General features: G+C 62.1%; 54 protein-coding genes and 1 riboswitch (2 of these 55 running past the window's edge). Of the genes, 28 read left to right on the top strand and 26 right to left on the bottom strand.

What is annotated here, in order from left to right; genetic code table 11:
- From QMG79_RS00555 to QMG79_RS00585, 7 genes are all read left to right on the top strand, one after another.
- Positions 1 to 702: the 3' portion of an ABC transporter ATP-binding protein gene (locus tag QMG79_RS00555; RefSeq protein WP_283536625.1), read on the top strand. The gene continues 93 nt to the left of window position 1, outside the view; only the last 702 of its 795 coding nucleotides appear in the window; its start codon lies off the left edge, out of view; the stop codon is at positions 700 to 702.
- Between the two features lie 5 nt (positions 703 to 707).
- A complete protein-coding gene (locus QMG79_RS00560) occupies positions 708 to 1970 on the top strand; it encodes an MFS transporter (protein ID WP_283536626.1) in 1263 nt (420 codons plus the stop codon).
- A 67-nt stretch (positions 1971 to 2037) separates the two neighbouring features.
- Positions 2038 to 3579: an ABC transporter substrate-binding protein gene (locus QMG79_RS00565; RefSeq protein WP_283536627.1), complete on the top strand. Its 1542-nt coding sequence runs from the start codon at positions 2038 to 2040 to the stop codon at positions 3577 to 3579.
- Positions 3576 to 5381 carry an ABC transporter permease subunit gene (locus QMG79_RS00570; protein ID WP_349357240.1) on the top strand — a complete coding sequence of 602 codons (1806 nt, stop codon included), beginning with the start codon at positions 3576 to 3578 and terminating at the stop codon, positions 5379 to 5381. The genes QMG79_RS00565 and QMG79_RS00570 overlap by 4 nt, the downstream gene beginning before the upstream one ends.
- A gap of 21 nt (positions 5382 to 5402) precedes the next feature.
- A riboswitch (TPP riboswitch) is annotated at positions 5403 to 5540 on the top strand.
- Between the two features lie 71 nt (positions 5541 to 5611).
- The gene (locus QMG79_RS00575) at positions 5612 to 6262 is read left to right on the top strand and encodes an ECF transporter S component (protein ID WP_283536628.1); all 651 of its coding nucleotides are present in this window, start codon (positions 5612 to 5614) and stop codon (positions 6260 to 6262) included.
- Complete coding sequence (locus QMG79_RS00580; RefSeq protein WP_283536629.1) at positions 6262 to 7836, top strand: ABC transporter ATP-binding protein; 1575 nt, start codon at positions 6262 to 6264, stop codon at positions 7834 to 7836. The genes QMG79_RS00575 and QMG79_RS00580 overlap by 1 nt, the downstream gene beginning before the upstream one ends.
- A gap of 11 nt (positions 7837 to 7847) precedes the next feature.
- Positions 7848 to 8624: an energy-coupling factor transporter transmembrane component T family protein gene (locus QMG79_RS00585; RefSeq protein WP_283536630.1), complete on the top strand. Its 777-nt coding sequence runs from the start codon at positions 7848 to 7850 to the stop codon at positions 8622 to 8624.
- Between the two features lie 9 nt (positions 8625 to 8633).
- Here the strand turns inward: QMG79_RS00585 and QMG79_RS00590 are convergent, their stop codons facing one another.
- The gene (locus tag QMG79_RS00590; protein WP_283536631.1) at positions 8634 to 9251 is read right to left on the bottom strand and encodes a GNAT family N-acetyltransferase; all 618 of its coding nucleotides are present in this window, start codon (positions 9249 to 9251) and stop codon (positions 8634 to 8636) included.
- A gap of 295 nt (positions 9252 to 9546) precedes the next feature.
- Between QMG79_RS00590 and QMG79_RS00595 the strand changes: the two genes are divergently transcribed.
- The 4 genes from QMG79_RS00595 to QMG79_RS00610 all read left to right on the top strand — a co-directional run bounded on the left by QMG79_RS00595 (position 9547) and on the right by QMG79_RS00610 (position 13675).
- The gene (locus tag QMG79_RS00595) at positions 9547 to 10866 is read left to right on the top strand and encodes an ABC transporter substrate-binding protein (RefSeq protein WP_283536632.1); all 1320 of its coding nucleotides are present in this window, start codon (positions 9547 to 9549) and stop codon (positions 10864 to 10866) included.
- A gap of 30 nt (positions 10867 to 10896) precedes the next feature.
- Entirely contained in the window at positions 10897 to 11850 is a 954-nt protein-coding gene (locus QMG79_RS00600) for a carbohydrate ABC transporter permease (protein ID WP_283536633.1), read from the top strand.
- A complete protein-coding gene (locus QMG79_RS00605; protein WP_283536634.1) occupies positions 11847 to 12782 on the top strand; it encodes a carbohydrate ABC transporter permease in 936 nt (311 codons plus the stop codon). Before QMG79_RS00600 ends, QMG79_RS00605 begins: the two co-directional genes overlap by 4 nt.
- Positions 12783 to 12883: 101 nt before the next feature.
- Positions 12884 to 13675, top strand: coding sequence for a DeoR/GlpR family DNA-binding transcription regulator (locus QMG79_RS00610; protein ID WP_283536635.1), 792 nt, complete (start codon positions 12884 to 12886; stop codon positions 13673 to 13675).
- A 28-nt stretch (positions 13676 to 13703) separates the two neighbouring features.
- On the opposite strand, the gene QMG79_RS00615 is transcribed toward QMG79_RS00610, so the two are convergent.
- Positions 13704 to 14258 (bottom strand): glycosyl-4,4'-diaponeurosporenoate acyltransferase CrtO family protein, encoded by a 555-nt coding sequence (locus QMG79_RS00615; protein ID WP_283536636.1) that lies wholly within the window; start codon positions 14256 to 14258, stop codon positions 13704 to 13706.
- Positions 14259 to 14311: 53 nt separating this feature from the next.
- The gene (gene mscL / locus QMG79_RS00620; RefSeq protein ID WP_283536637.1) at positions 14312 to 14770 is read right to left on the bottom strand and encodes a large conductance mechanosensitive channel protein MscL; all 459 of its coding nucleotides are present in this window, start codon (positions 14768 to 14770) and stop codon (positions 14312 to 14314) included.
- Positions 14771 to 15056: 286 nt separating this feature from the next.
- Here mscL and QMG79_RS00625 point away from each other — a divergent pair, with 286 nt between their 5' ends.
- Both QMG79_RS00625 and QMG79_RS00630 read left to right on the top strand, forming a co-directional pair.
- Positions 15057 to 16580, top strand: a complete 1524-nt coding sequence (locus tag QMG79_RS00625; RefSeq protein ID WP_283536638.1) for a UDP-N-acetylglucosamine 1-carboxyvinyltransferase — start codon at positions 15057 to 15059, stop codon at positions 16578 to 16580.
- A gap of 58 nt (positions 16581 to 16638) precedes the next feature.
- A complete protein-coding gene (locus tag QMG79_RS00630; RefSeq protein WP_283536639.1) occupies positions 16639 to 17940 on the top strand; it encodes an alpha/beta hydrolase in 1302 nt (433 codons plus the stop codon).
- A gap of 139 nt (positions 17941 to 18079) precedes the next feature.
- Here QMG79_RS00630 and QMG79_RS00640 read toward each other — a convergent pair whose 3' ends face one another.
- From QMG79_RS00640 to QMG79_RS00665, 6 genes are all read right to left on the bottom strand, one after another.
- Positions 18080 to 18490 (bottom strand): rhodanese-like domain-containing protein, encoded by a 411-nt coding sequence (locus QMG79_RS00640; RefSeq protein ID WP_283536640.1) that lies wholly within the window; start codon positions 18488 to 18490, stop codon positions 18080 to 18082.
- Entirely contained in the window at positions 18487 to 18738 is a 252-nt protein-coding gene (locus tag QMG79_RS00645) for a DUF1737 domain-containing protein (protein ID WP_283536641.1), read from the bottom strand. Before QMG79_RS00645 ends, QMG79_RS00640 begins: the two co-directional genes overlap by 4 nt.
- A 138-nt stretch (positions 18739 to 18876) precedes the next feature.
- Positions 18877 to 19179, bottom strand: a complete 303-nt coding sequence (locus tag QMG79_RS00650; RefSeq protein ID WP_283536642.1) for a DUF4193 domain-containing protein — start codon at positions 19177 to 19179, stop codon at positions 18877 to 18879.
- A 171-nt stretch (positions 19180 to 19350) separates the two neighbouring features.
- Positions 19351 to 20916 carry a long-chain-fatty-acid--CoA ligase gene (locus tag QMG79_RS00655; RefSeq protein ID WP_283536643.1) on the bottom strand — a complete coding sequence of 522 codons (1566 nt, stop codon included), beginning with the start codon at positions 20914 to 20916 and terminating at the stop codon, positions 19351 to 19353.
- 80 nt (positions 20917 to 20996) lie between these two features.
- Positions 20997 to 22214 carry an acetyl-CoA C-acyltransferase gene (locus QMG79_RS00660; RefSeq protein ID WP_283536644.1) on the bottom strand — a complete coding sequence of 406 codons (1218 nt, stop codon included), beginning with the start codon at positions 22212 to 22214 and terminating at the stop codon, positions 20997 to 20999.
- A 106-nt stretch (positions 22215 to 22320) separates the two neighbouring features.
- Positions 22321 to 22872, bottom strand: a complete 552-nt coding sequence (locus QMG79_RS00665; protein WP_283536645.1) for a GNAT family N-acetyltransferase — start codon at positions 22870 to 22872, stop codon at positions 22321 to 22323.
- A 318-nt stretch (positions 22873 to 23190) separates the two neighbouring features.
- On the opposite strand from QMG79_RS00665, the gene QMG79_RS00670 reads away from it, so the two are divergent.
- Both QMG79_RS00670 and QMG79_RS00675 read left to right on the top strand, forming a co-directional pair.
- Complete coding sequence (locus tag QMG79_RS00670; protein ID WP_283536646.1) at positions 23191 to 23742, top strand: PadR family transcriptional regulator; 552 nt, start codon at positions 23191 to 23193, stop codon at positions 23740 to 23742.
- Positions 23743 to 23924: 182 nt separating this feature from the next.
- Positions 23925 to 25460, top strand: a complete 1536-nt coding sequence (locus QMG79_RS00675) for an ABC1 kinase family protein (RefSeq protein WP_283537318.1) — start codon at positions 23925 to 23927, stop codon at positions 25458 to 25460.
- Positions 25461 to 25497: 37 nt separating this feature from the next.
- On the opposite strand, the gene QMG79_RS00680 is transcribed toward QMG79_RS00675, so the two are convergent.
- Positions 25498 to 26040 carry a GrpB family protein gene (locus QMG79_RS00680; protein ID WP_283536647.1) on the bottom strand — a complete coding sequence of 181 codons (543 nt, stop codon included), beginning with the start codon at positions 26038 to 26040 and terminating at the stop codon, positions 25498 to 25500.
- Positions 26041 to 26046: 6 nt separating this feature from the next.
- On the bottom strand, positions 26047 to 26976 hold the full coding sequence (locus QMG79_RS00685) for an aminodeoxychorismate lyase (protein ID WP_283536648.1): 930 nt from the start codon (positions 26974 to 26976) through the stop codon (positions 26047 to 26049).
- 93 nt (positions 26977 to 27069) lie between these two features.
- On the opposite strand from QMG79_RS00685, the gene cls reads away from it, so the two are divergent.
- Complete coding sequence (gene cls, locus QMG79_RS00690) at positions 27070 to 28545, top strand: cardiolipin synthase (protein ID WP_502934679.1); 1476 nt, start codon at positions 27070 to 27072, stop codon at positions 28543 to 28545.
- A gap of 53 nt (positions 28546 to 28598) precedes the next feature.
- On the opposite strand, the gene QMG79_RS00695 is transcribed toward cls, so the two are convergent.
- Both QMG79_RS00695 and QMG79_RS00700 read right to left on the bottom strand, forming a co-directional pair.
- Positions 28599 to 28802, bottom strand: a complete 204-nt coding sequence (locus tag QMG79_RS00695; protein WP_283536649.1) for a hypothetical protein — start codon at positions 28800 to 28802, stop codon at positions 28599 to 28601.
- Between the two features lie 74 nt (positions 28803 to 28876).
- Complete coding sequence (locus QMG79_RS00700; RefSeq protein ID WP_283536650.1) at positions 28877 to 29257, bottom strand: MerR family transcriptional regulator; 381 nt, start codon at positions 29255 to 29257, stop codon at positions 28877 to 28879.
- Positions 29258 to 29478: 221 nt separating this feature from the next.
- On the opposite strand from QMG79_RS00700, the gene QMG79_RS00705 reads away from it, so the two are divergent.
- On the top strand, positions 29479 to 30999 hold the full coding sequence (locus tag QMG79_RS00705) for a SulP family inorganic anion transporter (protein WP_283536651.1): 1521 nt from the start codon (positions 29479 to 29481) through the stop codon (positions 30997 to 30999).
- Positions 31000 to 31026: 27 nt separating this feature from the next.
- On the opposite strand, the gene pabB is transcribed toward QMG79_RS00705, so the two are convergent.
- From pabB to QMG79_RS00730, 5 genes are all read right to left on the bottom strand, one after another.
- Positions 31027 to 33069: an aminodeoxychorismate synthase component I gene (gene pabB / locus QMG79_RS00710; protein ID WP_283536652.1), complete on the bottom strand. Its 2043-nt coding sequence runs from the start codon at positions 33067 to 33069 to the stop codon at positions 31027 to 31029.
- A 3-nt stretch (positions 33070 to 33072) separates the two neighbouring features.
- A complete protein-coding gene (locus QMG79_RS00715) occupies positions 33073 to 33639 on the bottom strand; it encodes a low molecular weight protein-tyrosine-phosphatase (RefSeq protein WP_283536653.1) in 567 nt (188 codons plus the stop codon).
- A 61-nt stretch (positions 33640 to 33700) separates the two neighbouring features.
- A complete protein-coding gene (locus QMG79_RS00720; protein ID WP_283536654.1) occupies positions 33701 to 34324 on the bottom strand; it encodes a LysE family transporter in 624 nt (207 codons plus the stop codon).
- Positions 34325 to 34366: 42 nt separating this feature from the next.
- Positions 34367 to 35218 carry a class I SAM-dependent methyltransferase gene (locus tag QMG79_RS00725; protein ID WP_283536655.1) on the bottom strand — a complete coding sequence of 284 codons (852 nt, stop codon included), beginning with the start codon at positions 35216 to 35218 and terminating at the stop codon, positions 34367 to 34369.
- Between the two features lie 40 nt (positions 35219 to 35258).
- The gene (locus QMG79_RS00730) at positions 35259 to 35750 is read right to left on the bottom strand and encodes a MarR family winged helix-turn-helix transcriptional regulator (RefSeq protein ID WP_283536656.1); all 492 of its coding nucleotides are present in this window, start codon (positions 35748 to 35750) and stop codon (positions 35259 to 35261) included.
- A gap of 272 nt (positions 35751 to 36022) precedes the next feature.
- Here QMG79_RS00730 and QMG79_RS00735 point away from each other — a divergent pair, with 272 nt between their 5' ends.
- The gene (locus QMG79_RS00735) at positions 36023 to 38227 is read left to right on the top strand and encodes an MMPL family transporter (RefSeq protein WP_283536657.1); all 2205 of its coding nucleotides are present in this window, start codon (positions 36023 to 36025) and stop codon (positions 38225 to 38227) included.
- A gap of 202 nt (positions 38228 to 38429) precedes the next feature.
- Positions 38430 to 38771 (top strand): hypothetical protein, encoded by a 342-nt coding sequence (locus QMG79_RS00740; RefSeq protein ID WP_283536658.1) that lies wholly within the window; start codon positions 38430 to 38432, stop codon positions 38769 to 38771.
- A 79-nt stretch (positions 38772 to 38850) separates the two neighbouring features.
- Here the strand turns inward: QMG79_RS00740 and QMG79_RS00745 are convergent, their stop codons facing one another.
- A complete protein-coding gene (locus tag QMG79_RS00745) occupies positions 38851 to 40047 on the bottom strand; it encodes an MFS transporter (RefSeq protein ID WP_283536659.1) in 1197 nt (398 codons plus the stop codon).
- 93 nt (positions 40048 to 40140) lie between these two features.
- Between QMG79_RS00745 and QMG79_RS00750 the strand changes: the two genes are divergently transcribed.
- Positions 40141 to 40464, top strand: coding sequence for an ArsR/SmtB family transcription factor (locus QMG79_RS00750; protein WP_283536660.1), 324 nt, complete (start codon positions 40141 to 40143; stop codon positions 40462 to 40464).
- 293 nt (positions 40465 to 40757) lie between these two features.
- Positions 40758 to 41477 (top strand): EAL domain-containing protein, encoded by a 720-nt coding sequence (locus QMG79_RS00755; protein ID WP_283536661.1) that lies wholly within the window; start codon positions 40758 to 40760, stop codon positions 41475 to 41477.
- A 12-nt stretch (positions 41478 to 41489) separates the two neighbouring features.
- On the opposite strand, the gene QMG79_RS00760 is transcribed toward QMG79_RS00755, so the two are convergent.
- Positions 41490 to 42107, bottom strand: coding sequence for a helix-turn-helix domain-containing protein (locus tag QMG79_RS00760; protein ID WP_283536662.1), 618 nt, complete (start codon positions 42105 to 42107; stop codon positions 41490 to 41492).
- A gap of 118 nt (positions 42108 to 42225) precedes the next feature.
- Here QMG79_RS00760 and QMG79_RS00765 point away from each other — a divergent pair, with 118 nt between their 5' ends.
- The 6 genes from QMG79_RS00765 (at position 42226) to QMG79_RS00790 (ending at position 49132) form a co-directional block, all read left to right on the top strand.
- The gene (locus tag QMG79_RS00765; RefSeq protein WP_283536663.1) at positions 42226 to 43299 is read left to right on the top strand and encodes an NAD(P)/FAD-dependent oxidoreductase; all 1074 of its coding nucleotides are present in this window, start codon (positions 42226 to 42228) and stop codon (positions 43297 to 43299) included.
- Positions 43300 to 43487: 188 nt separating this feature from the next.
- On the top strand, positions 43488 to 45359 hold the full coding sequence (gene dnaK / locus QMG79_RS00770) for a molecular chaperone DnaK (RefSeq protein ID WP_283536664.1): 1872 nt from the start codon (positions 43488 to 43490) through the stop codon (positions 45357 to 45359).
- 2 nt (positions 45360 to 45361) lie between these two features.
- Entirely contained in the window at positions 45362 to 45955 is a 594-nt protein-coding gene (locus QMG79_RS00775) for a nucleotide exchange factor GrpE (protein WP_283536665.1), read from the top strand.
- A gap of 212 nt (positions 45956 to 46167) precedes the next feature.
- Complete coding sequence (locus tag QMG79_RS00780) at positions 46168 to 47154, top strand: DnaJ C-terminal domain-containing protein (RefSeq protein ID WP_283536666.1); 987 nt, start codon at positions 46168 to 46170, stop codon at positions 47152 to 47154.
- A gap of 15 nt (positions 47155 to 47169) precedes the next feature.
- Positions 47170 to 47598, top strand: a complete 429-nt coding sequence (locus QMG79_RS00785) for a heat shock protein transcriptional repressor HspR (protein WP_283536667.1) — start codon at positions 47170 to 47172, stop codon at positions 47596 to 47598.
- 88 nt (positions 47599 to 47686) lie between these two features.
- Entirely contained in the window at positions 47687 to 49132 is a 1446-nt protein-coding gene (locus QMG79_RS00790) for an HNH endonuclease (protein ID WP_283536668.1), read from the top strand.
- Here the strand turns inward: QMG79_RS00790 and QMG79_RS00795 are convergent.
- Positions 49115 to 50377: an MFS transporter gene (locus QMG79_RS00795; RefSeq protein ID WP_502934680.1), complete on the bottom strand. Its 1263-nt coding sequence runs from the start codon at positions 50375 to 50377 to the stop codon at positions 49115 to 49117. The two genes, QMG79_RS00790 and QMG79_RS00795, sit on opposite strands and share 18 nt — an antisense overlap.
- A gap of 120 nt (positions 50378 to 50497) precedes the next feature.
- Between QMG79_RS00795 and QMG79_RS00800 the strand changes: the two genes are divergently transcribed.
- Positions 50498 to 51730 (top strand): glutaminase, encoded by a 1233-nt coding sequence (locus tag QMG79_RS00800; RefSeq protein WP_283536670.1) that lies wholly within the window; start codon positions 50498 to 50500, stop codon positions 51728 to 51730.
- A gap of 31 nt (positions 51731 to 51761) precedes the next feature.
- On the opposite strand, the gene QMG79_RS00805 is transcribed toward QMG79_RS00800, so the two are convergent.
- The 5 genes in view from QMG79_RS00805 to hpaE are tightly spaced (at most 53 nt apart) and all read right to left on the bottom strand, a layout consistent with a single transcriptional unit that may run on beyond the window.
- Positions 51762 to 53018 carry a phospholipase D-like domain-containing protein gene (locus tag QMG79_RS00805; protein WP_283536671.1) on the bottom strand — a complete coding sequence of 419 codons (1257 nt, stop codon included), beginning with the start codon at positions 53016 to 53018 and terminating at the stop codon, positions 51762 to 51764.
- Between the two features lie 4 nt (positions 53019 to 53022).
- Positions 53023 to 53829: an HpcH/HpaI aldolase family protein gene (locus QMG79_RS00810; protein WP_283536672.1), complete on the bottom strand. Its 807-nt coding sequence runs from the start codon at positions 53827 to 53829 to the stop codon at positions 53023 to 53025.
- The gene (gene hpaH, locus QMG79_RS00815; protein ID WP_283536673.1) at positions 53814 to 54599 is read right to left on the bottom strand and encodes a 2-oxo-hept-4-ene-1,7-dioate hydratase; all 786 of its coding nucleotides are present in this window, start codon (positions 54597 to 54599) and stop codon (positions 53814 to 53816) included. The genes QMG79_RS00810 and hpaH overlap by 16 nt, the downstream gene beginning before the upstream one ends.
- A 2-nt stretch (positions 54600 to 54601) precedes the next feature.
- Positions 54602 to 55675, bottom strand: a complete 1074-nt coding sequence (gene hpaD / locus QMG79_RS00820; protein WP_283536674.1) for a 3,4-dihydroxyphenylacetate 2,3-dioxygenase — start codon at positions 55673 to 55675, stop codon at positions 54602 to 54604.
- Between the two features lie 53 nt (positions 55676 to 55728).
- Positions 55729 to 56387 carry the end of a 5-carboxymethyl-2-hydroxymuconate semialdehyde dehydrogenase gene (hpaE, locus tag QMG79_RS00825; protein ID WP_283536675.1) on the bottom strand. It continues 853 nt past the right edge of the window, so 659 of the gene's 1512 nt are visible here — the last part of the coding sequence; the start codon falls outside the window, past its right edge; its stop codon occupies positions 55729 to 55731.

Below are 56387 nucleotides of genomic sequence, written 5' to 3' on the forward strand. Positions count from 1 at the left end.
GACAATGTCTCGCTGGCCCTTGCGCCTGGCGAAGCCGTTGGTCTGGTGGGCCGCTCGGGCTCCGGGAAGTCCACGCTGCTTCGCAGCCTCCTTGCATGGGAGCGTCCTGACGCGGGCTGGATCAGCCTGGCGGGCAAACGCGTCATTCCCGGCCCGGCATCCGCCTTGCGCTGGTACCGGAAAGAAGTCCAGTACGTTCCGCAGCACCCAGCAGGCAGCCTGGATCCACGGATGAGCGTTGTGCAACTGTTGACGGAACCGCTCCGTCAACTACAGATCCCCGGTGCCCACCGCGCCCTGATCCGTCAGGCCCTGGACCGAGTGGAGCTGCCTGCCGAGGTAATGGTCAGGAAACCCGGAGAGCTGTCCGGCGGCCAGAACCAGCGTGTCTGCCTTGCCAGGGCATTGGTGGTTTCGCCGCGGTTCCTGCTAGCTGACGAGCCTGTCAGTGGCCTTGATCTCCCGCTGCGCGATTCCATGGTGCACCTGCTGCACAAGGTAGTCAGCGAGGACGGCCTGGGCCTGCTGTTCGTTTCCCATGACCTGCCCACAGTGGGCCGTCTATGCGCCCGGCTGGTGGTTCTTTCGGGGGGATCAGTTGTCGAGGAAGGCGCCACTGCGGACCTACTTGCAAGACCGCTCCACAGCGTTACCCAGGAACTCGTAGCTTCCATTCCAGGGTTTGCGTTGGCCCCCCGGTGACGCGCGTGGATACCAGGCAGCAGCTGGAAACACGCATAAGCAGCACCACCATCGGCAGAACACCGCCCCGACCCAGCTTGCTGTTGGGTAGCCAGCTGATTTTCAACATCGGTTTCTACTCGGTAGTACCCTTCCTAGCGATCGCCATGCGGCAGGAATTCCTGTTGGGGACGACGGCGGTCGCCCTTGTCCTGGGTGCTCGCACCTTCAGCCAGCAGGGGCTGTTTTTGTTCGGCGGCGTCGCCGCTGACCGCTGGGGCGCCCGGCGTATCATGCTGCTGGGTTGCCTGGTCAGGGTAGCTGGCTACGTGGTGCTCGCCACGGCCAGTGATCTCCCGCTGTTCCTAATCGGTGCCATCGTCACCGGCATGGGAGGCGCGTTGTTCTCACCCGCCATGGAAAGCCTGGTGGGAGCTGTAGACAGGCAGCCCGTGAAGCGGCGTTCCGCATCTCTGTTCGCCTGGCTTGCCGTCTGCGGTGAGTGCGGCGCAGTGCTGGGACCCGTTTTGGGTGCCCTGCTTCTGGGCTACGACTTCAGGACAGCTGTCCTTTCTGGCGCAGCCATCTTCTTGCTGATGGCCGGTGTCCTCTGGAAAGGACTGCCGGCTGACGCGCGGTTGGCCAAGGCTACCGGTGAGCCCGGAGCGTGGGCCTGCCTGCGGGACAGGCGCTTTGTCTGCTTCGCGGCGTTCGGCAGTGTCAGTTTGCTCGGCTACAACCAGCTATACCTCGGCTTGCCACTGGAGCTGGAAAGGGCTGGCCTCGAGACAGCCGCGTTCGGTTTCGTGTTTGCCTACGTTTCGGTCCTTACCATCATCCTGCAGCTTCCCGTCAGTCGATTGGCTCGCTGGATGGGCGCTCGCAAGGCACTGCCGGCAGGCTTCTTTCTGCAGGCCCTGGGGCTCGGCGCGGCGGCCATTCTGGCGCCTGTTATACCTGCTGCCGGCACCGAACTCGCCCCGGCACTCCTGTTGGTCACCGGGCTTGCCCTCGGCCACATGATGGTGGTCCCGCTAGCGCTGGCGCTGGTCCAGGACTTTGCCGGCACGCATGGCGCCGGATCGTTTTTCGGCCTTTACTCCACCTGCGGGGGCATAGCCGTGCTCCTGGGAAACCTTGCCCTTGGCCCGTTCTACGCCGCAGCGGAAACGCCAGGTCCGGGCGCGGCAGTTCCCTGGGCTGCCATTGCCGCGGCCTCCGCCGTGTCAGGTCTGTGCATCAGGTATTTCCTGCCTCAGCCCGGAATGCCCCGCCTTGCATGGTCATGAGGAGTCGTTCCTCGACGTCACGTCCCCCTGCCACTGCGCACGCATCCCACAAATCAGAAGGAACACCATGCCGCTTTCTCCCCGCCGGCCCCTTGCCGGAATCCTGCTTGCATCAGCGCTGGCCCTGAGCGCCAGTGGCTGCTTTGCGGCTTCTCCGGACGCTGCGTCAGAATCCACGTCGGGTTCCGGGGCAGGCAGGATCAGCCTTGTGATGCTGCAGCCGCCGCGTTCCGGCCTGACCCCGCTCAGCGACGATGCCTTCAAACTGTCCCGCTGGAGCGCAGCGGAAACCCTCGTGACCCTCGATAACCTTGGCGATGCGCAGCCATCGCTGGCCACGGCGTGGGAGCAGGTGGCTCCAACCACGTGGCGCGTGACACTGCGTCAGGGCGTTATGTTCCACGACGGAACAGCCCTGACCCCGGAGCAGGTGGTTGGCTCCCTGACCGCTGCTGCGAGCGCAAGCCCCAAGCCCCGGATCCTCGACGGCGTAAGCCTTGCGGCACGTGCGGACGGACCCGACGCCGTCATCATCACCACGGCTGTCGAGGATCCACTGGTACCCCAGCGCCTCTCCAGCCCGCAGCTGGCAATCCTGGCGGCGTCGGCCTACAGTGCCGGCGGCGTGGTCAATCCGGTCAACGCTGGGACCGGTCCGTTCCGGCTCACCACAGTGGACGGCACCACTGCTGCAACACTTGAACGCTTTGACGGCTACTGGGGTGACACGGCTGCCGCTGCCGGGATAGATGTGTCTTTTGTCCCTGACGGCACTGCCCGCGCTGCTGCGCTCCGGACTGGAACAGCGGATGTTGTGGAGGCTGTTCCCGTGGGCCAGGTTGGCCAGGTGGACCCAGACCTGGTGCACGAGGTTCCCATGCCGCGAACCAACACCCTTTACCTGAACGCGCAAAAGGGGCCGTTCGCCGATCCAGCCGTACGGGCAGCTGCCCGTGCCGCCATTGACCGGGCGGCGATTATCAGCGGAGTGTACGAGGGGCGTGCCGACGGCGCAGATGGCCTGTTGGGTCCCGCAATTGACTGGGCAGCTGATCTGCGGACCTCTGATTCATACGCAGGCATCCTTAGGAAGCGTGCCGCTCCGGCGCCCGTGGACGGCGTGAGAATCAGCCTGGGAACCTTTACGGACCGTGCCGAACTTCCTGAAGTTGCTGTCCAGCTGGAGCAGCAGCTTGAAGCCGCTGGTTTTGTGGTGGAGCAGGATGTCCGGGAATATCAGTTCATCGAGGCGGACGCGCTGGCCGGAGCCTTTGATGCTTTTATCCTGTCCAGGGCAACGGTTCTGGATTCCGGGGACCCCGCGGCCTACATGGTCAGTGATTTTTCCTGCGGGGGATCGTTCACCATCTCCCAGCTCTGTAGCGCTGATGTTGATGCGGCGCTGGCTAGGGCAACAGCCATTCCGGCGGGCGACCAGCGGCGAACAGCCATCATGGCCGCCGAGGCCCAGGTCATGGCCACTGATGCGGCAGTGCCCATGCTGCACGAAAGGGTCATCCAGGGTGAGTCCAGTCGCGTCACGGGTGTGGAGCGGGATCCGCGCGAGCGTGCATTGATCACCAATAAAACCTCGGTGTCCGCTCAATGATGCCGGTTCCCGCCATGCTCAAGGTCACGGCCTCGAGAATACTTGCTGTCCTCGCCGTGGTTTTGCTGGTGGGAATGCTCCCCTGGCTCTCCGGCCGCAGCGCTGAGTACACAATCCTCCGTGGCCGGTATGCCGAGTTGGAAGCAACTCCGGAAGCGCTCGCCACGGTCCGCGCGGAACTTGGCCTGGACCGGGGTCCACTCTCCATTTTCGGCTCCTGGCTCGCGGGCGTGCTCCGCGGAGACTTCGGCGCCTCGTGGGTCAGCAATACAGCTGTTGGCCCCGGCATCCTTGCTGCGCTGGGTATTTCATTGACCCTCATGGCCGCCGCCATGGTTGTGGCGCTGCTGGTGTGCGCCCTGATGTGCCTGCCAATCCTGCTCCGCAGCGGAGTAGCGCACAGGGGTACGGGGGCGCTTGCGGCAGCACTGACTGCGTTGCCGGAGTTCCTCCTTGCCGCTGGTCTTTTGGTGGTGGGAGCCGTGTGGCTGGGCTGGTTTCCGCCCTTTGGCTGGCAGGGGCCGCGGAATGTGGTCCTGCCGGCGATCTCGCTGGGCATTCCGGCGGGCGGCTTGCTGGGGAGACTGCTGGTTGATGCCCTGGCCGGCTCGTACGCAGAACACTGGGTCCAGACCTGGCGAATGGCAGGCTTCTCGCGGCCTGCCATTGCCTGCGCGGTCATGCGCCGGTCCCTGCCCTCCGTGGTGAGCCAGGGTGGGCTGGTCATCATTGGACTGACCGGCGGTGCCGTGGCCGTGGAGAAAATCTACGCAATTCCCGGTTTGGGACGAGCAACTCTTGGCGCTGCTGCGGCACAGGACATACCCACCCTGCAGGCTGGAATCCTTGCCCTGCTAGGCGTGGCGGCATGCATTGGAATCGCTGGATCAGGAGTCCGCCTGGTGCTTCTTGGCCCTGCGCTGCGGGCGGGAACCATGCCGATCGCCGGATCCGTCATGGCAGCTCGCGGCCGGGATCACGCCGTTCCGGTGGTAGCCGGGGGGCTCCTTGCGGCAATCATCGGCCTGGGGCTGCTGCGTGACCCGTTTACCTCGGCCCACGCACGGCTCGCAGCGCCCAGCTGGGCACTGCCGTTTGGTGCGGATGCCAGCGGCCGTGACCTCCTGGCAAGGGTGGGGCACGGGGCTGTTTCAACTGTGGGAATGGCGCTGCTGGTGGTGGTGGCCTGTCTGCTGACTGCCCTGGTTGTCGGCATGTTTCCGCTGGCGGCAACAGGTCCCCTGGAGGTTGCTAACGCAGCCCCTCCCATTCTGGCGGGGCTGGTAGTCGCAGCAGTGGCGGGCCCTTCTGCCGGTGGCGCTGCGGCGGCCGTAGCCCTGGTGAGCTGGGCCCCTCTTGCTGCTCACACAGCGGCGCTGGCCCAGGAAGTACGGGCCCAACCCCACATTCAGATCCTGCCCGTCCTGGGCGTGGGGCGCGGACGAATGATGTGGCGGTACATCCTTGTCGCCGTGGCGGGCCCGGTGGCCCGGCACGCTGCGCTCCGTCTGCCTGGGACTGCGCTAGCCCTTGCATCCCTCGGCTTTCTGGGCCTTGGCCCGGGTCAGCCCACCCCTGAATGGGGCCTTATCCTTGCGGAAGGAATCGGCTACGTGGAGCGCGCTCCCTGGGCGGTACTGGCACCGAGTTCGGCGCTGGTGCTGGCGTCAATGCTTGCAGTATCCCTTTCCAGCCTGGGCGTTCGCGGTTCCCGCAGCGCCAGGAGTGAATCTGGGCGGGCCGGTGCCCGGCCCATTGTGACGGGTGAGCCTGCCGCCAGGTCGCGCGCCGGTGTAAAGTAGGCCTCGCCCAACAGGGTGAATTACTAGCGACAGGGGAGCGCCGCCGTCGGACCTCGCAGAGATGCGGGGGTGAAGGTGGGCGCTGAGAGTGCGGAGAGCCGCAGACCCTCGAACCTGATCCGGTTAGTACCGGCGTAAGGGAGTCGAGTTTCTCAGAGTGATCGCAGCAGGCGCCATCCGGCACCCCTGCTGCGGGTTCACTTTCCCCTCCTGTACCTCAGGAGGACACCATGAGCACCACAACAGTGAAGAAGACCAGCTCCAGCTGGCGGGTCGTGGATATTGTGGTGGCGGCACTTATTGCCGTCACCGGCGGAATCATTTTCTGGGTGTGGTCCCAGATGGCGGGCGTGATCTCAGCCCCCATGAATGCCCTGTACCCGCCACTGACTGGCCTGATCTCAGGTGGCTGGATGATCCCGGCCATCCTGGGAATGCTGATTATCCGCAAACCTGGGGCAGCAGTTTTCTGCGAGACGGTAGCTGCAACCGGAGAACTCATGTTTGGTTCGCAATATGGCGCTACTGTGCTGTTTTCGGGATTTCTGCAGGGCCTCGGTGCTGAGCTGGTGTTCCTTCTGTTCGTGTACGGGCGGCCCAGCGTGCGCGGGTTCCTGCACCAGAAATACAACCTCGTGGCTGCACTGTTGGCCGGAGTGGGGGCAGGAGTCTTCTGTGGCCTGAACGATTCATTCCTGCCCTGGGGGTGGAATATCGCCTATCCCGCTGGCGACAAGCTCGTCTACATCATCTTCTGCGCCATCTCCGGCGCGGTCATTGCCGGCGGACTGTCCTGGATTGCTACCCGGGGCCTGGCGGGAACCGGAGTGCTGAGTTCCTTCGCCTCCCGGAAGGCCGCCACGGAGGCCATGGTCCGCTGATGGAGGTCAGGAGCAGGGGGGTCCGCCCGGCGGCTGTTGTAGCCCGCGGGTGGGGCTGGCGTCATGCCGGCCGCTCCACACCCGCCATCACTGGATTGGACCTGGACATTGGTCCCGGTGAGCGGGTGCTCCTCTTGGGCCCCTCAGGGTCTGGCAAGTCAACACTCCTGCATGCCCTTGCCGGTGTGCTGGGGGATGAAGAGGACGACGCCGACGAGCAAGGATCGCTTCTGGTGGATGGTCTGCCGCCCCGTGGACAGCGCGGCCGGGCTGGACTCGTCCAGCAGGACCCGGAGTCGCAGGTGGTGCTCTCGCGGGTGGGCGACGACGTCGCTTTTGGCGCCGAGAACCTGGCGGTACCCCGCGAACAGATCTGGGAGCGGGTTTCGGAGGCTCTGGAGGATGTGGGGCTTCGCAACCCTGGTGGACGCGGGCTGGCACTGGACCATCCGACGTCGAAACTCTCCGGCGGCCAGAAGCAGCGCCTTGCGCTCGCCGGGATCCTGGCCATGCGGCCTGGGCTGATTCTCCTTGATGAGCCCACCGCTAACCTTGATCCCGCTGGCGTGTTGGAGGTCCGTGACGCCGTCGGCCGCTGCCTGGACCGGACCGGCGCCACCCTGGTTGTTGTGGAACACCGGGTGGCCGTCTGGAAGGACCTGGTGGACAGGATCGTGGTCCTGCAGCCAGGGGCTGCTGGCGCGGGCGGAGGCGCGGGCACCCCGGGGGTCCTGCTCGACGGTCCGCCAGAGGTAGTCCTGGCTGAGGCCCGGGGCTTGCTGGTGGAGGCGGGGATCTGGGTGCCCGGCCATGTTCCCGCAACGCGCCCCAGGCAGCATGGATCGCGCACCACGCAGACGCTGGTGACTGCGGATTCAGTGGCCGTAAGCCGAGAGAGGCCACGGCGCAGTGGGTTCCGCAAAATACCACCAGTCCCCCTACAGCACGATGTATCCGTCCTGGTGCAGGCCGGGCAGGCACTGACAATCACAGGCCCCAACGGTGCTGGAAAATCCACATTTGCGCTGACGCTGGCGGGACTTCTGGAACCCGTAGCGGGCCGGATTACGGCCTCGGAGGATCTTGCTGCAGGGGCTGGAAGAACGCCCTTCCAGTGGAAGGCCCGCACCCTGATTCAGCGGATTGGCACGGTATTCCAGGAACCGGAGCACCAGTTTGTCACCGGCCGCGTCCGTGATGAGATGTTGTTCGGTCCCCGGCAATTGGGTAGGGGGGAAGAGCGTGTTGACGAACTGTTGGAACGGCTCCGCCTGGGCCATGTGAGCGACGCAAACCCCTACACGCTTTCCGGCGGCGAGAAGCGCAGGCTTTCCGTTGCCACGGTGCTGGCCGCCCACCCGAGGGTCCTGGTCCTGGACGAACCAACCTTTGGCCAGGACGCCACAACGTGGGCCGAATTGGCGTCGTTCTTGTCCGAACTGTTGGACGACGGAACTGCTGTCGTTTCGGTAACACACGATGCCGAGTTTAATGCCGTCCTTGGCGGCTCGGAGCTGCGCCTCGAGTCCGCCGAGGTACCCGCTGGAGGTTCCGTGAGCGGTGATCGTCCGTGAGGCAGGATCTGATGCTGCCAGACAACCCGGCCGTGCTGTCACGGGCCAATCCGCTTGCTAAATTGGCCGCCGTCGTGATCCTCTCTGTTGTCCTTGCGCTATCCATCGACCCTGTCTCGGCAGCAGTCGCGTTGGTTGTTGAACTTGCAATTTTTCCGCTTGCAGGACTGACGCTGGGCCTGTTGTGGCGGCGCGCCTGGCCATTGATTTTTGCGGCCGCCGTGGGGGGCTGGAGTACGGCAATCATCGCTGCGGACAGTGGCCGCGTACTTCTGGATGTTGGGATCTGGTCCATCAGTGAGGGATCCCTTGCCCTTGGCCTCGGGTTTTTTCTCCGCGGCCTCGCCATTGCCCTGCCCGCCATCTTGTTGATGAGCTGCACTGACCCGACAGATCTGGCGGATGCCCTGGCGCAGAAGGCCAAACTTCCGCACCGCTTTGTCCTGGGTACCCTGGCAGCCCTTCGCCTGGTAGGGCTGATGGCAGAGGAATGGCAGACCATTGGGATGGCCCGGCGGGCCCGCGGCGTCGGTTCCCAGGGCAGCCCGCTGCAAAAAATAAAAGCCACCCTGGGGCAAAGCTTTGGACTGCTGGTTCAGTCCATTCGCAGGGCCACCAGGCTCGCCACCACCATGGAGGCTCGCGGATTTGGTGCCGGACCGAGGACCTGGGCGCGAGAATCGACCTACTCACCCATTGACATCTGGGTCCTCTTGGGAGGATTGGCCCTGGCGTCTGCAGCAGTCACTGCAGCAGTGGCTGCGGGTACCTGGAATTTTGTGCTCTAGGACGACGGGCTAGCGACGGCGGGCAGCAGCTATTTCGCGAAGCCTGGCGTAGCGTTCGCGGGTCAGGAACGTGAGTTGTGCTTCCTTGTCCGGAAGCTGGACGACGGGACCAAGTTCGAATCCGGTAGCCTGCAGCCGCCGGATGGCCTTTTGGTTACGAGCGTCGGGTTCCGCAACCACCCGGGTGATCAGCGGATCGGAAAAAAGGAACGCGAGCAGAGCCACACCAAGGACTGGCGTGAAGTGCGGAATGGGTCGGGTTGCTGGTGCCAGTAGCAGGTGCATGCCAATATCCTCAGCCTGGGCGGGATACACCAGGCCAACAGGGTCATGCAGTGGTGAATAGGTCTCCATGAGCGCCAGTGGTTCGCCGTTGAGGAGGAAAAGGAAGGCGCCCTGGGTCGGGTTCAGGTCCAGGTGTCGGTACGTTTCTTCCACGTCCGCCACTGTGGTGTCCAGCATGCCCCAGAACCTGGCACGATCCTCCGTGACCCACGAGTGAAGGAGCTCCGCATCGGCCTCGGGTTCTACCCGCACCAGCCTGAGTTCGCCCCACGAGCCAAGATGCTCCGCCATCAACGCATCTCGCTGCAGTCGGGAATGCTGGTCAAAGGACGTTTCGGTCATCGCTACTCCTGGATCGTGTCGGTGTGGTCTCGGCGGCGTCAGTCTCATCTGTGTCAATGTCCGGTTCGTGACCACACCAAGCATGCCACCTGCTGGCTCCGGCCCAGCAGCAGGCCAAAAACCGCAGATCCGAGCTCAGCTGGACCAGCCACAGGACTGACAGGGGAGGCGCATCCCAAAATGGAAAGCGCTTACCTAAAAATGTTCTGTTTTTTTCCTTGACGATCTAATTTGTGCGGTTATGATCAATCTTGTGGCGCAGATCACGCGCAAATGATGATTTCAAAGGAGAAACATGAGCAAGCATGACGACGCCCTGCGCGGAGGCCCTGTCGACGGCGGATGGAACCGTCGGACACTGCTGAAAACCTTTGGCGCTGGCGCAGTTGCCCTGGCTGGCGCGCCGCTGCTTTCCGCCTGCACAGGCGGGGCTGCGCCCTCTTCCGGGGGTGGATCCACCACCGTCTCATTCGGGTCAGGTTCCTCGGACGAGGTTCCCAAGAACGCCTACAAAGCAGTGACTGACGCTTTCGAGAAGAAGTCAGGCATTGCCGTTACAACAAATGTGGTGCCCCACAATGATTTCCAGAACAAGATCAATACCTACCTCCAGGGCAGCCCCGATGATTCCTTTACCTGGTTCGCCGGCTACCGCATGCAGTACTACGCGGACAAGGGTCTCCTGGCTCCCATCGATGACGTCTGGGAAAAGATCGGCGGAAATTACTCTGACGCGCTGAAAAAGGCGTCTATGGGCAGCGACGGAAAAATGTACCTGGTGCCCAACTACAACTACCCGTGGGGCTTCTTCTACCGCAAGAGCCTGTGGGCGGAGAAGGGCTACGAAGTTCCGGTGACCTTCGACGAACTCACCACGCTGTCCAAGAAAATGCAGTCCGATGGACTGATCCCCATCGAATTCGCCGACAAGGATGGCTGGCCAGCCATGGGCACGTTCGACTACCTGAACATGCGCCTGAACGGCTACCAGTTCCACATGGACCTTACGGCCCACAAGGAAAGCTGGGACCAGCCAAAGGTCACGTCGGTATTCGATAGCTGGCGGGAGCTGTTGCCATTCCAGAACCCCAATGCGCTGGGTATGACGTGGCAGGACTCTGCCAAGAACCTCGGCGACAAGAAATCCGGTATGTACCTGCTGGGATCGTTCCTGACCCAGCAGTACACGGACAAGGCCGTCTCGGACGACATCGATTTCTTCCCGTTCCCGGAGATGGCCATGGAAGGCCAGGACGCCATTGAGGCACCCATCGACGGGTTGCTGCTCTCCAAAAAGGGTGGAGAAAACTCCGGAGCCAGGGACTTCCTGGCATTCCTGGGCACTCCCGAAGGCCAGGATGCCTACGCTGCAGTCGATTCGGCAAACATTGCAACAGCCAAGGGTGCCGACACCTCGGCCTTCACGCCGCTGAACAAAAAAATGGCCGATGCCATCAGCAACGCAAAGAGCATCAGCCAGTTCTTTGACCGCGATGCCCTCCCCGCCATGGCCAACAACGTGATGATCCCTGCGCTTCAGTCCTTCATCAAGGACGGCAACGTGGACGTCAAGAACCTCGAAGCCCAGGCTAAATCTCTCTACGCAGCCCAGTAGCAGCTTGCGGTTTCGAGCAAGGAACTCTTCATGAATGCAGCAAGTGGCACAAAAACCCGGGGAGCACGTTCAGCGCAGCGTGCCCCCCGGGGGCGGGTTCGGCGGTTGTCGGGTCGCGACAAGTGGGTTCTAGGTTTCATGGTGGGCGTGCCCACCCTTATCCAGCTGGTGCTGGTTTGGATTCCCACACTCCTCTCAATGGCGCTGTCCTTCACCCGCTGGAACGGGCTGAGCCTGTCCGACATCAAGCCGGCAGGGCTCGATAACTACCGGTTCATCGCCAACGACTATCCACCGTTCTGGCCCGCGGTACAGCACAATGTTCTGTGGCTGGTGTTTCTGGCACTCATTGCAACGCCCCTCGGCCTGCTCCTGGCAATCCTGCTGGACCAGAACATTCGCGGAACCAAGATTTACCAGAGCATCTTTTTCACTCCCGTTATGCTCTCCCTCGCCTTGATCGGTGTTATTTGGCAGCTGTTCTACAACCGGGACAACGGCCTGCTGAACTTCCTTCTCGGGACTGCTGGAACACCGCAGGCCACCGACTGGTTTGGCGACTCCAACATCAACATCTGGGCGGCCCTCGTTGCAGCCACCTGGCGGCATGCGGGTTACGTCATGATCCTCTACTTGGCCGGGCTCAAGGGAGTGGATCCCACGCTCCGCGAGGCTGCCTCGATAGATGGCGCCAATGCTGTGCAGACCTTCTTCCGCGTTGTCTTTCCTGCCATGCGCCCGGTCAACATCATCATCATTGTCATTACCGTGATCGAGTCACTCCGGGCGTTCGACATTGTCTACGTCATCAATAGGGGCACCAACGGGTTGGAACTCATCAGTGCCCTGGTCATCCAGAACCTCGTCGGTGAAGGTCAGGTGATCGGCGTCGGCTCTGCCCTGGCGGTGATCCTGCTGGTGATCTCGCTGGTCCCCATCACGTTCTACCTGTCGCGGGCCTTCGGAAAGGAGAAAGAGTCATGAGCGCCGACCAACAGGCCACGCAGACACTTCCCGCATTGCCCAAGGTGAAGGGCCAGAATCTTTCCGGTCCTGCCCGTGGTCCAGGCAAGAAGCACTTCGGCATACATATCTTCCTGATCATCATGGCGATCATGTGGCTTATTCCCTTGGGTTGGACGATCTTCACCTCCCTCCGGCCGAAGGCGGATACCGACAAGTACGGCTACTTCAGCTTTGGCGGATCGTTCAACCTGGATAACTTTGTCCAGGCATGGACACAGGGCGGGTTTGCACAGTACGCCTGGAATTCCGTGCTCATCACGGTTCCCTCAGTCCTGCTGATCCTCTTTTTCTCCTCCATGATGGCTTTCGCAGTAAGCCGGGTGTCGTGGAAGTTCAATGTCACCCTGCTGATTATGTTCACTGCAGGAAACCTGCTTCCACCACAGGTCCTTGCCGCTCCGCTGTTCCAGATGTTCAAGCAATTCCAGCTTCCCTACAGCGTCAGCGACTCGGGCAACCTCCTCAACACCTACATCAGCGTCATTGCAGTGGACACGGCATTCCAGATTGGATTCGTGACGTTTGTCCTTTCCAACTACATGAAAGCCCTGTCCCCTGAACTGACCGAGGCCGCCCTGGTGGATGGAGCGGGGATCTGGCGCCAGTATTGGGAGATCATCATGCCCCTGTGCCGTCCTGCGCTGGCTGCCATGGGGACGCTGCAGGTGATTTTCATCTACAACGACTTCTTCTGGCCACTGCTCTTTATCCAGAGTGGAGACAGGCTTCCACTCACCACAGCAGTGAACAACCTCCAGGGGCAATTTCTTTCCAACTACAACCTCATTGCTGCCGGGGCAATGATCACCGCGATTCCCGCCCTGATCATTTACCTGCTCCTGCAGCGTCACTTCGTGGCTGGTCTGACCCTGGGTTCGAGCAAGGGATAACAGCTTCACAACCACTTCAGCAGACCGGCCGGGCCCGGGGCGCCTACCCATGAGCGCCCCGTACCTGGCCGGTGGTGTCTGGAAAACAGGAAAGGGGAGTCATGCTGGCTGCAGCGAGGCACTCAGCCATCACCGCTGAAGTGCAACGTGAACGCATTGTCCGGGTTGCTGACCTGGCGCACATGCTTGGAGTGTCGTTGATGACAATCCGACGCGATATCGATGCCCTCGACGCAGCGGGTGCTGTGGAGAAGATCCACGGTGGCGCAAAGCTTCCGGGGAAAGCCAGTACCTATGAGCCCGGCTTTGACCAGAAAGTGACGGAGCTTCCCGACCTGAAGATGTCCATTGCCCTTGAAGCTGCGTCACAGGTCCGGGAGGGAATGGCCGTGGGACTAAGCGCCGGAACCACCACCTGGGCGCTCGCGCAGGTCCTGGCCAATGGTCCTCCCATCACAGTGGTAACCAATTCCCTGCGGGTTGCTGACGTCTTTCACCGTGGAGCAGCCCGCTCAACTGTCATTCTCACCGGTGGTGAGCGGACGCCGTCGGACGCTCTAGTCGGGCCCCTGGCAACAGCGGCACTGCGGAAGCTGCACCTGGACGTCCTGTTCCTCGGAGTCCATGGGGTTGATCCGGATGCGGGGCTCACAACGCCCAATGTCCTGGAAGCAGAAACAGACCGCGCGTTGGTGGCCGCGGCCCGGCGCGTGGTTGTGCTGGCGGACCACACCAAATGGGGGACCGTGGGCATCAGTACCATCGCCAAGCTTGAAGAGGCTGATGAGGTCATCAGTGACATGCTGCTGGGCGCGGATGCCCGGAGGCTGCTCGGCGAGCGCGTCGGCAGGCTCCGGATTGCCGGGCAGCCGGGCAGCCCTGTCAGTGCGTGACGGCGGAGGCTTTAGGAGGAACCGGAGCTCAGGCGAGCCCTGGGGACAGGAGCTGCAGGCGGTACCGGACATGGCGCTGGAGCATCCAGGGGTAGAGGTGCAGGGGGATCATCAGCAGGGCAATCCATAGGGCACCCCAGGCGTGTCCCGTTGCCAGTGCGGCCAGCGCAAGAACCAGGGCCAAGACCGTGGCAAAGCCGTGAGCGGTTTCCGATTCGCGGGTTCCGGCGTCCAGCGCCGCAAGGCTGGACCGCGTCCCATCAAAGCCGCGCATCTGTGCAACGGCCCTGTTCCACGAGATGGCTCGAAGCAGGGCATTAAAGGCTGTGACGCCCAGTGTGCGGTACGTCCGGTCCTCGTGTGCGGAGACAGTGAAGCGGGCTGGCGCAACGGCCGCCAGGGGCTTGCCAACAAACAGGCCCCACAAGAGGAGGCCAATGTTGGCCACCATGGCGAACGCAGGATGGCTGGCTCCGATACTGCTCCAGGCAGCAGCCATGAAGAGCCCCAGCGCGAGAGTGCTGATGGGAATTCCCAGCGATCCCGGCCGGGAGCCGTTTTCAGGTTTGGCTGGGGCATTCATGCGCTGCGCTCCCCTCCCCAGACTGCTGTCCTGCTGCACTTCGTTGTGGAGTTCTACAGTTTCTGCTCCGGCAGTCCCGCATGCGTGCCCGCGCTTCTGGGCGCCAGTGCAGTGGCTTCCCTGAGGAGATCGCGGATCTCCACCAGGAGGGCAGTATCCACCGGAATCGGCTCTTCCTCGGGCTCCTCGGTAGCCAGGCGTCGCTTCATGATCTCGCTCACCTTGTTCATGGGCGCCACGAAGATGAAGTAGACGACTGCTGCGGTGATGAGGAACGTAATGAGAGCTGTGATGACGTTGCCAAAGTTGACGAACGTAGCGGGGTTGTTCTCCCAGATCGGGAAACCCAGTCCCTGTCCGGCGTCGGCGCCGCCAGCTGCCGCGAGCACCGGATTGACGATGTTATTGGTAAAGGCGCCCACGAGCGCTGTGAAAGCGGTACCGATGACCACGGCAATCGCGAGTTCGATCACGTTGCCCCTGAAGATGAAGTCCTTGAATCCCTTGAGCATGGGCTGTCCTTACTATGAGTGAATATTCAGCGCGGAATGGCGTTGTGCCCAAGATGGAGCAGTTCCCCGAAGTGCCGTCATGAAGAAATCCTAGGCGAAACCCCTGTCGTAGCAACAGCACGGCCATGTGTGGTGGGCAACGGACTCACAGAGTATTGACAGGCGTATCTGGGACGCTTGTACGTCCGGGACGTGAAATATCGCACCAAACGGGTATTTTGGGCAAAATAATGCCTTAGGTGACTTATTTTCTGGATCATTAGCTCATTTGTGATATTTTCGTTCCATGACACAACAGACTGCCGATCACATTGCTGCGACCCTCCGGGGGGCCAGGATCGAAAAGGGTTGGACGCAGGGACGCCTTGCCGATGAACTCGGTACCAGTCAGAGTGCCGTGGCCAGAATGGAACAGGGAAAGCAGAACCTGAGCCTGAAAATGATCCAGCGGCTGGAAACCATCTTTGAACGCAGCCTTGTCAAGGCTGGAAAATCCCAGATGACGCATCTTCGGGTGGAAGGTGGGCGGACACTTTCCGGTGCTGTTGATGTCAACAGCAGCAAAAACGCGGGAGTGGCATTGCTCTGCGCCAGCCTCATCAACCGCGGAACCACTGTGTTGCGCAGACTGGCCCGGATCGAGGAAGTCAACCGGATTGTCGAGGTCCTCACCAGCATCGGCGTCGAATGCACCTGGCTGAATGCCACGGACCTCCAGTTGCGCCGGCCTGCCGTCCTTGACCTGGGCTCCATGGACGTCGACGCCGCTCGTCGCACCCGCAGCGTGATCATGCTCCTTGGCCCGCTCCTTGACGAAACCGACGCCTATCTCCTGCCCTATGCCGGCGGCTGCGATCTTGGGACGCGGACCGTGGAGCCGCACATGCAGGCCCTGCGCCAGTTCAGCCTTTCCGTGGAAGCAACGGCTGGGTTCTATACGGTCCAGGCGCCTGGTCCAGATTCCCAGGATCGCTCGTTTGTCCTGAGCGAGCGTGGCGACACCGTCACCGAGAATGCCATCATGGCAGCCGCCCACCGCCAGGGGACCACCGTTATCCGCAATGCAAGCCCCAACTACATGGTGCAGGATCTGTGCTTCTACCTGCAGATGCTCGGTGTGCAGATAGATGGAGTTGGCACGACAACGCTGAGGATCACCGGCAAGGCAGTGATCGATGCTGACATCGAGTATTTCCCGTCCGAAGATCCCATTGAGGCCATGAGCCTGATTACAGCTGGAATCGTCACCAATTCCGAGGTGACAGTCCGCCGGGTCCCCATTGAATTCATGGAGATCGAGCTGGCCACCCTGGAGCAGATGGGCCAGCAGCTGGAGGTTTCAGGGGAGTACATGGCGCGCAACGGCCGGACCCGCCTGGTTGACGTCACGACCAAGCCATCCCAGTTGAGGGCGCCCGAAGACAAGATCCATCCGATGCCTTTCCCCGGGCTGAACATCGATAACCTGCCCTTTTTTGCCGTTATCGCTGGCAACGCCCATGGCCAGACCATGATCCATGACTGGGTCTATGAGAACCGCGCCATCTACCTGACCGAACTCAATAAGCTCGGCGCCCGCGTGCAGCTGCTTGATCCGCACCGCATCTACGTCAACGGTCCAGCCAAGTGGCGCGCGGCGGAGGTCGGCTGCCCACCAGCTCTGCGTCCGGCTGCCTGCCTGCTTTTGGCGATGCTGGCAGCGCGTGGCGTCTCCGAACTGCGCAATATCTACGTGATTGAGCGAGGATATGAGGATCTCGCCGAGCGGCTGAACAGTATTGGCGCGAAAATAGAGTATTTCCAGGACTAGGTTCCTGCCGAACCAAAACAGCGACAACTATGTGCTGATGATCGTGGAAGGTTTCCGTATGCCTCAGTGGTTGCTGGAGGTCAATGTCGTTGATGGACCTGTTCCCGCCATGATCTGGGCGCTTACTGCCCTGGTGGCGCTGGCGGTGCTCCTACGACGCCGCCGGGGGTGGGCTGTCCGGGCCGTGGTCGCACTGACGTTGGGCGCCCTGGTGGGAGCCGCCGCCGTCGTGTTGGTGACCCGCAGTGGTGCGCTCGACGCGCCTCTCCCACCACCATCAGCACCGTGGCTGGCTGCAGGCCTGGCCCTGGTGGGGCTCGGGCTCGTGGGCTTCTGGAAGGCTTCGGCATGGCGGCGGGTCCTCGCGTTTATCCTGATTGTCCTGGCGCTCCTGTCCACCGCACTGGGCATCAACGGCGCCTTCGGCATCGACCGTACGCTGGGTGCTGTCCTGGGGGTGTCCAGTACAGAGGCGCTTGATTCCCTTACTGGGCCCCATCAGTCCGGACCGCAGACGGGTCCCGTGTATGCAAAGTGGACCCCGCCGTCGGACATGCCCACTGCTGGAAAAGTGGGGCTGCTGACAGGGCCAACCGGCATCCCGTCCAGTGCGGGATTTGTGCCACGGGATGCTTCCATCTACCTGCCGCCCGCCGCGCAGGTGGCCAATGCTCCAGCCCTGCCACTTGTGGTGATGATGATGGGACAGCCGGGTAACCCAGATCCCCAGTTCATCACAGAAGCCCTTGATGCCATGGCATCACAACACCAGGGCCTGGCGCCGATCGTGATCGTCGCAGATCAGCTTGGTGACCCCAACAGCAATCCCATCTGTACCGACTCCACCACCTTTGGTGGGGTATCCACCTATGTCAACAAGGACATTGTCGATTATGCGAAGGCGCATCTGAACATCCTGACGGATCCGCAGTACTGGACCATTGCCGGCTACTCCAACGGCGGTGGCTGCGCCTTCAAATGGGCGGCAGAGTACCCGAAAATCTGGGGCAACGTAGCCAGTATCTCCGGTGAGGAGTTCGGCGGCTCGGAAGATCCAGCGACGGCGGTCCAGCAGGCGTTCAACGGTGACCAGGCGGCGTTCGAGGCTGCGAAGCCAGCGGCAATCCTGGCCCGCAATCCGGGGGCATATGCCGGCCACGTGGCCGTTTTCACGGCAGGGGAGAACGACCCTGATTATGTGAACGCGGCCCAGAGGGCGTCGGCCGAGGCCCAGGCCGCCGGGTTCGACACCACCACCTATGTTGTTCCAGGAGCTGACCACGTGGTGACAGCGCTGCGGGGTGGACTCCCGAAGGCCTTTGAGATCCTCTACCCACGGCTGGGGCTTTCAAAGCCCTGAGGTCGCGGCGACCAGGTCCTCGACATCCGCCAGGCGAACGGAGGGACGCACGACGCCGTCACTGAGGTTGATTGCTGCCCGCCCCTCCGGCCCCATCGCCCGGTGGGTGGCGGTGGCAGGGTGCGTGGTTGAAGCCCACTCAATCTTTCGCGAGGTTGGTGGGCAGGCCGCGGTTCTTCCAGCCGTTGACGCTGCGTTCGCCGTAGCGGTCAGGCTCACCCTCGAAACCCTCGAGGACGTTGTAGGCCCGGTATCCGGCGGCAGTGGCCGCCTCCGCCGCAGCGACGGATCGCACACCGGAGCGGCAGAGAAAAACTAGTTCAACGCCGTCGTCCGCGGGGGACTGGCGTTGGAGTTCCGCCAAGAATTCCGGATTGGGCGTTCCGCCCGCAAAAGTCCAAGGGATGAATAGCGGGTCATTGTCGGTGGATTTTGTCTCCGGAATGCCAATATGGGCCCATTCGCCCTCCGTGCGGACGTCCACCAGAACCGCACCCGCGGTGAGCTTCTGCCACGCCTCCTCGGGAGAGAGGTCACCTGCGTATCTCATCGGATCGCGCCGGTGCCGGATTCCAGGGCATCCACTGCGGCAGCTACAGCGGCATCGGCCGCTGCTATGGCATGGGGGAGCATGATGGCCTGGGCCACAATGATCTGCCCACCGTCGAACGTGGCAGCCGGGCTGCCGTGCAGGACATAGCCTTCATCCAGATACGCCGAGATGCGCTCGCAGAACGAGCTGTCATCAGGGCCTGTGATTAGGCGGTAGGAAAGGCTTCGTACTGGTTTCTCTGACACGGCTGTTCTCCCTTGTTCACGCTTGCATATCGTTGACTTCGATTTGCCGAGGGCGCGAACGGACTGCAAACGCAGCAAGGGGACAGCTGACTGTCCCCTTCTGCCGGTCTGCTGCTGATCAGCTAGAAAGCGCCTAGCCTATCCTTCGCACTCCACACAGTATGCGTGGCCGTTCTTTTCCTTTGCCAGCTGTGACCGGTGACGGACCAGGAAGCAGGAATAGCACGTGAACTCGTCGTGTGCCTGGGGAATCACCTGAACGGTGAGTTCCTCGGCGATGAATTCGCCGCCGGGAACTGATGCGTCATCGATCGCGTCGGACTCGTCCAGTTCGCGAACAACACTGCGGGCGTCGGGGGCGTTCGCTGACTGGAGCGCCTCAAGGGATCGATCCTGCGATTCCTTGACGTCGGAACGTACTTCGTCGTAATCGGTTGCCACTTAGGTCCTTCATTTTTTTCTTGCGTTTTTCCCTGACGGGACTACAACCTACTGCATTCACCGGGTATTCCCGCGGTGCCAACCCGGTAGGAACGGGTCGGCACCACATGATACAAGAAAAAACTGGCAAATGGTTGGGTTGTCCACTCCTTGTTTGCTGCAGGCTGAAAGCTACTGGGCTGAGTAGCGGGCAGTAAGTTCTCGCTTGAGGATTTTCCCACTCGGACCGGTGGGAAATTCCGCGACAAGTTCGATGATCCGGGGGTACTTGTAAGCTGCCAGTTCGGCCGCAGCGAAGTCCCGTAGTTCATCTTCTGTCACCACGGCGCCGGTTATCAGGACCACGGCGGCTGCCACTTCCTGCCCGTGCTTTTCGTGAGGAACACCATAGACCGCCACGCTCAGCACTGCCTCGTGCCGGCTCAGGACTTCCTCCACCTCGCGCGGATAGACGTTGTAGCCGTTGCGGATGATCATTTCCTTTTTACGGTCCAGGATGCGCAGATATCCGTCCTCGTCCTTGGTTCCCAGGTCTCCGGTACGGAACCAGCCGTCCACCACCGCCTCCGCTGTCGCCTCGGGGCGGTTCAGGTATCCCTTGAACAGGTTGTGGCCGCGGACCACCAGCTCGCCCAGTTCTCCGGTGGGCAGCAACTCAATGGAATCCGCCAGCTCCGCCCGAGCAATTTCTACCTGGACACCCCAGATAGCCTGGCCAATGGTGCCTGGCCGCGGTGTCAGGCCCACGTGGTTGAAGCTGGCCACCGGAGAGGTCTCGGTGAGTCCGTAGCCCTCGTAGATGTCCGAATCGAACACTGCCTTGAATCGCTCCATGACGGCTACAGGCAAGGATGCGCCACCTGAGATGCAGTAGCGCAGTCCGCTGGACCGGTTGGCGTTGTTCTTGGCAGCTTCCAGCAGGGCGATGTACATGGTGGGGACGCCAAAGAATATGTTGATGCTGTGCTCCGCCAGGGCGTCAAGGGCTGCGTCGCCGCTGAACTTGGGCAGCATGACAATCGTGGCTCCCGCGCGCAGGCCAGTGTTGAGCACGCAGGTCTGTCCGAAAGTGTGGAACATGGGCAGTCCGCCGAAAATCACGTCACCGTGATGCATGTCGAAGGTGCTGGTGAGCATCGTATTGACTTGCTCTACCAGGGCAAAGTGGGTACCCAGTGCGCCCTTGGGCTGCCCGGTGGTGCCGGAGGTGTAGAGAATGGTTGCCGTGTCGCGCGGACTCATGGGCAGCCAGGTGGTGATGGGCGTCGCGGCAGCAGCCTCCGACTCCAGGTGGGCGGCACCGTGCGAACCTTCCGGAGCAAGGACGCTGACGACGTCGACTCCCGCGGCGTCGGCGCCCTTGGCTCCTTCGGTCAGGAGTGGCCCCGCGCAGACCAAGAGTTGTGCCTCGCTGTCGCGCAGCATGTAATCGATCTCGCGGCCCTTCAGCAGTGCGTGGAGGGGTACCACCACGCCGCCCAGGGCAAGGATTGCGTAGTAGACCCGCGCAAAGTCCGCAACATTGGGCATCAGCACCGCAACCCGGCTGCCGGGTCCCACGCCCCTGTCGCGCAATGCGCCTGCATAGGACTTTGTCTGCTCCCAGAGCTCGCTGTACGTGATGCGTTCCTGGCCAACAATCAGCGCCAGCGAATCGGGGATTCGCTGCGCTGATTCGGCCAGGATGGCTGCGACGGAGAGGGTTCCGAAGCCTTCGTCAACGGGTTGTTCGCTCATGGTGCTGTCCTGCTTCCTTGGAGGTGCTTACGTGAGAGTTGTGGGGATTTTTCCCCTGTGGTGCCAGCCTGGCCTGCGGCTCAGAGGTGCTGTCCGCTGGGCGCCGGGTTGGCTTTGAGAACCAGCGCCTCGCCCTGTCCGCCTCCGCCGCAGAGCGCCACAACGCCAGTGCCGCGCCCCAGCCGCTGGAGTTCAAGGGCCTGGTGGAGGACCAGGCGCGCCCCTGACGCACCGACTGGATGGCCCAGTGCGATTGCGCCGCCCTCGGCGTTGATGGCTTCGGCGGTGATTCCGAGGTCCGCCGCAGACTGCAGGACCACCGAGGCGAACGCTTCGTTGATCTCGATCAGGTCCAGGTCTGTGATGGCGATCCCTTCGCGTTTCAGGGCCTGCAGGATGGCTCGGGACGGCTGGGAGTGAAGCGACCCGTCAGGGCCTGCAGTCTGGCCGTGCTGGCCGATTTCCGCGATCCAGTTCAGCCCCGCAGCTTCCGCGGCTGCTTTGCTGGCGACCACGACGGCCGCTGCTCCGTCCGAGAGCGGCGAGGCCGAGCCAGCGGTGATGGTGGCGGTTGGGTCTGCGGAGAATGCAGGCTTGAGGCCCGCCAGGGTCTCAACGCTTGTATCAGGGCGGATGCCCTCGTCTGCGTCGACGGCGAGGGCCGGTCCGCGCCGCTGGGGAACGTCCATCGGGGCAATCTCCGCGCTGAGGTGCTGTGCGGCCGCGGCAGCCCTGTGGTGGGAGCGAGCTGCCACCACATCCTGGTCTGGGCGGCTGATGCCCCGGGTTGCATTGCCAGCATCCGTGGCTGAGCCCATCAGCGCGCCGGAAACCGGGTCCTGGAGGCCATCAAAATTTAGTGAATCCAGCAGGGGAGCGTCGCCCAGGGCTACGCCTGTGCGGAGCCGGGGCAGCAGGTGGGGCGCGTTGGTCATTGATTCCTGGCCGCCAGCAACGACAAAATCCACTTCGCCCGCGCGGATCATGCGGGCGGCGTCAATGACGGCGGTCAGGCCGGAGAGGCAGAGCTTGTTGATGGTGACGGTGGGTACGTCCCAGCCAATCCCAGCTCCCAGGCTTGCCTGCCGCGCTGGGCCCTGCCCGGCTCCAGCCTGGATTACCTGGCCCATGATGACGGCCTGCACCTGGGTGGGGGCCAGGCCGGACCTGAGGAGTGCGTGCTCTATGGCGTGCGCTCCGAGTTGACTGGCGCTGAAGGGCGCCAGGCTGCCGCGGAAGCGTCCGAAGGGTGTTCTGGCGCCCCCAAGAATAACCGGAATGTGAGCGTCGTTGCCCATGGTGTGCCTTTCGTATCCTGCTGATGTAATGCCGCCGGGACAGGTGGGGTGCCGACCCGTCCCCAAGGACTGTTCGGCACGGCACCTGCTGTGGCTTGGTTGCAGCCTAGTCGAGTATTCGCTGGTGGAGCACATGATCCTGCCACGTACCTGCGATGCGCCGGTACGTGGGCGCGACGCCGATTTCGGTAAATCCCGTTTTGCGCAGGACGGCCCGCGAGGCGTGGTTATGCAGCAGGGTGGACGCCTGGACACGGTGCAGCCCCATCCCGCGGCACGTTCGCAGGGTAAACTCCACCGCGGCTGCGCACAGGCCCTTGCCCGTGTGTCCGTAATCCACCCAGTACCCCAGATTGGCGCTGAGGAACGGTCCGCGGACAATCCCACTGAGCGTGAGCGCGCCCACCACTGCTCCGGCGTCGTCTGTCATGACCAGGGGGACTTCCTGCCCGGAGATCAGCAGCAATTCCTTGGCTGCGATGATGCGCCGCTGGTGGGTAGCGGTGAAGAATGCATCGGTACGCAGCGGGTCCCAGGGCGCAAGGTGTTCCCTGTTTCGCTTAAGGGCGGCTGCAAGCTCGTCGGCATCATTCTGGACCAGGGTGCGGATCGATACCCCCGGCGCAATGGTGTGGCCCTTTGCCAGGTGCTCAAGCAATGGAAGATCCCTCCAGAAACATCGATGGTACGGGTTCGCCCAGGAGACTGGAACAGGGCCAAGCCTATGCCGCTCAGGCCAACGCCCGGCGTAGCAGTACTGGCCGCCGCATTCCCAGCAAATTCCCAGCGATGGACTCTATGCTCTATGGTGCAGTCCTTGCCCCCCATGAGGACTGCACAGGAAGGCCCCGGACTCTCCCCCAGAGCTCGGGGTCTTCCGCTGTCTCGTTGCTGTTCCCCTGTTGTTTTCCGTCTTTTCGGAGATGTATCGTTGAGTATCGTTGTATATCGTTCAAGGTTTACAGAGGAGATCATCATGCGTAATTCATACTCAGCAGGCGGTTTCGGCGGCGGCGCCAACAATATTGATGGCATGTGGCAGGCCGTTGAGGAGTTGCGCTCACGTTTTGAGAAGCGCTCCGGCACCCGCGCAGGCAAGGGCGAAGTGCGTGCAGCAGTGCTCTCGCTCCTTGCCGAGCGCCCCATGCACGGCTACCAGATCATCCGCGAAATCGAAGAGCGCAGTGGCGGAAGCTGGAAGCCAAGCGCAGGCTCCGTGTACCCGACACTGCAGTTGCTGGCCGACGAGGGGACCATCACGGCCGAAGAGTCCAATGGCCGCAAGATCTACTCGCTGACCGAAGCCGGCCGCGCGGAAGTTGCTGGCGCTGAACCTTCCGCTCCGTGGGAGTCCATGGGATCCTCATCGTCGAACGCCGCTTTCGGGTCCTTGCCCAAAGCTGGGGTTGAACTTGCCCAGGCTGCAACGCAGGTGGGCCGGAACGGTTCGCCTGAGCAGGTTCAGCAGGCAGTAAAGGTCCTAGACGACGCCCGGCGTCGGCTGTACTCGATCCTCGCCCAGGACTGACGCGGGTGGCAGCGAATCACCAGGTAGGCGAAAAATCGGTAACCGGAGCGGGCAATACCCGCGCTCGGTACCGTCGGATTCTTCGCTTCGCTGCATGGAATCTCGCGGTGACCTGGTGGTTCGAGCTGCTGCTGCCCAGGATTGGCCTAGCGGGGGTTGCGGAGCGGACGCGGACCAAGCGGATGCTGCGCTTTGCGCGGCGATTCCACGTCCTGGCCGTGGACCTGGGCGGCCTCATGATCAAGGTGGGGCAGTTCCTTTCATCCCGGCTTGATGTGCTGCCGCCAGAGATCACCAAAGAGCTAGAGGGTCTGCAGGACGAGGTCCCGCCCGTGGCGTTTCCTGCCATTCGGGCGCTCGCTGAGGCAGAGCTCGGTGCCCCGCTTGGACAGATCTTCGCCTGGGTTGATGAAACACCCATTGCGGCAGCCTCGCTGGGCCAGGCGCACCGGGCCAGGCTGTTGGCAGCCGATGCTGCCGAAGCAGGCCACGAGCACGTGGTGCTCAAAGTTCAGCGGCCAGGTATCGATGAGATTGTCGACGTCGACCTCGCCGCCCTGCGAAAAGTGGGTGGCTGGCTCAGCCATGTGAGCATAGTCTCGAAGCGGGCAGACATGCCGGCGCTGGTGGAGGAGTTTGCGCTCACCAGTCTCGAAGAAATCGACTACCTTCACGAAGCCGCCAACTCAGAGCGCTTTGCCGCGGACTTCGAAGACGATGACCGCGTGGATGTTCCGGCAGTGATCTGGGATCGATGTACCCGCCGGGTGCTCACTCTCGAAGATGTGACGGCCATCAAGATCACCGATGCTGAGGCCTTGCGCGCTGCCGGCATCGACCCCGTGGAGGTCGCACCAGTTTTCGCTTCCGTGATGTTTGACCAGATGTTCACCAACGGGTTCTTCCACGCTGATCCGCACCCCGGCAATATCTTTGTCACCCCTGTGGCAGACGGGTCCCCGGGGCAGTCATGGAAGCTGACCTTCATTGACTTCGGGATGATGGGTGAAGTCCCCGCCAGTACCCGTGCAGGGCTGCGTAAACTGCTCATTGCTGCGGCCTCCCGGGACGGCAAGGGCCTGGTGACTGCCATCAGTGACGTGGGGGTCCTTGTCCCGTCTGCCGACACGGTGGAACTTGAGCGCGCAATGACCCATCTTTTCGCACGGTTTGGTGGCAAGGGGTTTGCCGAACTTCGTGAGGTGGATCCACGGGAGTTCCGGGACTTCGCCGTGGAGTTCGGTGATGTTGTGCGTTCGCTGCCGTTCCAGCTACCGGAGAATTTCCTGCTGATCATCCGGGCCATGTCGTTGACCTCCGGCGTGGCCAGTGCGCTCGACGCGAAGTTCAACCTGTGGGATTCGGTAGAACCCTATGCGGCGCAGCTGATCCGCGACGAGCGCGGCAATATCGTGTCGGACGTTGCAGCACAGGCGCTTGACGCCGCCGGGCTCGTGCTGCGGCTGCCCCAGCGCATAGACGGGCTGATCGGCCGGGTCGAGGAAGGCTCCCTGCAGGTTGCCACCCCCCGTCTGGAACGGCAGGTGGCCCGCCTTGACCGCACGGCACAGCGGGCGGCGTCGGCCCTGATCTTTGGCGCCTTGCTGATTGCTGGAGCCGTGGTGCGTGCGGATGATGTGGTGTTGGGCAGTGTGCTGATGCTCGTTTCGGTGCTTCCGCTGCTCCACGGCCTGTGGGTGGGACGCCGCGGCATCTGAGTCATTGCTCCCGCTCCCCACTAGCCGACGAGACTGGTTACCCTCTGGCCCGCGCCATAATTTCCGAGATCACGGGCGACTTCGCGTCTGAGTAGTAGTTCATGTCCTTCCACTCCTGGGTGGCGAGGGTGAGCTTGGTGGATTCGTAGAGAGTGCGGTCCGCCGTATCGGTGCGCAGCCAGTCGCGGAAATCCAGGTATCGGGGGATTTCAGGTGAACCGGTGCTGAATAGGTGCAGGTGGACATCGCGTTCTGGAGTGCGGAACATGCGGTGGCCGGATTCGCGGACGCGAAGCACCAGCCCTGCGTCTTCCAGTGCTGGCAGGTAGGCAGCCTCGTCCTCCACCACAGGAACAACCAGCAGCATGTCGATGATCGGTTTGGCAGCAAGCCCTGGGACCGATGTGGAGCCGATGTGCTCAAGGAGGAGCACGGAGTCGCCGACGGCGGCACGGACCAGTGCCGCATATCGCTGGTATGTTGCCGGCCAGGCGGAGTCGTAGTCCACCACCACGATGGGGCGGGTTTCACGTCCGCCAATGAGCACGGCATCAAGGTGCTCGTCGCTGATGTCATTCACGGCAGTTTATTGAATTCCCGAGTAGATGCTGGTCAGCTCACTCGTGAGCTGACCACGCAGGGCAGGGGTCCCGATTTCCTGTCCGTCAATCCGGTTCACTGGCGTCAGCCCGCGGATACTGGAAATCAGCCATACCGCATCAGCATCCAGGAGGTCCTGCGGCACCAGCGGACCGTACCCTAGCTCCCAGCCTTCAGCCCTGACGGCCGTGAACAGCGCACCCTGCGACGTGCCGGGGAGGATGCCACTGTCCAGCTGGGGCGTGATGAGCCGCTTGACGAGGGTGCCGTCGTCGGCCGTTTCGTGGTGCGCCAGTAGCACCGACGCAGTGGGACCTTCCAGGACCATGCCGTCGGAGGAGACAAAAATGACGTCGTCCGCGCCCAGGTGGTGGGCGTGCCGGATTGCTGCCATGTTGACGGCGTAGGAGAGCGTCTTGGCGCCCATCAGCAGCCACGGAGCCCGCTCCGCCACGTCGCTCGGATATCCGCGGTCCAGGAGGACGACGTCGACACCTGACTCCCGCTGGTGGCGTCCTTTGGCGGGGACGGCGGAAACCTGGACCCATGCGGTGGGGGAGGAGGCGCCGTCGGGCCCCCTGGTAGCAATCAGCTTGACCACCTGCTGGTCCTCCGCGCCGGCGTCCGCGGGGTGCGAAGATCGGTATGCCGCCAGCGCCGTGGCGATGGCCTGTCGCCAGGCATCTTGCCCCGGAACCGTCAGTTCCAGAGCGGTGGCAGAACTTTCCAGCCGGTCCAGGTGAGCCTCGATTTTACGGACCGAGCCGGCCGTGGACAGCATGGATTCAAAGATGCCGTCACCGCGGGTGGCGCCCTGATCCGTCGCCATCAGGGCCGGTTCACTGGCATCAACCAGGCGTCCCTGGGGAAAGGTGGGATCAAGGAATACGAGCACCACGGCGGCGGGAGGAGTCATGGCCACAGCTTATCTGTCAGCCCCCGATAAGCTGTGGTCATTGTTTCGCGCTGAACCGCACTCACGGTTCCTTGATTCCCCGGGGGTACGCCTGTGCTGTGGCCGTTTTCGCTGATCGGCAGCGCTCCGGGTTGGGTGACGTTCCTGCTGTCCCTGGCGGACCTTGCGATCCGCCTGATTGCCCTGGGCGTTATTCCAGGCAATCGCAGACCAACCACTGCCATGGCCTGGCTGCTGGGGATCTTTTTTGTGCCATCCCTTGGAATCGTCCTGTTTCTGCTCTTTGGTAACTCGAAGCTCTCCCGCCGTCGGACCGAGCAGCAGGAACAGGTCAACAAACGCATCAGGTCTGCGCTGTCGACGATCAAGGATGCGGAAAGCAAGTATTCCGGTCCAGAGTGGGTGCGCTCCGCCGGTGAACTGAATCAGCGGCTGGGGTCGCTGCCCATGGTGGACGGAAACTCCGTCGAGTTGCTCCCTGGTTACCCCGATTCCATTGCCGTCATGACCCGCGCAATCCGCGGGGCCAAGAAATTTGTTAATGCCGAGTTCTACATCATGAGTTCGGACTACGTTACTGACGAATTCCTGACTGCACTTGAGGACGCTGCTGATCGAGGCGTCGAGGTCCGGGTGCTTTTCGACCACATCGGTACCCTGCGGGTTCCCGGTTACCGAAACCTCCTCAAACGGCTGGAGGCAAGCAATATCCAGTTCCGCCGCATGCTGCCGCTGCTGCCCACCCATGGCCAGTGGCGCCGTCCGGACCTCCGAAACCACCGAAAAATACTCGTGGTTGACGGTGAGATTGCTTTCACCGGCTCGCAGAACCTGATTGAGCCTTCCTACAACAACAAGAAACACCGCAGGGCTGGCCGTGAATGGGTGGAACTGATGGCCTGCCTCCGCGGGCCCCTTGTTACGACGCTCAATGTTGTCTTCACAAGTGACTGGCTCAGCGAGACTGATGAATCATTGCAACATCAACTCGAGAGCACTGCGCCGCCGGATCCTGCCGGAGTGACTGCCCAGGTGGTGCCCAGCGGTCCGGGATTCAGCACGGAGAACAACCTGCGGCTATTCAACACGCTGATCTACTCGGCCCAGCAGCGAATCTCCATCTGCAGCCCCTACTTTGTGCCAGATGATTCGCTTCTCTACGCCGTGACCACTGCAGCGCAGCGTGGCGTGGAGGTTGAACTCTTCGTCTCGGAGAAGGGCGATCAGTTCCTGGTTCATCATGCCCAACGTTCCTACTACGAGGCACTGCTGCGTGCGGGCGTGCGTATCTATCTGTACAGGGCGCCCTTTGTGCTCCATGCAAAGCACTTCACCATTGACGAGGAAGTGGCCGTGCTGGGGTCTAGCAACATGGACATGCGCTCCTTTTCCCTCAATATGGAGGTCTCCGTGATGCTGTTGGGGTCCGACATTGTGCACAAAATGCGCGAGGTCGAGGATACTTACAGGTCCCTGTCCAAGGAAATCTACCTTGAGGCCTGGGTGAACCGCCCCATGGCTGCACGGTATGTGGACAACGTGGCACGGCTTACAGCGACGCTGCAGTAGGCCCTAGGCGGCCATTTCATAGCTGACGTGCCCCGAGCCTGGATGCCAGCATGTCAGTTCCTGGACCTGGGCCCTTCGGTACCGCGCAGGGCCAGAACTGCCCGCGAACCGAAAACACCACCTGCCATAAGAAGGATTACGGCCGTGACAATGGAGTACCACTGCCCATTCGCCGTGAGTGCCGAGGCGACGCCAATGATGGCCGCTACCACTGCCGCGAGCCCCCAAAGAATTACTACTTTTCTCTCCCGTGTCATGCTCATCACTCTAGCTCCCCAAACAGAGGGGTGGCAGGTTCGTGGTCAGCAGGCACCCGCTACCCGCCAGAAGATCAGCTGTCCATCAAGGCGATCAGGTCATCTGCCTGCGCAAGGTTGCGGGCCATCTTTGCCCGTTGGGTCAGGGCGCGCTCGCGGAATTCGCGCAAGGCATTCCGTTGGTTGGACGCTATGGGCGCGGCATCCTCAAGCAGGCCGAGAATCTCAAGTAGTTCCGCCATTTCCTCGAGGCTGAAACCAAGGGGTTTCATCTTCTTGATCAGGTTCAGCCTGGCAACGTCACCCATGGCGTAGACCCGGAATCCGCCATCCGTCCGTGAGGCGGCGGGGAGTAGGCCAACCTCGTCATAGTGGCGGATTGTGCGCAGCGACAGGCCCGTCCGCTCGGCGAGCTCGCCGATATGCATGGTGGTGTCGCTGGCCCGATCCGTCATGAAGTCTCCATCCCATCAGAATCCAAACCCTACCCCAACGTTAGGGTAGGATTGGAGGACTACGTCATAGATAAGCCTAGTTCCTGCGCGAACCCGTACGGCACGCTCCGTCCGTTCTTCGGCGCCATCATCCGTTGTTTGCGACAGACCGCACGCCCAACGTCCAGCACGCACATTTCACTCATCTTGCATACCTTCTCGAATCACGATCGGAGCCAGCAATGGCCGTCTCTCAAGCTCAGGCTGCCCCGGCAACGCCTGAACAACTCCAGTCCATCAAGTACACCCTGAGGTCCCCGCGCCGGCTCAAAACTGAGGTCCTGGCTGGACTGGTGGTGGCCCTGGCCCTCATCCCCGAGGCCATCGCGTTCTCCATCATTGCCGGGGTTGATCCGCGGATCGGGCTCTTTGCCTCCTTCACTATGGCCGTCACCATCTCCTTTGTTGGCGGACGCCCAGCCATGATTTCAGCGGCGACCGGTGCCATAGCCCTGGTGATTGCACCGCTGGTTGCCTCGCAGGGCGTGGACTACTTCATAGCTGCAGTGATCCTTGCCGGCATCTTCCAGATTGTCCTTGGCCTCTCCGGCGTCGCCAAACTCATGCGCTTCATTCCCAGGTCAGTCATGGTGGGCTTCGTCAACGCGCTGGCCATCCTGATTTTCATGTCCCAGGTCCCTGAGCTCCTGGGTGTCCCATGGCTTGTCTACCCGCTGGTTGCGCTGGGCCTGGTCATTGTCTTTGGACTCCCCAGGTTCACCAAGGCCATCCCGGCTCCCCTGGTCGCAATTGTGGTGCTGACCCTGATCACCGTCTTCGCTGCCGTCGCCGTCCCCACTGTTGGTGACAAGGGTGAACTTCCCGATTCCCTGCCAAGCCTGATCATCCCGAACGTGCCGCTCACCTTCGAGACTCTCCAGATCATCTTCCCGTTTGCGCTGGCCATGGCGTTTGTTGGCCTCCTGGAATCGCTGATGACAGCAAAACTCGTGGACGACGTCACCGACACCCGCTCGCACAAAACGCGGGAAGCCTGGGGGCAGGGCGTCGCCAACATTGTGACCGGATTCTTCGGTGGCATGGGTGGCTGCGCCATGATTGGCCAGACCATGATCAACGTGAAAGGCTCCGGGGCGCGCACCCGGATCTCCACGTTCCTGGCTGGCGTCTTCCTGCTGATCCTGGTGGTGGTCCTGGGCGGAATCGTGTCAGTGATTCCCATGGCTGCGCTGGTGGCCGTGATGATCTTTGTATCCATTGCCACCTTTGATTGGCACAGTATCCGGATCAGCACGCTCAGGCGCATGCCAAAGAGCGAGACAATCGTCATGGTCGCCACAGTCATCGTCACGGTAGCCACCCATAACCTCGCGATTGGCGTTGGTGTTGGAGTTCTTGTGGCCATGGTCATGTTTGCCCGCCGCGTAGCGCACTTCGTCACCGTCAAGCGCAGCGTCGGAGAACATGACGGACAGGAAACCGCCACGTACGCCGTCAACGGTGAACTGTTCTTCGCTTCGTCAAACGATCTGTATACCCAGTTCGACTACGTCCAGGACCCGCAGCAGGTCATCATCGACATGCACGAGTCCCATCTCTGGGACGCCTCGACAATCGCAGCCCTTGACGCCATTACGGAGAAATACCGCCACCACGGCAAACACGTGACGGTAGTTGGCCTCAACGATGCCAGTACCGTGATGCGGGAACGCCTCAGTGGCCAGCTCGGCGCCGGTCACTGATCCGGAGGGACGGGCTGCCGCTGGTGGCTACGTGTCCGGGAACTGAGAGCCCAGGGCAGAAAGCACGCCCCGGGACTTGACCCTGATCTCCTGGTACTCGTCGCTGGCAACAGAATCTGCCGTGATAGCCCCGCCTAGTCCCAGGCTGAGCCGTGCTTCCCCGATGGTCCGCTGATCGATGACCAGGGTTCGGATGGCCACCGCCAAGTCCGCTGCTCCGTTGCGGGAGAAGTATCCGATAGCTCCTGAGTACACGCCCCGCGGACCAGATTCCAGCCGGTCCAAAATGGCCATGGTGCTGATTTTTGGTGCCCCCGTCATGGAACCGGCGGGGAAGCACGCAGCAATCGCCTCGGCCCGGGACGCGCCAGGCTGCAGCTGCGCGTTGATGGTACTGACCATCTGATGCACAGTCGCGTACGTTTCGATGGCACAGAGCCGGCTGACAGTCACTGACCCCGGCACCGCGAAATGGCTCAGGTCGTTGCGGAGCAGGTCCACAATCATGATGTTCTCGGCCCGGTCCTTCGGCGAGGACACCAGATCTGCACGTAGTTCCGCATCTGATGCGGTGTCTGCACCCCGTGCCCGGGTTCCCTTGATCGGTTCGGCGCGGAGTCCGCCGTCGGGCGCGACCTGAAGGAAGCGTTCCGGCGACGTACTTGCCACCGTGATGCTGCCGGCGGCCAGGAAACTGCCGAAAGGAGCTGGGCTGCTGCGTCGCAACGCCAGGTAGGTGCTCCAGGGATCAATGGCGGGCACGGTAGCGGTCAGCGCTGTTGTCAGGCAGATCTCATATGAATTTCCGTTGGCGATCTCCTGGTGTGCTGCGGCAATCTGATCCTTGTAGTGCTGCTCCGTATCCCGCCCGGTGAAGGATGGTGGTGCGGAGTGGTCTTTCGCTTCCGTGGCCGCACCTGGTGAGTCTGTGGCGTTCGACGCCGCTTCGGCCACAGCGCTTCGTGCGGCATCCAGCCACTCCTCGCAGTCCGGCGCCTCCAACGCCAGGAGCCAGACGTCACCTTCCTGGTGGTCCAGGACAACCGCCCGGGCAGCGAAGAGGAGTGCTGCGTCGGGTGTGGATGAGTTGACATCTGACCCACCGGTTTCGCGCTTGAGTTCGTAGCCCAGCCACCCTAACCAGCCAAGTGCAAAGTCAAAGGGCAGTTGCTGCGTTGGTGCGCCCTGCTCCCAAGCATCGTCCAACCACTGGAAAAACGGGCCGCCTACGGTGACTGTCGCGGTGCCTGCCGTGACATTGGTGGTTCCCGCTGCATGGGTGGCAACCTGCCCCAGCAGCCCGCCGGAGTCTGCCATGATACTGAACCGGTTGCGGTCCACCGGGTGTTCCGCGCCGGTCAACGGCGCGTTGGAGGAGTCCAGCCACACGGCGTGGGAGGCACGGCCGTACAAGGCGGTAAAAAGCTGCGGAGCGTCTGGCTGACCGGGGATTTTTTCCACGGCAAGGCTCTGTCCGGAGCGGGCGGAACGCTGGAAGTTCAGGGCGGGAGCCAGCGCTGGCAGGTAGCTCAGTGCGGTCAGCAGGTCATCGGCGGACCGGCCGTCTGCGCCGTTCTGCACGACGACGTCCGCGTGGGCCGGGACGTTGTCCCCCGCCAACCAGGATTCTTCCTGCGCAGCCCAGGTATCCCAGAAAGGTTCGTAGCTTGCCCCGTCGCGGGCCATTGCCCGCGTCCGTCGGGTATCCGCCGGTGACTCAGCCCAGACCACTGCATCCAGAAATGGACGCGCCACGGCGGCTGCCGCACCGACACCCTCCACAATGATCACGGGAGCTGACACTGTAATGCGTGGCCCGCCGTCGTGCTGCTCCGTCCAATCCCATGGATGCCAGTGGGCATCCATGCCACGACGCAAGGGTTCCAGGACAGCTGCCACGTAGCGGGCGATCCCCGGCTCAAGTCCCTCCCACCCCGGGTAGATGTCCTCCAGGTGGAACAGCGAGACCCGGTGATGGGTCCGGAGTCGGGCGGCGAGTTCAACCGCAAGGGTGGTTTTCCCTGCGCCGGACCTGCCATCGACGGCAATGATCAGAGGCGCGGGGGTCATGGATTAGAGCGTACCTGCTGGGAGATCGTCGGCGCTGCGGCTGCGCTGCTCCACGGCCGCCTGGACATGCTCCACAAGCCCCGGGACGGCGTCGTGAATCTGGTCCCACACCACATCAAAATCCGCGTGTCCGCCATACCAGGGATCCTCGATTCCCTGGTCCAGGGTATTCTCCGCGGCGACTTTCGGGTCAAAACTGCGGAGCATCCGAACCCGGCTGGCAGCTTCACTGCTGGGCGCAGACTCCTGTAGCCAGCCAAAGTGGTCAACGTCCAGGGCAAGAATCAGGTCCCGTTCCCCGAACCAGTCCGGGCGCCAGGCGCGTGCCACATGCTCATCGGACGTCAGTCCCTGGCTCGCGAGCTTCCGCGCTGCCCGTGGGTCAATGGGCCGGCCCGCCTCATAGTCCGTGGTTCCAGCCGAGTCGACCTCGACGGCGTCACCTAGGCCGGCGGCTGCGAAGGCTTCCGCGAGCATGTACTCAGCCATGGGGGAGCGGCAGATGTTTCCGGTGCACACTGCGATGATGCGGAAGGGATCCTGGCCTGAGCGCCTCGACGTTGACTGCATTGAGTAAGCATGGATGATGTTGGTGGTTCTTGGCCAGCCCGGGAGCCGCGGGGTCAGGAGCTCAGTGGATCAGGGCCAAGATTATTCCCACGGCGATGAACAGGACGCCAAACACACGGTTCAGGACGCGCTGGCCGCGTTCGTCATGGGTGAACCGCTGAAAGGACCTGGCGGCTGCTGCAAAGAAGAACCACATGACCAGGACATCCAGGATCACGACGGTGAGGGTGAGGACAATGTACTGCTGCACAAGTGGCTGGTCCAGGCGAATGAACTGGGGCATGAAAGCCAGGAAGAAGATGATCGCCTTCGGATTGAGCAGGTTCACCCACAGGCCGCGGCGGAACATGGAGCCGGCTGGTTCATTTCTGCGAGACTCCACCTTTTCCTCATCCAGGTCCGGCTTGCTGAGGAACTGCCGGATGCCGAGGTAGACCAGGTACGCAGCGCCTGCATAACGGATGATGTTGAAGGCCAAGGGGGAACTGGATACCAGCACCCCCACGCCCAGGGCCACGATCAGGACGTGGATGATCAGAGCTGCCTGTTGGCCAAGGATGCCCCACATGGAACGGCGGAAGCCGGAGTTTAACGAGTTGGCCATCGTGTTGATGGCACCCGCACCCGGGGTAAAAGAAATGAGGAGACCGGCGCCCACCAGGGCTGCCCACAGCGACAATTGCACTACCCAAGACTAGAGGGTGGGGCAGCAGCCGTGTGCGGGGGCTCAGGCGCGGGCAACCACCTCGCCATTGGGGATCAGAAACCAGCCGTCATCGGTGGACCCCCACCGGTGCCAGCCTGCGGCGATCCGTGCCAGATCCGTGCTGGTGGCCAAACCGTAGTCCAGTGCCTGCTCGGCGAAGGCGGAATGGACTACGCGCTCAGCCCACACGCGGGCCTGCCAACGGCGCTGCTGGTTGGTGGCGTAGAGCCAGTTGCTGCTCGTAGGTGCCACATCGGAGAACCCCGCTGCCTGTGTCCAGGACACCAGCCGCCGTCCAGCATCTGGCTCCGCAGCGTTTCGCCGGGCAACCTGCTGGTAGAGCGCCATCCATTCGTCGAGCTCCGGGACCTCCGGATACCAGCTCATGGCGTGAAAGTCAGCCTCTCGCACGGCAACAATCCCGCCGGGACGGGCCACGCGACGCATCTCGCGGAGGGCGGCCACCGGGTCAGTGAGGTGCTGGAGCACCTGGTGGGCATGGACGACGTCGAACGTGCCGTCCGCAATATCGAGAGAGTAGAGGTCTCCCGTCGTGAAGGTGACGTTGTTGATGCCCCTCTCGCTGGCGAGGGCTCTGGCCTGGGCAATGACTTCGGGCGACCTGTCCAGCCCCACCACGGCAGCGGGTGCCACCAGCGCGGCAAAATCCAAAGTGATGCTCCCGGGCCCGCATCCGACGTCGAGCACGGACGTTCCAGGTGTGAGGTGTGGAATGACGAATGCCGCGGAATTCGCTGCGGTCCGGGCCGCGTGGGCGCGGACCACCGACTCATGGTGTCCGTGTGTGTACACGTCGGGGCTGGCTGCCGGTTGTGGTGCCTCAGGTGGCGAAGCTGGCTGATCCGGATTCATGGACAAACGCTATCCCACCCGAAGCGGCAGTTGGAGCTACCTATTCGGGCGGGGCCGAGGTTTCCCGGGCCTGGATGGTCGCCGCGACCATGTCGGTCATGAAGCGGGTAACGGTCTCCATCTCCGCCGGGCTGAACTTCGCCATGGCTTGGCCCATGTGGAGGGAAAGTGGCATGAACATGGCGCCACCGTCGCGGAAGGCTTTTGGGGTCATTTTCAGCTGGACCTGGCGCCGGTCCGTCCCCAAGCGCTCGCGTTCGACGTGCCCGGAGTTATGCAGCCTGTCTACCAGGGCTGTGGTGGCTGGTGAGCTCAGGTGCAACTCATTGCGCAGCACGCCAGGTGTCACCACGTTCCCAGCCGCGGTGTGACGCATAATCACGGCGAGGGCGGACATGTCCGTTCGGTGCATATCGTTTTTGGCGCCTGCCGCGTCGACGTAGCGGTTGGCCTCAAGCGTAAATTCCTGCAGGAGGAGTGCCAGGTCATGGGCAGGACCAGAGACGGGTCGCCGGGAAGCATTCTCGGTCACGTGGGCCCCTTCCTCTAGGTCGCATTCACTCACAGTTGCCGGGAAAAACACGGATAAACAAACCCTGAGGGATACTACTCCACCTCGCTGGGCGCCGCCTGCTGCGTGCTGGCGGCAACGGTAATCCACTTAATCATGATGTGACCTCATTATATCTCGCTCATGGAGATAATCTATGATGGAATAGCTTTTAGCGATTCACGCACCACAGCAGAACCTCAAGAGCACAATCCCCAGCACGCCCGGCCCATGCCCGTATCCCAGAAGGACCCATGAAACCTCTACAGCATGACAAGGTGCCGTTCTGGCTCCGATGGCTGATCCCCGTCCTGCTCGTTCTGACCTGGCTGGCACTGGCCGGAATTGGCGGACCAACGTTCGGCCGCCTGAGCGAGGTCTCCTCCAACGACCAGTCAACCTTCCTGCCCGCCAGTGCAGAGGCTACTGCGGCCCAGGAGTGGCAGACCAAGTTCCGGGACTCCAATGAGATTCCCGCTGTGATTGTCATCGAAAACGATTCCGCCTTTACCCAGGCGCAGCTGGGCCAGGCTGCCACGCTCAAAGCCGACCTCGACGAGCTGAAGGTCGGAAGCACAGTGGTTGGCCCCATTCCTTCCGAGGATGGAAACGCTGTCCAGTTCATCGTGCCCATTGGTCCTGATGGCGAGGTTGCGGACGTAGTAGACCAGCTCCGAGAACTGGTTGCAGCAGATGCGCCAGACGGAATGCGGACCTACGTGACGGGTCCGGCGGGGCTCACTGCCGACCTTTCCGGTGCGTTCGCGGGCATTGACGGCATTCTGCTGCTGGTGGCGTTGGGCGCCGTTTTTGTCATCCTTTTGGTGGTCTACAGATCCCTCCTGTTGCCCATAACCGTCCTCTTCACCTCCGTGTTCGCCCTCTGTGCCTCGATCCTGCTTGTCTTTGGCATGGCCAAGGCGGGGTGGATCCAGCTCAACGGCCAGAGCCAGGGCATTCTTTCCATCCTGGTGATCGGCGCCGCCACTGACTACGCGCTCCTGTTCGTGGCCCGTTTCCGCGAGGCACTCACGCATACCACCAACCGCACCAGGGCGGTGTTGACAGCATGGCGAAATTCGTTCGAGCCAATCCTGGCCTCCGGCGCAACAGTGATCATTGCCCTGCTGTGCCTGCTGTTCTCTGACCTGAACTCCAATAAGGCGCTCGGTCCGGTAGCGGCGGCAGGTATCCTCTGCGCGCTCTTTGCTGCCTTGACGTTCCTGCCTGCCACAATGGCACTTCTTGGCCGCGCAGCCTTTTGGCCGTTCCGCCCCAAGGTCCTCCCCGCTGACCAGCGCGAACCAGAACTGGTCACCGGGTTGGAAGGACAGAAAGGTATCTGGCGCGCCACGGGCAGCTTGGTCTCCCGCCGTCCTCGAGTCATCTGGATTGCATCGGTCCTCCTGCTGCTGGTGGCTTCCGCTGGCATCCTGCAGCTCAAGGCCAATGGCGTTCCGCAGACAGATGTGATCCTCAGTGCTTCCAACGCCGTTGATGGCCAGGAGGCACTGGCGCGCCACTTCGACGCCGGCAGCGGCAGCCCCGCCGTCGTCGTTACTGATCAGTCAGCGGCGGATGAGGTGCTGGCCAAGGTCAAGGCAACCGACGGGGTTGGGGACGCCTACCTGCTTGGTCCCAACAACGTGCCCATTACCGGAGCCCCGGGAACCCCCGCGGACCCTGACGTTCGTGAGGGCCGCGTCCTGATCAACGCAACACTGAACTATGCCGCCGACTCGCTTGAGGCGGAGGACGTCGTGAAAACACTGCGGACAGATGTCAAGGTCATTGACGCCAATGCGCTTGTGGGTGGCGTCACGGCCACGGCCCTGGACACCAATACCACTGCCCAGCGGGACCTGGTGGTGATCATTCCGATTGTGCTGGTAGTCATCCTCCTCATCCTGATGCTCCTGCTGCGGTCCGTCGTGGCCCCGGTCCTGCTGATCCTCTCCACTGTGCTTTCCTACGCTGCTGCGTTGGGGGTTTCCGCGATTGTGTTCAACAACGTTTTTGGTTTCTCGGGTGCCGATGCCACGGTTCCGCTGTTTGGTTTTGTTTTCCTGGTGGCGCTGGGCGTGGACTACAACATCTTCCTGATGAGCCGGGTGCGGGAAGAATCCGTGAAGCACGGCACCCGGCCAGGTATCCTGCGCGGACTGGCGGTCACGGGTGGGGTGATTACCTCAGCAGGAGTTGTGCTGGCGGCAACCTTTGCTGCCCTGGGCGTCATCCCCATCATGTTCCTGGTCCAGCTCGCCTTCATCGTGGCGTTTGGCGTGCTTCTAGACACCATCTTGGTCCGCTCGCTCCTGGTTCCGGCCCTGACCTATGACATTGGCCCCACAATATGGTGGCCCAACAGGATGGCACGCCATGACGGACCTGTCACGGCTGGAGGATCCGGGCCAAAACATGCCGCTACGCCCCACGAGCAGGCCGACGCATCGCGATGATTCCGGAGCCTTACACGGCCTGATCTGGCGTGTTGACAGGCGTTCCAGCGTGCGAGGTCTCTACCTGGGGCCCAAAAAAGTCGCCTGCCACAATGCTGAGAGTCGGTGTTGCCCATGCGGCGCTTTTGCCGCCTGACGCGTGGACGTAGACTGCAAGCGCATGCACCGCCAGGGTGCGTTGTCTACGAGGAAGTGACGTGCAATGAGCAAAGACACCGAGCAGGGTCCAGTAGCGGAGGGCGACGGCCAGTTCACCGAAGGGAACTACGGCAGTGCCGGCACGGTGGGCGCGGACACAACGGCGGTGGAGGGCGAGTACGATGACGGCGACTACGGCACCGCTGGCACGGTTCGCAAAACCGGTACTACCGCCGAGGGCGGCAAGTCAGGCGCCCACGGTGAAAATGAGGGTGAATACGACGATGGCAACTACGGCGCTGCAGGCACTGTTGCCCAAGAAAACACGAAGGAACCCCACGGTGACTACGAGGACGGCGACTACGGTTCAGCCGGCGTCGTTGGTGAAAAGCCTACTGACGACTGACGTGGGCTGATGCTCGCTGGTTTACCCTGACCGTCGGGAGGTTGCTGTGCTTGTTGGCAGCACCTCCCGACGGTCATCGTTACCTGGAGCTGCGGGCCCGCATGACGGCGGCGTAGGCCGCGAACACGGTGACGATTCCACCGTAGAGATATGTGGTGGTGGTCAGCGAGAGGACTGGGGCCAGGAGTCCTGCAAGGACCGCCGGGATGCCAAACGCAATGTAGGCGACGATGAAGAGCGAGGCGAAGGTACCGGCGCGTTCATGGTCGTGGACCAGGGGGCTGACAGACCGGATGACGCCCATGAACGCTGTTCCGAATCCTGCGCCAGCGACGACCACTGCCGCGAGGAACGCCGGGAATGATGTGAAGGCAAGCGCCAGCAGGCTCAGTGCGGTGCCTAGGGCTAGTGCGCTGGTTCCGAAGATGGTGATGGTGCGGGCATCGCGGTGATGCAGGATGGCTGCGGCGATTGACCCTGTGCCTGCCAGAACGGTGATGACGATGCCTTGCCACACATGCTCCTGAATCCCGAAGGTGCTGTGCACAATTGAGGCACCCAGTGAGAGATAGAGTCCGCCTGTGGCCCAGCCCGCAAAAACGGCTGGCATGCCGGTGAAAAATGCGCCCCGGGCTGCTGGCGGCATGGTCAGGTGAGGTCGCAACGATGCAGCCGCACCGGGGATGCGGGTGGACGTTTCCGGTGCCAGCCAGATCAAGGCAGCCATGGCCAGGTAGATGGCCGTGAGGGAGACAAAGACCAGGGTCCGCGGTTCACTGAGCAGATCCAGCAAGAGGCCTGAGGTGAGTGCGCCTACGGCCAGGCCACCCAGGGGAGCGACGGTGTTCCACACGGCACTGGATCCGGGCTTGTCCTCGGGCTCCAGGTCTGCGATCGCTGCTGACAGTGATGTCAGCAGGACGCCGCTGGCAATTCCCTGCAGAATCCTCGCCAGCAGGAGCGTGGTGAGGGAGTCCGCGAGTAGAAACGCCGTGACGCTTGCCGCCAACAGGATGAATGCGGCGCTGATTACGGGGCGGCGGCCCAGGTGGTCTGAGACGGAACCGAAGACCAGAAGTGCCCCCAGGAGGGCGACGGCATAGACGGCGAACACCCCGGTGGTGGCTACCGGCAATAGGTGCAACTGCTCCTGGAGGGTCGGATAGAACGGTGACGGCGCGCTGGCGCCGGCCATCATGGCGGTGGTGGCCGTAACAACCAGGGTAAAGCCGGTACGCCTGCGTGCCTCGCTGGGGCTGGACAGGGTGGGTTCCAAGAGCGTGCCGCCTTAGGGGTGGGGTATTGGTTCGAAAGAACTCGAAGTGTCAGCGTACTGGCTTCCTGCCCATGGTTCAACTAAAGTCGAACCATGGCTACGATGGCGAACCTGCCGCACCCGGAACGCGCGGACCTGAATCTCACCAGTGTGCTCTTTGCACTGAGCGATCCCGAGCGCCTGGAAATTGTCCGCCAGCTGCGTTCCGGGCCCATGGATATGGCGGAATGCTCACTGAGCGTGCCTGATATGCCGAAGTCCACCAAGTCGCATCTGATGAAGGTCCTCCGCGAGGCTGGCGTGATCCGGAATGAAGCCAATGGGCGGGGCCGGCGGCTGATCCTGCGCTCCGATGATCTTGAGGAACGCTTCCCAGGGCTATTGCTGGCTGTTGTAGGGGCGTCGGTTGGGGACTGACGCGGTCATCGCCTGGGCTTGAACCCCATGGTTCACCTGGTGCGAGCGGTGGCATGTTGTGGTGGTCCACGGGCGAGCGAATCACCCGCAATGAAAGCCGCGACGCGGGCATCTAGTCTGTCGGCGAGTCCATCCGTCGCGGCGGTCAGTGGAACCTTGGCTGCGGACCCCCTTGGCTGGTCACAATCCAGCCATAAATGGTCGTACCATATGTGGTGTAATCCGTGAGAAAGGACCCTCGCATGGCGTGCGAAGGCTGCAGGACATCTTCACCGCTCGACTTTGATTTCAGCATGGCTTTCCAGCCGATCTATGATGCGGTTGCCGACCGTGTGTGGGGATATGAGGCCTTGGTCAGAGGCTTGGCTGGTGAGGGCGCTTTCGACGTCCTGTCCAAGGTCTCCGCCAAGCAGAAGTACCGTTTCGACCAGGACTGTCGCGTCAAGGCAATCGAGTTGGCAGCCCGACTTTTCCCGGCGGACGAAGAGTTGATGCTGTCCATCAACTTCATGCCCAATGCGGTTTACGAGCCAGCTGCGTGTCTTCGGGCAACACTTCTGGCGGCGGGACGATGCAACTTTCCGACGTCGGCGATCATGTTCGAGTTCACGGAGAACGAAGAGGTGCTGGATACCGCCCACCTCGAGAACATCATCACTGAGTACCGCAAGCACGGATTCACCACAGCGATTGATGACTTCGGCGCTGGGCACGCAGGGTTGGGCCTCCTTGCGGACTTCCAGCCGGACCTGATAAAGATTGACATGAAACTGGTTCGCGGAATTGACTCAAGCCCGGCCCGACAGGCTGTTGTGCGGGGCATCGTCGGGATTGCCGCGGAACTGGATATTACGGTCCTCGCGGAGGGTATTGAGACCCAGGAAGAATTCCTGATACTGCGTGAATCGGGAATCCGCCTCTTCCAGGGGTACTGGTTTGCGAGGCCAGCCTTTGAGGAGCTCCCCGCTGTACGGTCCGTACCGGTTCCCGTAACCGCAGGCGTCTCCTGGTAGATGAACGGGTGGTCAGCCCCGGGTATTTCGTCCTTGTGACTGCGGTGAGGGTGCCTTGGGCCGCGCACGCACGTGCATCCGCTCGCCCTGTTGGCCAAAAAGGCTGATGAACTCGACCGTGTTGCCGTCCGCGCTCGCAAGCCAATGGGGCGTATGGGTGTCGAATTCCGCAGCCTCGCCAGGGCGGAGTTCGAAGTCCTTGTCGCCAAGGACAAGCCGCAGCCGTCCATTGAGGACGTAGACCCATTCATACCCCTCATGGACCTGGAGGCTTGGCTCGGTCCCGCGTGCCTCGCCAGCCAGGACCATTTTGTAGGCCTGGAGTCCGCCTGGGCGGCGCGTCAGTGGTACAGCTGTCATCCCACCGTGGGAGATCGGTTGCAGGTGAATGCGCGGATCCCCTGTGAGGGGTGCTCCCACCAAATCATCCAACGGAACGCCGTACAGACGCGCAAGCGGGAGCAGCAGTTCCAGGTTCGGTTTTCGTTGGCCTGATTCAAGGCGGGAGAGCGTGCTGATCGACACTCCAGAGGCTGCGGCCACTTCCCCGAGCGTGAGGTTTTTTTCGGTGCGGAGGGCGCGGAGGCGGTGGCCTACGGCGCCAAGTATGCCGTCCAGTTCGCTAGTCATGGGTCCAGTTTGCCATAGTGGCAAAAAACTTTGCCAAAAATCAGGATTGTGTTTGAGGCTGGTGTTACCGCCATGAGTTCATCGGCGGCCGGCTCCCTGGTGAAAGCGAAAGACAAAAATGGATATCACTCGATTCGACGTCATCATTGTGGGCGGCGGTCCTGCGGGGCTCAGCGCAGCCACGACGCTCAGCAGGGCACTGCGATCCGTGCTCGTTATCGATTCGGGCAGCCCCCGGAATGGGCCTGCGGCAGGTATTCACGGATACCTCTCAAGGGACGGTATGAGCCCGGCCGAGTTCCTGTCGATCGGGCGCGCTGAAGTACTCTCCTATGGGGCGGCGATCATTGACGGGGCGGCTGTCTCGGCCCGACGCACGCCTGACGGGTTTGCTGTGACGCTTGGCGATGCCCGCCAATTTTCAGCGAGGCGACTACTCATCACCACGGGGTTGACGGATGTGTTGCCGGCAATCAAGGGGTTGCGGGAGCAGTGGGGTAAGGGTGTTGTTCACTGCCCATACTGCCATGGCTGGGAAATCAGGGGCCAGCGAATTGGCGTCCTCGGCACTGGTCCACTCTCGGTTCACCAGGCGCTGATGTTCCGGCAGTGGTCTCCGGATATCACCCTCTTCCTCAACGACTCGGTGGACCCTGCCGACGAGGAATGGGAAAAGTTGGCCGCCCGGAATATTCGGGTCGTGGATGGCGCGGTGACCTCGATTGATGCTCCCGACGGCGTCCTTGCTGGTGTCACTGTGGGTCAGCGGATGGCGTTTGGGGTCGAGGCCCTGGCTGTCGGATCGCGGATGGAGGCCAGGGCTGGATTCCTGGAATCCCTGGGCCTGGATGCGCAGGAGCACCCCCTGGGAGTTGGCGACGCTATTGACGCTGATGCAACGGGAATGACCGCGGTGCGGGGCGTCTATGCGGCGGGGAACGTCTCCAACCTCATGGCCCAGGTTGTCACGTCGGCAGCAGAAGGAGTCACGGCTGGGACCAGGATCAACGCAGACCTCATCGAGGAGGAAACCCGCTGGGCCGTTGAGGGGCATTTTGGCGTCTTTTCGGCCGCCTCGGAGGCCGCCGTTGCAAGGGTGGTCCTGGGTGGCCGGGGCCATGGCTTGGAGTCTGCGCCATTGGCCAGTGGCTCGTCCCCAACAGTTCTCCCACAGCGGAACACGGGTTTCTGAACGTCAAGAATCGCGGAATTCCGGCATTCAGGCCCCTTTCGCCGTCGTACTTTACCCACTGGAAATCCGAAGTTGAGCGTAGTCCGCTCAACTTCGGATTGACATCTCGGGGCGCCTGAGTAAAGTTGAGTGCAAGACGCTCAACAGTCGGGCGCCAGCAAGTTTCCAAGGAAAGAAGGAAGCAACACATGTCACGTGCAGTAGGTATTGACCTCGGAACAACCAACTCCGTCGTCTCCGTTCTCGAAGGTGGCGAGCCCACCGTAATTGCCAACGCCGAGGGTGGTCGCACCACGCCGTCCGTCGTTGCGTTCTCCAAGACCGGTGAAGTCCTGGTTGGCGAAATTGCCAAGCGCCAGGCCGTCAACAACATCGATCGCACCTTCTCCTCCGTCAAGCGCCACATGGGCACTGACTGGACCACCGAGATTGATGGCAAGAAGTACACCGCGCAGGAAATTTCTGCTCGTACGCTGATGAAGCTGAAGAACGACGCCGAGTCCTACCTGGGTGAAAAAGTCACCGACGCAGTCATCACCGTGCCTGCCTACTTCAACGACGCCGAGCGTCAGGCCACAAAGGAAGCCGGCGAAATCGCTGGCCTCAAGGTCCTTCGTATTGTCAACGAGCCCACCGCGGCAGCACTCGCCTACGGCTTGGACAAGGGCAAGGAAGATGAGCTCATCCTTGTCTTCGACCTCGGCGGCGGAACGTTCGATGTTTCCCTCCTCGAAGTTGGCAAGGATGAAGACGACTTCTCCACCATCCAGGTCCGCGCTACGTCCGGTGACAACCGACTCGGCGGCGATGACTGGGACCAGCGCATTGTGGATTACCTGCTGAACCAGCTCAAGGTGAAGGGAATCGATCTCTCCAAGGACAAGATCGCCCTGCAGCGCCTCCGCGAAACCGCTGAGCAGGCCAAGAAGGAACTCTCCTCGGCCACCAGCACCAACGTTTCCCTGCAGTACCTCTCGGTCACCGCTGACGGCCCGGTCCACCTGGACGAGCAGCTCACCCGCGCCAAGTTCCAGGACCTCACCAAGGATCTCCTGGAGCGCACCAAGAAGCCGTTCAACGATGTCATCAAGCAGGCCGGCATCAAGCTCTCCGAGATCGACCACATCGTCATGGTCGGCGGTTCCACCCGTATGCCAGCCGTGACCGAACTGGTCAAGGAACTGGCCGGCGGCAAGGAGCCCAACAAGGGCGTCAACCCGGATGAGGTCGTCGCCGTAGGCGCAGCCCTCCAGGCAGGCGTGTTGAAGGGCGAGCGCAAGGACGTTCTCCTGATCGACGTCACCCCGCTGTCCCTCGGTATTGAAACCAAGGGTGGTGTGATGACGCACCTGATCGAGCGCAACACGGCGATCCCCACCAAGCGCAGCGAGACCTTCACCACCGCGGATGACAACCAGCCCTCCGTGGCTATCCAGGTCTTCCAGGGCGAACGTGAATTCACCCGCGACAACAAGCCGCTGGGCACGTTTGAACTGACAGGTATTGCTCCTGCTCCGCGCGGCATTCCGCAGGTCGAGGTCACCTTCGACATCGATGCCAACGGCATTGTCCACGTGTCCGCGAAGGACAAGGGCACGGGCAAGGAGCAGTCCATGACCATCACGGGCGGTTCCAGCCTCTCCAAGGAAGACATTGACCGCATGGTCAAGGACGCCGAAGAGCACGCATCAGAGGATAAGGCTCGCCGCGAGGCCACCGACACCCGCAACACCGCCGAACAGCTCGCCTACTCCGTGGACAAGCTGATCGCTGACAACGCCGACAAGCTGCCCGAAGAGGTCAAGACAGAGGTCCAGGCCGATGTCGACGAGCTCAAGAAGGCACTTGAGGGCACCGACGATGCAGCTGTGAAGACTGCCTTCGAGAAGCTGCAGGCTTCCCAGGGCAAGCTGGGCGAGGCAATCTACGCCCAGGGTGCAGCTGCCGACGGCGCTCCCACTGAAGGTGCAGAAGGCGCCGAGGGTGCTTCAGGCGAGAAAGCAGCCGACGAGGACATCGTCGACGCTGAAATCATCGACGAAGACGAAACGAAGAAGTAACCATGCCACATCACGGTAACGAGGAAGAGCACAACTCTTCGGAGAACCAGGCAGAAGGCGCCGAGGGCACTCAGGAACATACTCCTGCGGACTCCGACAGGGACGCACTGGCGCAGGCTGAGGAAATCCTCAACGGCGTCGAGGTCCCGGCGGAAGACTCAGTGGCCCAGGGTGCCGGCACCGCAGAAGCAGCAGAACTCAAGAATGATCTGCTGCGACTGCAGGCCGAGTACGTCAACTACCGCAAGCGTGTGGAGCGGGACCGTGCCGTGGCAGGGGAGATGGCCGTCGTTGGCGTCCTGAACTCCCTGCTCCCGGTACTGGACGACGTTGACGCGGCACGCAAGCACGGCGACCTGACTGACGGCCCCTTCGCCGCCATCGCCGCCAAGCTTGAGAACGCGTTGAAGACGTACAACCTGGTCCGCATCGATGAGACGGGTGTGGCTTTTGACCCCACCATCCACGAGGCGCTGATCCAGCAGCCAGGTGACGACGTCGAACTCGACACCGTCAGCCAGGTGCTCCGCACCGGGTACAAGACAGGCGACCGCGTGCTTAGGGCTGCACAGGTGATAGTGGCCGTTCCGGCCTAGGCGCACCGTCCGGTGTTACGCCGGCAACCCCGCGCCGTCCGGTTGAGGGGCTCCGTACTTACGCTGGGTGACCCAGGATCTACGATTCTGGGTCACCCAGCGTAGGTAGGCCCGAGGCCCTTGTGGGGTCCTTCAACCGCCCGCCGCCAGGCGGCCCTCACCTCAGGTGAACCTAGGGCCGTGGAACTTTAGTTTTGAGAAAGGAAACGCCAATGGCCAGCCAGGATTGGGTGGACAAGGATTTTTACGCGATCCTTGGTGTCGCCAAGGACGCTTCCGACGCCGACATCAAGAAGGCCTACCGGAAACTTGCGCGCCAGCACCACCCGGACACCAACTCCGGGAATGCCGCATCTGAAAAGAAGTTCAAGGATATTTCCGAGGCCTATTCTGTGTTGTCCGACGCCGATGAGCGTCAGCAATACGACGCCATCAGGGCCATGGGCGGCGGAGCCCGCTTTGCGCAGGGAGGTGCCGGGCCCACTGGACCCGGTGGTGGTTTCGAGGATATGTTCGGTGGCCTTTTCAACGGTGGCAGTGGCCGCAGCCCCGGTGGATATAACCCCAATGCCGGTGGCGGACTGCCACCCGAATTCGCTGACCTCTTTGGTGGTGGTGGATTTGGCGGCCAGACCGGATTCCAGCGCAAGCCCCAAAAGGGTGCGGACCGGACCGCGACCACATCGATTTCGTTCGCCGGCTCCATCCGTGGAACGTCCATTGGCCTGCGCGAACCCAACGGCGAGGTCATTGATGTCAGGGTGCCCGCGGGTATCAAAGATGGCCAGAAAGTCCGTGTCCGGGGGAAGGGTCAGCCCGGTGCGGCCGGCAGCGGTGACCTGATGGTTGCCGTGTCTGTGAAGCCCCACGACTTTTATACCCGCGACGGCGATAACCTGCGGATCCATGTGCCCGTCACCTTCCCTGAAGCCGTGTTGGGTGCTGACATTGAGGTCCCCACATTCGACGGCGAGCCAGTTAAGGTCCGTATTCCTGCAGGGACGAAGACCGGACGCACACTTCGGGTGAAAGGCCACGGTGTCAAGACATCCAAGGCCACCGGAGATTTGCTGGTGACTATCGACATCGCTGTGCCGAGCAACCTAAGCAAGGCCGCCGAAGAGGCGGTCAAGGCATTTGCTGAAGCCACAGCCGGGGCTAGTGTTCGCGACGGCCTGGCGGCCAAAGCCCGGCTATAGCGGGGGGAGACTGCCATGGACATCAATGCGGACCAGCCGATCTTCGTAATCTCCGTGGCGGCCGACCTGGCTGATATGCACCCCCAGACCCTGCGGCAGTACGACAGGCTGGGGCTCGTTTCGCCCAGCCGTGCCCCGGGTAAATCCAGGCGGTACTCGCAGCGGGATGTCAGTATGCTCCGTGAGGTGCAGCGACTGTCCCAAGAGGGCGTGTCACTTGAAGGCATCAAGCGCATTCTGGAGCTGGAAAACCAGGTTTCTGCATTGCAGCATCGGGTCGAAGAGCTGACGGATGAGCTGGAAAGGCGCCGGGACCCGATGGATTCAAGGATCTTCGCGGCGGGAGCTGCGGTGGGCGATGTTGTCAGCCTCAACCGTGGGCAGCGCCCAAGGGCGCGTTCGCAGGCTGTTGTGATCTGGCGACCACGAGCGTTGGGACGTTAGCCGCATCAACGTTGGGCAGGTCCCCACTTCTCCGCACTTTTTGCTAAAGTCGCTCGAAAATGTCTGGGGTCCCGGGGAGAATTGAACCATGGAAAGCACCCAGGATTTCCTCCCGCTGATAACTCCAGTGTCCCCTGCCATCAGCGCCCGGAGCGGCGGTCTCCACGGCACAGCGGGCTTTGGCGTGGCTGGCCTTGGTCAGCTGGTTGCCGCGATCCTGCCATCCGCGACAGGTCCCGGACTGATCGATCAGATTCGGGCCCTGGAAGATCTGAAGTCTGCTGCCGCGGCGGCCCAGGCACGCCTCACTGTCTCGTTTGACGCACTTGAAAGGCACCACCAGGCCCTTGCTGGTGTTCCCGCCGCTGAACGCGGCCGGGGCGTCGCCGCACAGGTAGCACTCGCCCGTCGGGAATCTCCCGCGCGAGGTTCCCGTCTCCTGGGACTGGCCAACGCCCTTGTTTCCGAAATGCCACACACTTTGGCCGCCCTCCGCGCAGGTCAGCTCAACGAATGGCGCGCAACGCTCCTGGTGCGGGAAACGGCATGCCTCTCCGCCGCGGACCGGTCCGCAGTCGATGCGGAACTTGCTCCGGAGGCCAGCACGTTCAACGGGCTTGGTGACCGCGCAGTCATCGCTGCGGCCCGGACCGCCGCCTACCGCCGGGACGGCCGATCCGTGGCACTGCGGGCAAGCCATGCGGCAACCGAGAGACGTGTCAGTCTGCGTCCAGCACCGGACACCATGACCTACCTCACCGCCTTGCTGCCTGTGGCCGAAGGAATGGCTGTATACGCCACCCTGACCCGCCAAGCGGACACAGCCCGCGCGTCGGGCGAGGTCCGTACGCGAGGTCAGATCATGGCCGATTCGCTGGTGGAACGAGTCACCGGCACCCCTGGCGGAATCACTGGAGTGCAGATCAGCCTCGTCATGACCGACCGGACCCTTCTTCGTGGCCATTGTGAACCAGCACGCCTTGCAGGCTACGGAGTTGTTCCGGCACAGTGGGCCCGAAGCCTCGTCAACTCCGCACCAGCTGACAACGCCGACGGCACTTCGGGTAACGCTGATGCCACCCACAGCGCCGTGGGTAACGCTGATGCCACCCACAGCGCCGTGGGTAACGCTGATGCCACCCACAGCACTAGGTCCAGACCTGGGGAAAATCTTCGAATCTGGGTTCGCCGCCTCTACACAGCACCCGGAACCGGCGAGCTGATCTCCATGGATTCGCGGGCGCGGCTCTTCCCGTCCAGGATGCGCCGGTTTATCGAAGCCCGCGACGCAACCTGCCGCACACCCTACTGCGATGCTCCCATTCGCCATTTTGATCATGTTATTCCGTGGCATTTGGGCGGACCCACCGTCCCGGACAACGGTGCAGGGCTCTGCGAAGCCTGCAACCACACCAAGGAACTTCCTTACTGGAAAACAAAACCTACGCCAGGACCAAGGCACCGGACTCGGCTCACCACGCCCACCGGGCACACCTATCACTCCACAGCGCCGCCCCTACCGGGGCGGGTGTGAGAGCAGCGCGCTGGCAGTCCGGTTGGACAGGACCCTGGCGAAAAGCAGGACGAGGAGCCCTGCTGCCGGTACAAACAAAAGCCCCAATCTCAGTGAAGAGGCGTCGGCGATCAGCCCCACAATAGGCGGGGACACCAGGAACCCCACGCGCAGGAGCCAGCCAACAATGGTCAGGCCAGCCCCGGGGCGAAAGCCCGGAAGCTCGTCCGCTGCGTGCATGGCGGCAGGGATGAGGGTTGCGACGCCAAAACCGGCCAGGCCCAGACCAATCACTGTGCCCGGGATGCTGGGGAACGCCAGGGCGGCTCCCATTCCCACGAATACGGTGATACCCCCAGCCTGGGCAACAACGCGCTGACCAAAGCGGTCCACCATCCCATCGCCTAGAAGGCGGCCAATAAACTGCATGCCCTGCAGGGAGATAAAGCCCAGGCCTGCAACAAACGCACTGGATCCCAGATCAACCGAAAGGTAGATGGCAGACCAGGAACTGCCGGCGTCCTCCACGATGGCTCCGCCAGAGGCGATGATCACCAGGGCCAGCAAAACCCCATAACGGGCAACAATGCCCACACTCCGTGACGTTGGTGGGGGATTCTTTGCGCCGTTGTCTGCCGTCGTCGGATCCTCAGTGGCGCTCTCCGTCTCCGGTCCACGTAGGAGGAAGCGGGCGAAAGCACATGCGGCGGTTCCAAAGGCAACGGCTGAGACAAGAAGGTGCAGCGGGAGGGGAATTTCCAGCTCCGCGGCAGCCGCGCCCATGATGCCACCAAGCACGGCACCCAGCGACCAGACGGCGTGGAACGAGTTGATGATGGACCGGCCGAACAGGCGCTGCACGCGCAGCCCATGCGAATTTTGGGCCACGTCGGTGATCGCGTCCATGGCGCCGGCAAGGAAAAAGGCTGCCGCCAGGACAGCCCAGTTGGGTGCAATTCCGGCTAGGAGGATACCGAAGCCTGTCATAAGGGTTCCGGTCACAGCCACGCGGGATGACCTGAAACGGCGAATCAGGAATCCTGCACTCAGCCCCACGATCAGCGCACCGAGCGGGAATGCGGCGACGGCTGTGCCGAAGGCTGCATTGCTCAGCCCAAGATCCGCCTTGATCCCGGGATAGCGGGGCAGGAGGTTTGCGAACAGCGCCCCATTGGTGAAGAAGAGGACGCCGACAGCGAGCCGTGCGCGGCGGGCTGCGAGTGGCGCAGTAGTAAGGGTGGGGGCGGCAGACACTGTGGAATCCATTCGCTTTCAGGGTTTACGTGAACGTTCACGCTAAGAAGAAGTTAGCAGTGGGTCGGTGTAGTGGCAAGGTGCAGTGCTTCGTAGACTTGCCTAAGGCCCTCAACGATGGAGTGAAACACTGTGAAGAATCCGATCCCAGATTATTTGGACGAAGTCATATCCGGCGTCAGGGATGATTCGCAGGGGAACGTCGCTGATTACATTCCCCAGCTTGCGGCAGCAGATCCTGACGTCCTGGCAATAGCTGTCACAACTGTCCACGGCAAAACCTACTCGGCAGGGGACAGCAATGAGCTGTTTTCCATTCAGTCGATCTCCAAGCCGTTTGCCTATGCAGCGGCCCTGATCGACAGGGGATTTGAGCGCATTGACCTCACCGTCGACGTCGAACCATCAGGCGAAGCGTTCAACGAACTTTCGCTTGAGGGCGAGACGCACCGTCCCAAGAACGCGATGATCAATGCCGGTGCCATCGCAATCCATTCCCTGGTCGGAAGCGAAGGCTGCTCTGGTGAGAGCAGGGTCCAGCGTCTGCTGGGTTTCTTCTCTTCCCTGGCCGGCCGGGAGCTCGAAATTGATGAAGAGGTGTGCCAGTCCGAGTTTGAGCATGCCGACCGTAATTTTGCCATTGGCCACATGCTCCGCAATTACAACCTTATTGACGGGGACGTCCACGAAACTGTCCTTGGCTATACCAAGCAGTGCAGCATACTGGTCTCGGTTCGTGACCTGTCCATGATGACTGCAACGTTAGCGGCAGGTGGTGTGCAGCCGCAGACCGGGGAACGCCTGATGAGCCCAGAGGTGGCCCGCCAGGTGATGTCCGTGATGGCGGGAGCCGGGATGTACGACTCCGCCGGTGATTGGCTGACCAAAGTGGGAATTCCTGCCAAAAGCGGCGTCTCCGGCGGGATGGTCGGAGTGCTCCCCAACCAGGTCGGAATCAGTGCATTTTCGCCGAGGCTCGACACCCATGGCAATAGCCAGCGTGGCCGGCGAATCTTCGAACGACTCTCCGCGGACATGGGTATGCACCTGTTCAACGTGGACCCCAGCACTGATAAATCCGTGGTCAAGGAACTCACGGACGATGGCGCAGTCTTCCACCTGCACGGCACGGTCCAGTTCCTCACGGCATCCAATCTGCTGTACCAGATGACAGATTCGGAGAGCCTTGGCGGCGCCACACTGGACGTCTCCCGCGTGGATTCCTTCTCTGACGTGGGCCGCCGCATGACACTCGAGGGCATGCGGCGCCTACACCAGGATGGTTCCGCCATCAGGCTGTACGATCCGGAGGGAAAGCTGCCGGATCCAGACTTTGGCAACGGGGAATATCCCGTTCTCGTCTAGGACGCCCGGGTGGACACCCGGACAACTAGGTCTACAGCAATGGCCGCAGCGGAACCAGGACAGTTTCGCTGAATCGGGCCAGCGGTGACCGGTGCTGCCACTCCTCGGTGGTGAGGACCTGGCAGTTCTTGCTGTCTGCCTCAAATATCTTCCGCATATCTGCAGCGAAATCCTCGTCGTGGATCTCAAGATTGATCTCGTAGTTGCCTGTCAGGCTTAGCCGGTCAATATTGGCGCTGCCCACTGTTGACCATGCGCCGTCGATTGTGGCTGTCTTTGCGTGAATCATGGCGTTTCGGTAGAGCAGGATGGTCACGCCAGCTTCAAGGAGTGACTTGTAGAATCCCCGTGACAGCCAGTCGGAAAGGACGTGGTTTGAGTCTTTGGGGAGAATGATCCGAACGTCAACGCCTCGTTCGCTGGCGGCCAGGAGCGCCCGGAGGATCTGCTGATCGGGGATGAAATAGGCCATGCTGACATAGATATGGTCCTGTGCCCGGTCAATGGCTTCCAGGTATACCCCGCGGATCGGATAGACCAGATTTGCTGGAATATTATTCACCGCACTGATGCGTGGTTCCCAGACATCAGGACCCGTGTGGGGTATTTCCTTTTCGCGTGTGGACGTATGCGCGTTCCACACATTCGCAAATGCCTGGCGGAGGTCCCAGACGGAGGGGCCAACAAGCCTCAGATGCGTGTCCCGCCATTCAGTGGCGTAGAGGGAGCCAATGTTATAGCCACCCACAAACCCTGTGCGGTCATCAACAACAAGGATTTTGCGGTGGTCCAGTCCGGTACTGCGAAGCGCCTTGAAGAACATTGAGGGCCGGATCACGGGGAAGCGATAGACGTGGATGGCCGGGTGGAACCTGAAGAAGGAGTGCGGGACCACCAGGTTGGCGAATCCGTCGTAGATGACAAAAACGTCAACACCGCGGCCGGCAGCTTCATTAAGGGCATTCTTGAACTGCCTGCCCGTAGTGTCGTCCTTCCAGATGAAGGTCTCAATGTAGATGGTGTGTTCGGCGTCCCTGATGGCCTGGATCATGTCCCGGTACAGGTCCTCACCGTAGGTATAGGTTGTGACCTGTGTGCCTGATATCTCCTGGTCGAAGGTCCCCGGGTGGGGGAACCCCTTCCGCTTCCGCCTGCTGTGTTTTTTGATCGTATCGAGGGCAAGCAGCCCTGCGATAACTGCCCCCTGGAGCGCAAGAAACCCCAGCGCCAACCGGCTCGCAGTTTTCCGGGCCAGTCCAGCAGTGTGGTTCGGGAACAATCTAGTCATGGACTCAGCCTAATCTGCTCTCCTTTGAAGGAGCTGCAATGAATTCTGCTGCCAGCGCCTCCGAACTGCGGGCCAGAAGCGCAACGTCGGCCCCCACCAGCACGAAGGCGGCGCCGGCTGCCATGTAGCGGCGGGCCATGCCTGGGTTGAACGCATTCACGCCAGCTGGTTTTCCGGCAGTGGCGGCAGCAGCGAGGCAGCGTTCGACGGCGGCCACCACCTCCGGGTGTTCCTGCTGTCCCAGCACACCCATGGAAGCTGCGAGATCCGACGGCCCGACAAAAATGGCATCCACCCCATCAACGGCGAGAATGTCTTCCACTGCCTCAACCGCCGTCGTCGATTCAATCTGGACGGTGACGCTGATCGTGGCGGCCGCCTGGGCCAGGTAGTCCGGGATACGGTTCCACCGCGATGCACGGGCCAGTGCTGCTCCAACACCCCGCACTCCCTCTGGCGGATACCGTGTGGCGGCAACAGCCTCCTGCGCCTCCTGCGCCGAGTTGACCATGGGCAGCAGCAGGTTCTGCGCGCCCAGGTCCAGGTACTGCTTGATCAGTACTGTGTCATTGACAGGCAACCGGACCATGGCCGTCACGGGATATGCACCGATCACCTGCAGTTGCGACAGGACAGATTCGAGGCCGTTGGGGCTGTGCTCTACGTCCACCAGCACCCAGTCAAGGCCGGATCCAGCGCAAATTTCGGCAGCAACGCTACTCCCGGAACAAACCCACATCCCGATCAAGGGCCTGTCCGCTGCGGCAAGCACCTGCGCAAACGTGGCATCTGGTGTTACGTGAAATGGCATGTGACTGCTCCCAAGGGTCCGTAATCTGCGTGCACGGTATCGCCTTTCGCCACCCACATGGGGCGCGTAAACGAGCCGGCCAGGATAATGTCGCCAGCCCTGAGGCTGTCGCCGTGGGCGGCGATCTTGTTCGCCAGCCAATGCACTCCGTTGCCGGGATGGTCCAGTACCCCAGCTGCCACACCCGTCTCCTCGACTGTCTGGTTTTTGTAGAGCAGCGCTGCAACCCAGCGGAGGTCGACGGCGTCTGGCCGCACGGGTGTGCCGCCCACCACCATGGCGCCCATGGCAGCGTTGTCAGCGATGGTATCCACGATGGTCCGGCCTGCCATCTCGATCCGTGAGTCCAGGATCTCCAGGGCGGGAACCACGTAGTCCGTGGCATTGAGGACATCGAAGAGCGTGCAGCCGGGGCCGGACAGGTCAGTTTTTAACACAAACGCCAGCTCCACTTCGACCCGCGGATGCGTATATTTGTCCCACTCCACAGCACAGCCGGTGGAGAGGACCATGTCATCAAAAATGGCCCCGTAGTCGGGTTCCGTGATGCCGGTGGCCATTTGCATGGCGCGGGACGTCAGGCCAATCTTCCGCCCCACCAACGTCCGCCCGGCTTCTTCGTTTCGGCGCCGCCACAGCCGCTGTACGGCGTAGGAGTCAGCCACCTCCATGTCTGGATAACGGGCGGTCAGAAGGGGCACAGGAGTTCGCGTGCGCCCGGCCTCGACGAGTTCATTGGCAATGGATTCGATGATTGTGGGATCCAGCATGGCTACAGCTGGGTTCCGAGTTTGAAGCCGCGTTCCTCGCCCGGTTCACGGGTATAGGAGAATCCGTCTGCTCCCACTGTGACGGCCATTTCGCTCCGGTCCTCCCGGAGAGTCAGCGGCTGCACGTTGCCATCGAGGTCAAGGACGGGGGAGGCTTCGCTGTACCACGACGGAACCACGGGATTGCCCCACCAGTCGCGGCGCTGGTTGTCATGGACGTCCCAGGTGATGGTGGGGTTGTCGGGATCGCCCGTGTAGTAGTCCTGGGTGTAGATCTCAATCCGGTGGTTGTCCGGGTCAAGGATGTACAGGTAGAAGGCGTTGGACACGCCGTGCCGTCCGGGACCGCGTTCAATCCTGTCGCTCATCCGCAGCGCGCCCATCTTGTCGCAGATCTGGATGATGTTGTGTTTTTCGTGGGTGGCAAAGGCAACGTGGTGCATCCTGGGCCCGTCCCCGCCAGTCAGTGCCGTGTCGTGGACTGTCTGCTTGCGGTGCATCCACACGGCATACGTGACTCCGTCCGAATCCTGGATGTCCTCGGAGACCCGGAACCCCAGGTCTTCCAGGTATTTGCGACCGCGCGGAACATCGGGCGTGACCTGGTTGAAGTGGTCCAGGCGCACCAGTTCGCCTGCCGAGTAGAGGTCATAGCGCTGGGTCAGGCGCTCCACGTGCTCGGCATCGTAGAAGAATTCATAGGGGAAGCCCAGCGGATCCTCCACCCGGACGGAATCGCCGATTCCTTTGGTGAAGCCGCCCTTCCGGCGTTCGGTCCGGCAGCCGAGCTCCTGGTAGTAGGCCTCTGCTGCATCTACTTCGGCAGGGGACTTCACCCTGTAGGCGAAGGCGGCGACAGCTGCCACGGGTCCTTTCCGCAGCACGAGGTTGTGGTGGATGAATTCCTCCAGGGAGCGCAGGTAGATGGTGTTTTCATCTTCCTCCGTGACGTGCAGTCCCAGCAGGTCAACGTAAAAGGCGCGTGATGCAGCAAGGTCGGTGACCACTATTTCCATATAGGCGCAGCGGACAATGTCCGGAGCCGGAACTGAGGGTTTGGCAATGGCAGTGCTCATGGGAATCTCTCTTCGTTGAAAGTGTGCGGGTCCTCGAACGTGCGTGCGGAATGTCAGGCGCCGAATTTCGGGGTGTGGACTGCGCCCAGGCTGATATGCACTGCCTGCTGGTCCGTGTAGAAATCAATGGAACGGTAGCCGCCCTCGTGCCCCAGTCCGGAGGCCTTCACGCCCCCAAAGGGAGTGCGAAGATCCCGGACATTGTGGCTGTTCAGCCAGACCATGCCGGCTTCGATGTTCTGTGCAAAGGTGTGGGCGCGCGTCAGGTCCTGGGTCCAGAGGTAGGCCGCCAGGCCGTATTTGGTGTTGTTCGCGAGGGCCAGTGCTTCGGCGTCGTCCGCAAAAGGCGTGATCGACACAACGGGACCGAAAATTTCCTCCTGGAAGATCCGGGCGTCAGGGGCGACGTCGGCAAAAACAGTGGGGGCTATGTAGTTACCCGTGGGGAGGTGGTCCGGGCGGCCGCCACCGGCCAGCAGCCTGCCCTCGGTTTTGCCGATTTCCACGTAGGAGGCCACCTTGGCGTAGTGCTCGGGGTGAACCAGCGCGCCCACCTCTGTGGCCGGGTCGTGCGGATCCCCGACGATAATGTTCTTGGCCCTTGCCGCGTATTTCTCGCAGAACTCCTCATAGACCGTGCGTTCCACCAGGATCCGTGACCCGGCGGTGCAGCGCTCACCATTGAGCGAGAAGACGCCGAACAGCGCTGAGT

The sequence above is a fragment of the Pseudarthrobacter sp. PS3-L1 genome, from assembly GCF_030063285.1.
GTDB lineage: Bacteria > Actinomycetota > Actinomycetes > Actinomycetales > Micrococcaceae > Arthrobacter.

Bases quoted from the DNA above. Each gene is read 5' to 3' on its own strand.
- QMG79_RS00585 (WP_283536630.1), top strand. From the start codon at position 7,848: ATGCTGCCAGACAACCCGGCCGTGCTGTCACGGGCCAATCCGCTTGCT.
- QMG79_RS00600 (WP_283536633.1), top strand. From the start codon at position 10,897: ATGAATGCAGCAAGTGGCACAAAAACCCGGGGAGCACGTTCAGCGCAG.
- QMG79_RS00780 (WP_283536666.1), top strand. From the start codon at position 46,168: ATGGCCAGCCAGGATTGGGTGGACAAGGATTTTTACGCGATCCTTGGT.
- QMG79_RS00725 (WP_283536655.1), bottom strand. From the start codon at position 35,218: ATGAATCCGGATCAGCCAGCTTCGCCACCTGAGGCACCACAACCGGCA.
- QMG79_RS00805 (WP_283536671.1), bottom strand. From the start codon at position 53,018: ATGACTAGATTGTTCCCGAACCACACTGCTGGACTGGCCCGGAAAACT.
- QMG79_RS00750 (WP_283536660.1), top strand. From the start codon at position 40,141: ATGGCTACGATGGCGAACCTGCCGCACCCGGAACGCGCGGACCTGAAT.
- QMG79_RS00810 (WP_283536672.1), bottom strand. From the start codon at position 53,829: ATGCCATTTCACGTAACACCAGATGCCACGTTTGCGCAGGTGCTTGCC.
- QMG79_RS00735 (WP_283536657.1), top strand. From the start codon at position 36,023: ATGAAACCTCTACAGCATGACAAGGTGCCGTTCTGGCTCCGATGGCTG.
- QMG79_RS00675 (WP_283537318.1), top strand. From the start codon at position 23,925: ATGCTGCGCTTTGCGCGGCGATTCCACGTCCTGGCCGTGGACCTGGGC.
- hpaH (WP_283536673.1), bottom strand. From the start codon at position 54,599: ATGCTGGATCCCACAATCATCGAATCCATTGCCAATGAACTCGTCGAG.
- QMG79_RS00785 (WP_283536667.1), top strand. From the start codon at position 47,170: ATGGACATCAATGCGGACCAGCCGATCTTCGTAATCTCCGTGGCGGCC.
- QMG79_RS00660 (WP_283536644.1), bottom strand. From the start codon at position 22,214: ATGGGCAACGACGCTCACATTCCGGTTATTCTTGGGGGCGCCAGAACA.
- QMG79_RS00695 (WP_283536649.1), bottom strand. From the start codon at position 28,802: ATGACACGGGAGAGAAAAGTAGTAATTCTTTGGGGGCTCGCGGCAGTG.
- QMG79_RS00615 (WP_283536636.1), bottom strand. From the start codon at position 14,258: ATGAATGCCCCAGCCAAACCTGAAAACGGCTCCCGGCCGGGATCGCTG.
- QMG79_RS00775 (WP_283536665.1), top strand. From the start codon at position 45,362: ATGCCACATCACGGTAACGAGGAAGAGCACAACTCTTCGGAGAACCAG.
- QMG79_RS00740 (WP_283536658.1), top strand. From the start codon at position 38,430: ATGAGCAAAGACACCGAGCAGGGTCCAGTAGCGGAGGGCGACGGCCAG.
- dnaK (WP_283536664.1), top strand. From the start codon at position 43,488: ATGTCACGTGCAGTAGGTATTGACCTCGGAACAACCAACTCCGTCGTC.
- QMG79_RS00795 (WP_502934680.1), bottom strand. From the start codon at position 50,377: ATGGATTCCACAGTGTCTGCCGCCCCCACCCTTACTACTGCGCCACTC.
- hpaD (WP_283536674.1), bottom strand. From the start codon at position 55,675: ATGAGCACTGCCATTGCCAAACCCTCAGTTCCGGCTCCGGACATTGTC.
- QMG79_RS00630 (WP_283536639.1), top strand. From the start codon at position 16,639: ATGCCTCAGTGGTTGCTGGAGGTCAATGTCGTTGATGGACCTGTTCCC.
- QMG79_RS00640 (WP_283536640.1), bottom strand. From the start codon at position 18,490: ATGAGATACGCAGGTGACCTCTCTCCCGAGGAGGCGTGGCAGAAGCTC.
- mscL (WP_283536637.1), bottom strand. From the start codon at position 14,770: ATGCTCAAGGGATTCAAGGACTTCATCTTCAGGGGCAACGTGATCGAA.
- pabB (WP_283536652.1), bottom strand. From the start codon at position 33,069: ATGACCCCCGCGCCTCTGATCATTGCCGTCGATGGCAGGTCCGGCGCA.
- QMG79_RS00760 (WP_283536662.1), bottom strand. From the start codon at position 42,107: ATGACTAGCGAACTGGACGGCATACTTGGCGCCGTAGGCCACCGCCTC.
- QMG79_RS00625 (WP_283536638.1), top strand. From the start codon at position 15,057: ATGACACAACAGACTGCCGATCACATTGCTGCGACCCTCCGGGGGGCC.
- QMG79_RS00755 (WP_283536661.1), top strand. From the start codon at position 40,758: ATGGCTTTCCAGCCGATCTATGATGCGGTTGCCGACCGTGTGTGGGGA.
- QMG79_RS00790 (WP_283536668.1), top strand. From the start codon at position 47,687: ATGGAAAGCACCCAGGATTTCCTCCCGCTGATAACTCCAGTGTCCCCT.
- QMG79_RS00610 (WP_283536635.1), top strand. From the start codon at position 12,884: ATGCTGGCTGCAGCGAGGCACTCAGCCATCACCGCTGAAGTGCAACGT.
- QMG79_RS00705 (WP_283536651.1), top strand. From the start codon at position 29,479: ATGGCCGTCTCTCAAGCTCAGGCTGCCCCGGCAACGCCTGAACAACTC.
- QMG79_RS00575 (WP_283536628.1), top strand. From the start codon at position 5,612: ATGAGCACCACAACAGTGAAGAAGACCAGCTCCAGCTGGCGGGTCGTG.
- QMG79_RS00715 (WP_283536653.1), bottom strand. From the start codon at position 33,639: ATGCAGTCAACGTCGAGGCGCTCAGGCCAGGATCCCTTCCGCATCATC.
- QMG79_RS00700 (WP_283536650.1), bottom strand. From the start codon at position 29,257: ATGACGGATCGGGCCAGCGACACCACCATGCATATCGGCGAGCTCGCC.
- QMG79_RS00685 (WP_283536648.1), bottom strand. From the start codon at position 26,976: ATGACTCCTCCCGCCGCCGTGGTGCTCGTATTCCTTGATCCCACCTTT.
- QMG79_RS00670 (WP_283536646.1), top strand. From the start codon at position 23,191: ATGCGTAATTCATACTCAGCAGGCGGTTTCGGCGGCGGCGCCAACAAT.
- QMG79_RS00765 (WP_283536663.1), top strand. From the start codon at position 42,226: ATGGATATCACTCGATTCGACGTCATCATTGTGGGCGGCGGTCCTGCG.
- QMG79_RS00565 (WP_283536627.1), top strand. From the start codon at position 2,038: ATGCCGCTTTCTCCCCGCCGGCCCCTTGCCGGAATCCTGCTTGCATCA.
- QMG79_RS00595 (WP_283536632.1), top strand. From the start codon at position 9,547: ATGAGCAAGCATGACGACGCCCTGCGCGGAGGCCCTGTCGACGGCGGA.
- QMG79_RS00590 (WP_283536631.1), bottom strand. From the start codon at position 9,251: ATGACCGAAACGTCCTTTGACCAGCATTCCCGACTGCAGCGAGATGCG.
- QMG79_RS00570 (WP_349357240.1), top strand. From the start codon at position 3,576: ATGATGCCGGTTCCCGCCATGCTCAAGGTCACGGCCTCGAGAATACTT.
- QMG79_RS00655 (WP_283536643.1), bottom strand. From the start codon at position 20,916: ATGAGCGAACAACCCGTTGACGAAGGCTTCGGAACCCTCTCCGTCGCA.
- QMG79_RS00605 (WP_283536634.1), top strand. From the start codon at position 11,847: ATGAGCGCCGACCAACAGGCCACGCAGACACTTCCCGCATTGCCCAAG.
- QMG79_RS00580 (WP_283536629.1), top strand. From the start codon at position 6,262: ATGGAGGTCAGGAGCAGGGGGGTCCGCCCGGCGGCTGTTGTAGCCCGC.